The 57,671-nt window shown below is 41.6% G+C and carries 54 protein-coding genes and 1 riboswitch (2 of these 55 cut by a window edge); of the genes, 11 read left to right on the forward strand and 43 right to left on the reverse strand.

Annotation, left to right across the window (positions count from 1 at the left end):
• The 9 genes from BLS49_RS09700 to BLS49_RS09735 all read right to left on the reverse strand — a co-directional run.
• Positions 1-1,161, reverse strand: partial view of a DEAD/DEAH box helicase gene (locus tag BLS49_RS09700; protein ID WP_091229045.1) — the beginning only. 1,983 nt of this gene lie to the left of the window's left edge; only the first 1,161 of its 3,144 coding nucleotides appear in the window; its start codon is at positions 1,159-1,161; its stop codon lies off the left edge, out of view.
• A 188-nt stretch (positions 1,162-1,349) separates the two neighbouring features.
• Positions 1,350-3,167, reverse strand: coding sequence for an ABC transporter ATP-binding protein (locus BLS49_RS09705; RefSeq protein ID WP_091229050.1), 1,818 nt, complete (start codon positions 3,165-3,167; stop codon positions 1,350-1,352).
• Positions 3,168-3,208: 41 nt separating this feature from the next.
• Complete coding sequence (locus BLS49_RS09710; RefSeq protein ID WP_091229053.1) at positions 3,209-4,987, reverse strand: ABC transporter ATP-binding protein; 1,779 nt, start codon at positions 4,985-4,987, stop codon at positions 3,209-3,211.
• A 43-nt stretch (positions 4,988-5,030) separates the two neighbouring features.
• The gene (gene papB / locus BLS49_RS09715) at positions 5,031-6,437 is read right to left on the reverse strand and encodes a PapB family radical SAM/SPASM ranthipeptide maturase (protein ID WP_175471360.1); all 1,407 of its coding nucleotides are present in this window, start codon (positions 6,435-6,437) and stop codon (positions 5,031-5,033) included.
• 100 nt (positions 6,438-6,537) lie between these two features.
• The gene (locus BLS49_RS25515; RefSeq protein ID WP_281243721.1) at positions 6,538-6,672 is read right to left on the reverse strand and encodes a hypothetical protein; all 135 of its coding nucleotides are present in this window, start codon (positions 6,670-6,672) and stop codon (positions 6,538-6,540) included.
• 235 nt (positions 6,673-6,907) lie between these two features.
• On the reverse strand, positions 6,908-8,833 hold the full coding sequence (locus tag BLS49_RS09720; protein WP_175471361.1) for an ABC transporter permease: 1,926 nt from the start codon (positions 8,831-8,833) through the stop codon (positions 6,908-6,910).
• Between the two features lie 118 nt (positions 8,834-8,951).
• On the reverse strand, positions 8,952-9,719 hold the full coding sequence (locus BLS49_RS09725; protein WP_091229065.1) for an ABC transporter ATP-binding protein: 768 nt from the start codon (positions 9,717-9,719) through the stop codon (positions 8,952-8,954).
• Between the two features lie 166 nt (positions 9,720-9,885).
• A complete protein-coding gene (locus tag BLS49_RS09730) occupies positions 9,886-10,902 on the reverse strand; it encodes a sensor histidine kinase (RefSeq protein WP_091229069.1) in 1,017 nt (338 codons plus the stop codon).
• Entirely contained in the window at positions 10,899-11,567 is a 669-nt protein-coding gene (locus tag BLS49_RS09735) for a response regulator transcription factor (protein ID WP_091229075.1), read from the reverse strand. Before BLS49_RS09735 ends, BLS49_RS09730 begins: the two co-directional genes overlap by 4 nt.
• 454 nt (positions 11,568-12,021) lie before the next feature.
• On the opposite strand from BLS49_RS09735, the gene BLS49_RS25765 reads away from it, so the two are divergent.
• Together BLS49_RS25765 and BLS49_RS09750 are read left to right on the forward strand one after the other, a co-directional pair.
• On the forward strand, positions 12,022-12,345 hold the full coding sequence (locus BLS49_RS25765) for a LytTR family DNA-binding domain-containing protein (protein ID WP_425432137.1): 324 nt from the start codon (positions 12,022-12,024) through the stop codon (positions 12,343-12,345).
• A 226-nt stretch (positions 12,346-12,571) separates the two neighbouring features.
• A complete protein-coding gene (locus tag BLS49_RS09750; protein ID WP_091229080.1) occupies positions 12,572-13,441 on the forward strand; it encodes an AraC family transcriptional regulator in 870 nt (289 codons plus the stop codon).
• Between the two features lie 9 nt (positions 13,442-13,450).
• On the opposite strand, the gene BLS49_RS09755 is transcribed toward BLS49_RS09750, so the two are convergent.
• The 16 genes from BLS49_RS09755 to BLS49_RS09825 form a co-directional block, all read right to left on the reverse strand.
• Complete coding sequence (locus tag BLS49_RS09755; protein ID WP_091229083.1) at positions 13,451-14,734, reverse strand: ABC transporter substrate-binding protein; 1,284 nt, start codon at positions 14,732-14,734, stop codon at positions 13,451-13,453.
• A 142-nt stretch (positions 14,735-14,876) separates the two neighbouring features.
• Positions 14,877-15,398 (reverse strand): cysteine hydrolase family protein, encoded by a 522-nt coding sequence (locus tag BLS49_RS09760; protein ID WP_091229270.1) that lies wholly within the window; start codon positions 15,396-15,398, stop codon positions 14,877-14,879.
• A 182-nt stretch (positions 15,399-15,580) separates the two neighbouring features.
• Positions 15,581-15,844: a NifU N-terminal domain-containing protein gene (locus BLS49_RS09765; protein ID WP_091229086.1), complete on the reverse strand. Its 264-nt coding sequence runs from the start codon at positions 15,842-15,844 to the stop codon at positions 15,581-15,583.
• A 30-nt stretch (positions 15,845-15,874) separates the two neighbouring features.
• A complete protein-coding gene (locus BLS49_RS09770) occupies positions 15,875-16,336 on the reverse strand; it encodes a HEAT repeat domain-containing protein (RefSeq protein WP_091229088.1) in 462 nt (153 codons plus the stop codon).
• A 16-nt stretch (positions 16,337-16,352) separates the two neighbouring features.
• Positions 16,353-16,571, reverse strand: coding sequence for a DUF3934 family protein (locus tag BLS49_RS09775; RefSeq protein WP_091229091.1), 219 nt, complete (start codon positions 16,569-16,571; stop codon positions 16,353-16,355).
• 384 nt (positions 16,572-16,955) lie between these two features.
• Positions 16,956-17,813: a sugar phosphate isomerase/epimerase family protein gene (locus BLS49_RS09780; RefSeq protein WP_091229092.1), complete on the reverse strand. Its 858-nt coding sequence runs from the start codon at positions 17,811-17,813 to the stop codon at positions 16,956-16,958.
• Positions 17,810-18,832 carry a DUF6005 family protein gene (locus tag BLS49_RS09785; RefSeq protein WP_245742328.1) on the reverse strand — a complete coding sequence of 341 codons (1,023 nt, stop codon included), beginning with the start codon at positions 18,830-18,832 and terminating at the stop codon, positions 17,810-17,812. The genes BLS49_RS09780 and BLS49_RS09785 overlap by 4 nt, the downstream gene beginning before the upstream one ends.
• Positions 18,832-19,152: a phosphopantetheine-binding protein gene (locus BLS49_RS09790; RefSeq protein ID WP_342707188.1), complete on the reverse strand. Its 321-nt coding sequence runs from the start codon at positions 19,150-19,152 to the stop codon at positions 18,832-18,834. Before BLS49_RS09790 ends, BLS49_RS09785 begins: the two co-directional genes overlap by 1 nt.
• A 5-nt stretch (positions 19,153-19,157) precedes the next feature.
• A complete protein-coding gene (locus BLS49_RS09795) occupies positions 19,158-20,429 on the reverse strand; it encodes an AMP-binding protein (protein WP_091229094.1) in 1,272 nt (423 codons plus the stop codon).
• Between the two features lie 26 nt (positions 20,430-20,455).
• Entirely contained in the window at positions 20,456-22,207 is a 1,752-nt protein-coding gene (locus BLS49_RS09800) for an IucA/IucC family protein (RefSeq protein ID WP_091229097.1), read from the reverse strand.
• 24 nt (positions 22,208-22,231) lie between these two features.
• A complete protein-coding gene (locus BLS49_RS09805) occupies positions 22,232-24,097 on the reverse strand; it encodes an IucA/IucC family protein (RefSeq protein ID WP_091229100.1) in 1,866 nt (621 codons plus the stop codon).
• Positions 24,098-24,387: 290 nt separating this feature from the next.
• Positions 24,388-24,588 (reverse strand): hypothetical protein, encoded by a 201-nt coding sequence (locus tag BLS49_RS24530; protein ID WP_139173121.1) that lies wholly within the window; start codon positions 24,586-24,588, stop codon positions 24,388-24,390.
• A gap of 24 nt (positions 24,589-24,612) precedes the next feature.
• Positions 24,613-25,602 carry a FecCD family ABC transporter permease gene (locus BLS49_RS09810; RefSeq protein WP_091229103.1) on the reverse strand — a complete coding sequence of 330 codons (990 nt, stop codon included), beginning with the start codon at positions 25,600-25,602 and terminating at the stop codon, positions 24,613-24,615.
• Positions 25,599-26,600 carry a FecCD family ABC transporter permease gene (locus tag BLS49_RS09815; RefSeq protein WP_091229106.1) on the reverse strand — a complete coding sequence of 334 codons (1,002 nt, stop codon included), beginning with the start codon at positions 26,598-26,600 and terminating at the stop codon, positions 25,599-25,601. The genes BLS49_RS09810 and BLS49_RS09815 overlap by 4 nt, the downstream gene beginning before the upstream one ends.
• A 92-nt stretch (positions 26,601-26,692) precedes the next feature.
• Positions 26,693-27,976 carry a stalk domain-containing protein gene (locus tag BLS49_RS09820; RefSeq protein WP_091229109.1) on the reverse strand — a complete coding sequence of 428 codons (1,284 nt, stop codon included), beginning with the start codon at positions 27,974-27,976 and terminating at the stop codon, positions 26,693-26,695.
• 42 nt (positions 27,977-28,018) lie between these two features.
• Positions 28,019-28,525 (reverse strand): hypothetical protein, encoded by a 507-nt coding sequence (locus BLS49_RS09825; protein ID WP_091229111.1) that lies wholly within the window; start codon positions 28,523-28,525, stop codon positions 28,019-28,021.
• 214 nt (positions 28,526-28,739) lie between these two features.
• Here BLS49_RS09825 and BLS49_RS09830 point away from each other — a divergent pair, with 214 nt between their 5' ends.
• The 3 genes from BLS49_RS09830 (at position 28,740) to BLS49_RS25520 (ending at position 30,919) form a co-directional block, all read left to right on the forward strand.
• Positions 28,740-30,332, forward strand: a complete 1,593-nt coding sequence (locus tag BLS49_RS09830) for a helix-turn-helix domain-containing protein (RefSeq protein ID WP_091229114.1) — start codon at positions 28,740-28,742, stop codon at positions 30,330-30,332.
• 102 nt (positions 30,333-30,434) lie between these two features.
• A complete protein-coding gene (locus tag BLS49_RS09835) occupies positions 30,435-30,764 on the forward strand; it encodes a hypothetical protein (protein ID WP_091229116.1) in 330 nt (109 codons plus the stop codon).
• A gap of 20 nt (positions 30,765-30,784) precedes the next feature.
• Positions 30,785-30,919 (forward strand): hypothetical protein, encoded by a 135-nt coding sequence (locus BLS49_RS25520; RefSeq protein WP_281243724.1) that lies wholly within the window; start codon positions 30,785-30,787, stop codon positions 30,917-30,919.
• 169 nt (positions 30,920-31,088) lie between these two features.
• On the opposite strand, the gene BLS49_RS09840 is transcribed toward BLS49_RS25520, so the two are convergent.
• From BLS49_RS09840 to BLS49_RS09860, 5 genes are all read right to left on the reverse strand, one after another.
• Positions 31,089-31,367 carry a hypothetical protein gene (locus BLS49_RS09840; protein WP_139173122.1) on the reverse strand — a complete coding sequence of 93 codons (279 nt, stop codon included), beginning with the start codon at positions 31,365-31,367 and terminating at the stop codon, positions 31,089-31,091.
• A 35-nt stretch (positions 31,368-31,402) separates the two neighbouring features.
• Positions 31,403-31,948, reverse strand: a complete 546-nt coding sequence (gene yfcE, locus BLS49_RS09845) for a phosphodiesterase (protein ID WP_091229119.1) — start codon at positions 31,946-31,948, stop codon at positions 31,403-31,405.
• A 20-nt stretch (positions 31,949-31,968) separates the two neighbouring features.
• Entirely contained in the window at positions 31,969-33,795 is a 1,827-nt protein-coding gene (locus BLS49_RS09850; RefSeq protein WP_091229121.1) for an APC family permease, read from the reverse strand.
• A gap of 132 nt (positions 33,796-33,927) precedes the next feature.
• Positions 33,928-34,120: riboswitch (cyclic di-AMP (ydaO/yuaA leader) on the reverse strand.
• A gap of 215 nt (positions 34,121-34,335) precedes the next feature.
• Positions 34,336-35,151, reverse strand: a complete 816-nt coding sequence (gene thiD / locus BLS49_RS09855) for a bifunctional hydroxymethylpyrimidine kinase/phosphomethylpyrimidine kinase (RefSeq protein WP_091229122.1) — start codon at positions 35,149-35,151, stop codon at positions 34,336-34,338.
• A 98-nt stretch (positions 35,152-35,249) separates the two neighbouring features.
• Entirely contained in the window at positions 35,250-35,789 is a 540-nt protein-coding gene (locus BLS49_RS09860) for a DUF1836 domain-containing protein (RefSeq protein WP_245742323.1), read from the reverse strand.
• A 161-nt stretch (positions 35,790-35,950) separates the two neighbouring features.
• Here BLS49_RS09860 and BLS49_RS09865 point away from each other — a divergent pair, with 161 nt between their 5' ends.
• Together BLS49_RS09865 and moaD are read left to right on the forward strand one after the other, a co-directional pair.
• A complete protein-coding gene (locus tag BLS49_RS09865) occupies positions 35,951-36,673 on the forward strand; it encodes an SGNH/GDSL hydrolase family protein (protein ID WP_091229123.1) in 723 nt (240 codons plus the stop codon).
• A gap of 141 nt (positions 36,674-36,814) precedes the next feature.
• A complete protein-coding gene (gene moaD / locus BLS49_RS09870; RefSeq protein WP_091229125.1) occupies positions 36,815-37,063 on the forward strand; it encodes a molybdopterin converting factor subunit 1 in 249 nt (82 codons plus the stop codon).
• Positions 37,064-37,103: 40 nt separating this feature from the next.
• Here the strand turns inward: moaD and BLS49_RS09875 are convergent, their stop codons facing one another.
• Together BLS49_RS09875 and BLS49_RS09880 are read right to left on the reverse strand one after the other, a co-directional pair.
• Positions 37,104-38,114: a ThiF family adenylyltransferase gene (locus tag BLS49_RS09875; RefSeq protein WP_091229126.1), complete on the reverse strand. Its 1,011-nt coding sequence runs from the start codon at positions 38,112-38,114 to the stop codon at positions 37,104-37,106.
• Positions 38,115-38,168: 54 nt separating this feature from the next.
• The gene (locus tag BLS49_RS09880) at positions 38,169-39,161 is read right to left on the reverse strand and encodes a helix-turn-helix transcriptional regulator (protein ID WP_091229127.1); all 993 of its coding nucleotides are present in this window, start codon (positions 39,159-39,161) and stop codon (positions 38,169-38,171) included.
• 301 nt (positions 39,162-39,462) lie between these two features.
• On the opposite strand from BLS49_RS09880, the gene BLS49_RS09885 reads away from it, so the two are divergent.
• Positions 39,463-40,473, forward strand: a complete 1,011-nt coding sequence (locus tag BLS49_RS09885) for a 2-oxoacid:acceptor oxidoreductase family protein (RefSeq protein WP_091229129.1) — start codon at positions 39,463-39,465, stop codon at positions 40,471-40,473.
• 22 nt (positions 40,474-40,495) lie between these two features.
• Positions 40,496-42,802 (forward strand): thiamine pyrophosphate-dependent enzyme, encoded by a 2,307-nt coding sequence (locus tag BLS49_RS09890; protein ID WP_091229281.1) that lies wholly within the window; start codon positions 40,496-40,498, stop codon positions 42,800-42,802.
• Positions 42,803-43,096: 294 nt separating this feature from the next.
• Here BLS49_RS09890 and BLS49_RS09895 read toward each other — a convergent pair whose 3' ends face one another.
• From BLS49_RS09895 to nifB, 10 genes are all read right to left on the reverse strand, one after another.
• The gene (locus BLS49_RS09895) at positions 43,097-44,224 is read right to left on the reverse strand and encodes a homocitrate synthase/isopropylmalate synthase family protein (RefSeq protein ID WP_091229131.1); all 1,128 of its coding nucleotides are present in this window, start codon (positions 44,222-44,224) and stop codon (positions 43,097-43,099) included.
• Positions 44,225-44,241: 17 nt separating this feature from the next.
• Positions 44,242-44,979: a HesA/MoeB/ThiF family protein gene (locus tag BLS49_RS09900; protein ID WP_245742324.1), complete on the reverse strand. Its 738-nt coding sequence runs from the start codon at positions 44,977-44,979 to the stop codon at positions 44,242-44,244.
• Between the two features lie 47 nt (positions 44,980-45,026).
• On the reverse strand, positions 45,027-45,572 hold the full coding sequence (locus BLS49_RS09905; protein ID WP_091229132.1) for a DUF269 domain-containing protein: 546 nt from the start codon (positions 45,570-45,572) through the stop codon (positions 45,027-45,029).
• 48 nt (positions 45,573-45,620) lie between these two features.
• Positions 45,621-45,998, reverse strand: a complete 378-nt coding sequence (locus BLS49_RS09910; RefSeq protein WP_091229133.1) for a NifB/NifX family molybdenum-iron cluster-binding protein — start codon at positions 45,996-45,998, stop codon at positions 45,621-45,623.
• Positions 45,973-47,298: a nitrogenase iron-molybdenum cofactor biosynthesis protein NifN gene (nifN, locus tag BLS49_RS09915; RefSeq protein WP_091229135.1), complete on the reverse strand. Its 1,326-nt coding sequence runs from the start codon at positions 47,296-47,298 to the stop codon at positions 45,973-45,975. The genes BLS49_RS09910 and nifN overlap by 26 nt, the downstream gene beginning before the upstream one ends.
• Complete coding sequence (nifE, locus tag BLS49_RS09920) at positions 47,285-48,655, reverse strand: nitrogenase iron-molybdenum cofactor biosynthesis protein NifE (protein WP_091229137.1); 1,371 nt, start codon at positions 48,653-48,655, stop codon at positions 47,285-47,287. The genes nifN and nifE overlap by 14 nt, the downstream gene beginning before the upstream one ends.
• Positions 48,656-48,705: 50 nt before the next feature.
• Positions 48,706-50,235, reverse strand: a complete 1,530-nt coding sequence (gene nifK / locus BLS49_RS09925) for a nitrogenase molybdenum-iron protein subunit beta (protein WP_091229138.1) — start codon at positions 50,233-50,235, stop codon at positions 48,706-48,708.
• Positions 50,232-51,683: a nitrogenase molybdenum-iron protein alpha chain gene (gene nifD, locus BLS49_RS09930; protein WP_091229140.1), complete on the reverse strand. Its 1,452-nt coding sequence runs from the start codon at positions 51,681-51,683 to the stop codon at positions 50,232-50,234. The genes nifK and nifD overlap by 4 nt, the downstream gene beginning before the upstream one ends.
• Before the next feature lie 255 nt (positions 51,684-51,938).
• Entirely contained in the window at positions 51,939-52,802 is an 864-nt protein-coding gene (gene nifH, locus BLS49_RS09935; protein ID WP_091229142.1) for a nitrogenase iron protein, read from the reverse strand.
• Positions 52,803-52,849: 47 nt separating this feature from the next.
• Complete coding sequence (gene nifB / locus BLS49_RS09940) at positions 52,850-54,313, reverse strand: nitrogenase cofactor biosynthesis protein NifB (RefSeq protein WP_091229144.1); 1,464 nt, start codon at positions 54,311-54,313, stop codon at positions 52,850-52,852.
• Positions 54,314-54,683: 370 nt separating this feature from the next.
• Between nifB and BLS49_RS09945 the strand changes: the two genes are divergently transcribed.
• Together BLS49_RS09945 and BLS49_RS09950 are read left to right on the forward strand one after the other, a co-directional pair.
• On the forward strand, positions 54,684-55,904 hold the full coding sequence (locus BLS49_RS09945; RefSeq protein ID WP_091229146.1) for a glycosyltransferase family 4 protein: 1,221 nt from the start codon (positions 54,684-54,686) through the stop codon (positions 55,902-55,904).
• A gap of 9 nt (positions 55,905-55,913) precedes the next feature.
• Positions 55,914-57,326: a glycosyltransferase family 4 protein gene (locus tag BLS49_RS09950; RefSeq protein WP_091229149.1), complete on the forward strand. Its 1,413-nt coding sequence runs from the start codon at positions 55,914-55,916 to the stop codon at positions 57,324-57,326.
• Positions 57,327-57,476: 150 nt separating this feature from the next.
• On the opposite strand, the gene BLS49_RS09955 is transcribed toward BLS49_RS09950, so the two are convergent.
• On the reverse strand, positions 57,477-57,671 hold the end of the coding sequence (locus BLS49_RS09955) for a manganese catalase family protein (RefSeq protein WP_091229151.1). It continues 375 nt past the right edge of the window; 195 of the gene's 570 nt are visible here — the last part of the coding sequence; its start codon lies off the right edge, out of view — the gene reads right to left on this strand; the stop codon is at positions 57,477-57,479.

The following is a 57,671-nucleotide window of genomic DNA, read 5'->3' on the forward strand; positions in this document are numbered from 1 at the left end:
GCTTTGCTGTAAAATCTCCTCCCGATGGGCAACGAATAGCAGCTTTGCTCCCGGATGGCTTTTACAGAATCTTTTATAATCAAAAGCGGAGATAACCGTCTTCCCTACTCCTGTCGCAGCTACCAGCAAATTTTTGTACCGACCGAACAACGTCCGCTGGGCTTCAAGTTTCTCCAATACCTCCCGCTGATAATCAAAAGGTGTTAGCTCAAAATGAACCTGCAGTGAAGACTGCTCCTTTTTTCGATTCAACGCTTCCTTAAGCTGAACCTCATGAGTCTCATTTTCAGGCTCGAACGGCTTAAACTCCCGATCATTCCAATAGCTCTCAAAGGTCGCCTCGATCTTCTTCAGCACATCATAGGAATCCTTCTCCGTCACCTTCACATTCCATTCAAGCCCGCTAGTTAGCGCTGGATTGGACAAATTTGAGGACCCAACATAAGCCGTCGTAAAACCTGTATTCCTTTTGAAAATATATGCTTTGGCGTGTAATCTGGTCTTGTCCGTGTCATAGGAAATTTGGATGCAGGTATTCGGAAGCTTACTCAGCTCCACGACGGCCTTATAGTCCGTCGCCTCCATGTATGTAGTCGTGATCACGCGCAGTCGTCCGCCTCCTGCCGTAAACTCCTGCAATTGCTCCATCAGACAACGAATTCCGCTCCATTTAATGAAGGAAACCAGCAAATCGATCTCATCTGACGTCACGATCTCACGCTGTAACTCATGCATCATATTCGGCTCCGCATGTGAGCCCGTGAACAGTGAACTTTGCGATAACGGTGTGGCAGGTCTTAGCACCTTCTGCTCTTTCAGGCCGCGAATATGATTCAGCTTGGAATAGACGTAGGTCAGCACTTCTCCCTGCTCATCCAGTCGAAGCTCGTTATACTCGTCCTCGCCTAACGTATCTTTAAGCGCCCCCATGATCTCATTGCATGTTCTCACCTGAGCCAGTACGGCCTCATGATCCTCACTCTGCTCCCGTACAACCTTCAAGGCCCGACGCGTCACCGCCGCCAGGTAAGTGGATAACAGCTTCCGCGCTTCCTCCGCATCCAGCTTTTCTTTCCCGACGTCATACATTTCCGGATCAAGTTCATCGAGCTGCTGCGAAGTTATATTGTTAATGATCTGTTCATATAGTCCTTGTTCCATATGGAATACCTCGTTTAAATAAGTGATATGTCTTTTTACCTACTCTCTTTTACAATATTCGACAGAAATAGGATAGATCCTCTTCTACCGAATTAATACTTACTTCAAGCCATCGATTGTAAGTACTAAGAACCTAAAGAAAATGACCTCATGCCTGTGAGGTCATTTTCTACTTAGATTCGGCGAGACTATGGGACAGTTACACCTTTATTTCTATCAGGAGCGACATAGTACTCAGCTTGTGTATCAAACATCTTTTTATAGTCTCCAAATTGATTTTTCATTAGTTCGTCATGATCGCCTAGCTCAACCAAGTGACCATTTTTGAAAACAGCGATTAAGTCACAAATTCTACAACTGGACAACCTATGCGATATATATATTGTAGTTTTATTTTCAGTCAAATCATTAAATCGAGTATATATGTCATATTCTGAAATAGGGTCAAGAGCTGCTGTAGGCTCATCAAGAATGACGATGGGTGCATTTTTGTACAATGCCCTTGCGATAGCTAACTTTTGAAGTTCCCCTCCAGATAGTTCAATCCCTTCTGAATCAAATAATTTGTACAAAGATGTCTCCAGTTCATAGGGCATTTTTCTAACCTTGTCTAATATTCCTGTCTTATCTAATACATTAAATATTTCCACATTTTTTTCATTTTCTCTTCCTATAGTTACATTAGCTTTAATTGATGTAGCCAAAAATCTGAAATCTTGAAATACCACAGAGAATAGCGTTAAATATTCTTCATAGTCGTAATCCTTGATATTCGTACCATTAAGAAAAATCCCCCCCTCTGTTGGTTCATACATTCTAGTCATGAGCTTAATTAATGTCGTCTTGCCAGCACCGTTAGCTCCGACAATAGATAAACGCTGGCCATGTCTAATTATCATGTTTATGTTCTTTAATGTATATTTTTCATCATTAGGATACTTAAAAGATACATTATCAAACTTAATTTCATATTGATCACTATGGGTAGTTTTATTGTTATTTCTCGATTTCTCACTAGGTAAATTTATAAATTCTACATAAGAGTTAATGTATATTAAACTTTGGTTTAAATCGATGATGTATCCTATTAATGTACTTATATTTTGACTTAACTTATAGATAGCTGATACATACATAGTGAATGCACCTATACTAATACTGAGATTAATTACTTTAAAAACCATAAAGCCGTAGATGCCAACTTGCTGGACAAGAATGATCAGTTCAATAAGCGCGGTTAACTTCGACTTTTTATTCGTTTGTTCAGTCATATTTTTTTTATTCTTTTCGATGTTCTCTTTACTTTTTTTCAAAAGTAAATTTTTCATATTATAAAGTCTAATATCTTTACCAAAGTTGAAATCAAGGATCGTTCTAAAAAAATAACTATACTCTCTGTTTATTGGCACAAGTTTATTCCAATATGTATATTGAATATGTTTTATTTTCTTTTGCAGCAAGCTATTTAACAATATTATGAATAGTATAATAATTATAATAAAACCGTTGAGACTTGAGATAATGTAACTTAGCCCTATGATAGTCATCAAAGATGTTACTATACCGATCATATTGTTAATGATACTAGGCATTCCCCCGGACACTGCAAAACTTTGATCTGCCTTTTCTTTTTTATCCAATATATTTGGGTTTTCTGTATATTCATAATCCATTTTCATCGTTTTATTTCCAATGACCACATTAAAGTCCTTATTGATTTTTATTGCTCTTGTTTCAATATAGTAATTAAGACCTGATTTTGCCACATGAAGAACTATACTCAATAAAGCTGCCCCTAATACGTATTTTATTAATAAAGGAACTTTACCCTCGCCAAGTAGTTCATCAATAATAAGTTGAGGAAATAGAATCGGGATAAATTGCAACATTGAATCTGTTAAAGTTACAAGAAATATAACCACAAATATAAATGCGGAATTCTTTTTTATGGTACTTAATAAGAATAAAAGTGACTTAATGCTTTTCTTATGTTTAAGTTTGTTCATGGATCTATCACCTCTTAAAAAAGCTAAGTCAGATCATATTTCTAAATAAAATACTGTGCTTGCATTCTGAACATGTTGGCATAGAGTCCATTCCTTTCAAGCAGATCACTATGCGTACCACATTCAACTATAGTCCCTTTATCAAATACAATAATCGAGTCACAAAATCTTGTACTAGATAACCTATGTGAAACATATATTGCTGTTTTATTGTTGGCAACTGTATTAAAATTGCTATAAATCTCGTGCTCTGCTAAAGGGTCAAGTGCAGCCGTTGGTTCGTCCAAAATGACAATAGGAGCATCTTTATACAACGCTCGCGCAATCGCCAGCTTTTGCTTCTCGCCGCCTGACAGATCTATACCGTTCTCATCAAAAATTTTAAGCAAGTTTGTATAAACCCCATTGGGGAGACTCTTTATTTTGTTTTCCAAGCCCGCTTTAAAAATCGAATCTATAACTTTAGCTTTATCTTCTATATTTAATTCTTGGAGAGAAACATTCTCCCATATGGAAAAGGCCAAAACTTTTACGTCTTGAAACACCACGGAGAACAAAGCGAAATACGTATCGGGAATGAATTCTTGTATATTTTTCCCGTCTAAATATATCGCTCCATCCGTTACTCCATACAATTTGAGCAGCAATTTGATAAAGGTTGTTTTTCCTGATCCATTTGGTCCAACAATAGCAATACGCTTCCCTTTTTCTATAATGGTAGATATATTTTCTAAAATATTTTGGTTTGAATTAGGATACTTGTAGAATACATTTTCAAATTTGATGTTGCTAATTATCTTCGTATCTAGGGAAAGTTTGTTCTCTTCTATTGGATTAGTATCCATATATAATTTATAATCCTTGATAATCATGAACTCTTTTAAAATCTCCGTGACAATTTGTATACATCGTCCTAAACTTTCAATAAGTCGGTTAATTGTTGAGAAAAACATTACTAAATCAGCGATCATAATTGACTTCACAATGACTCTATAAATTAAATATCCGTTAATAATTGCCAGTTGAATGGAATTTGTTACTATTGTAAAAATACTTGAGACTAAATATCTCCTCATAATCTGGGATTGAACGCTGACAATCTTATTACATATGGTTTCGTATTCACATCGAATCCACTTTGCCATATCATACAATCGAATATCCTTGGCATAAGTAAAGTCATTCATTATATTTTTCATATATTTTTCTTTTCTTTGTGTAGATGATAGTGCTACATTCAACTTTTGATCGTATTGTTTTGCACGAAAATCAACAAAAAAATTTAAACTCAAAATAAGAAAGATGAGGATTATCACAAAAAAATTAAGTTTGGATAATATCAAACCATAACCCAAAATACTTAAAATATTTGAAAGTAACTCGAAATGTTTTTTTAATACAGCCTCAAAGCCTTGACCCGTACTTGCAACCGCTCTCAAGGCTCTGTTATTTAGATCAAGATTTTCAGAATCTTCAAGGCTTTCAAATTCCTTCTGCATAGTTTTTTCCCAATGTTTCATAGTAAGTTCGTATCTAAAACTAACAAAACAAGGAACAGATTTTGCATTAAAATAGTTTTTAAGCATAATAATTAAGGTATATATTAAACTCGATATACCGATTATTAATAGTAAATGGCTCGCTCTACATGTTGTCATCAATTCTTCGATTAATAATTTAGGCATAATAATAAATACAAAAGGTAAGAGACTGGTCGTAATTGAAAATAAAGTATAATAAACAAGAAATTTACTTCCATGCTTATAGGCACTCACGAAAATATATCTAGTAATATAGATTAACTCTCGAACTATATTCACATCGGGCTCCTTCTTCCCCTTAGTTCAACCTTTATGGGAGAGTTCAAACCTTGCTAACTACTGTCAAATTGTTTTTAGTATTAAACAATCTTTCTTTCTCTTCATTGGTGAGCCTCAAATATACTTTTATTAGTTTTTCGTAGATGTTTCTTGTTAATTCACAAATATTTTCTGTCATTTCACCAACGCTTCCAGTGCTCATCAGATTTTCGTTTGGACACCCTCCGATACACAAATTACGTGCCCAACAATTACCACATTTTTTATGGTTGTCCACGTTTATTTCTTCAAGAAATGCCTCTCTTCTACTCACCGATGTGTAAACATTTCCCAATATATATTCTTTATTAGATACAAATCGATGACATGGATAGATATCTCCATTGATATCAATTGCATACATACTTCGTCCAACCCCGCAAGGAAGACTTCTAACATATCCTTTGTTGATTCTATGCATAAAACCATTAAGTATCGATAATTTTGAATACTTCACATAATCATTTTCCTTTATTAGATGTTCGAAGTGATCAATTAATCTATAATATTCTGCCGTTAAAGTCTTGTAATCATCATCAGATAATAAATTAAATGCAGGTGACATGGGAATAGCCCTAAAACCTAGCTCATGTAAATGATTAAAAGTCTCTACTAGATCAAACTGTTTATTTGTTATCGTAGCTCTAGCAGTCAATAATCCTTTTTGCCGCATATTTTTTGTTCTTCTTATAATTATTTCATATGATCCAATTTTGTTGTCAAAATATCGATTACTGTTATGCGTATTTTGATCTCCATCCACGCTAATCTGAACTGTAACTTTATTATTGACTAAATATTCTTCAATCTCTTTAGTAAGTAAAGTACCATTAGTGGTAGTTGTGAAACTGAAAGTCTTTCCTGTTTGTTCCTCTCTACTTCTACAATAAGAGATAATTGCTTTGAATAAGTCAAAATTTAACAATGGTTCTCCTCCAAAAAGGCATATTAGAAGTTTTTCTGATTTCGAATTTGTAATCAAATATTCAATTGATTGGATTGCAGTTTCCAAACTCATCTTACCTTTATCATAATATTCTCCCCCTTCACCGTAACAATAACTACATTTCATATTACACTCTTGAACAATCATTAACGTTAGAGATGATATTTCTTTCTCTATTTCTTTGTGTAACTGCGTTTTAATCAAATTATCATTTTCAGGAGATTCGATAAATTTAACATCTTTCATTTTTTGAAGCAGTTCATCAAATTCTTGTTTATCCAATAGCGAAGATACATTATCAAACGCTTCGGTGTATTCCTTCCTATCTTGGTTTAAAATTGCAATGGTTTTATTATCAATCTTAAATAATCCACTTTGGTTTACTGTATATAAATATAGTTCCCCCTGATCCTCAAATATTTTATATGGATAAAAGTTTAAGTTTTCTGAAGATACCTCATTCATCTTCATATCCCCTCTCTCAAAAAATAATTAAGGCTCTTAAAGTAGAATGCACTAAATATAAAACAAAGCATTCTTTAATAAGAGCCTTAATTTCAATGTGCTATGGTGTTACAAAATCTGCTTTTCCACCGTCACAAATGATACAGTCATTGTCTCCCTTATCACAGAAAAGACAAACACCCTGTGGTTCTACTGAACCATTTGATACGGAAATATGATTAATTTGCTCAAACATACTATTCCCTCCTCTCATTAGATAATAGATTTCATATGAATCAGGAAATAACTTGTAAATAAACCAGCATGTGAAAATTACCACTATCACATTTCTAAGTTATTTCCGTACTTTAAGGGTAGTATATATCATAAATAAAAACAACATTTTTTCCCTAAATAGACCTTATTTTTCCTTTAAATGATTTTTTTGTTAAATAAATCTTAAAATTTGACTTCTTAGGATACTCAAATGTTTATTTAGTCCTTAGATTTCTCTTAAAGCTGATTATTGTTGATGCAAAATAACATAAATAAATACCAACAATCATGATGAGTGTAATCAATATGTTGAATACAAAAAGCTTGGTTCCCACGTAGGCTTTTATTTCGTTAGCTTTATTTATGGAAAATTGATATAGAAATATCGAAAAAGCAAACAACGCTGTTATAAAAGGAATACTGAAGTAAATACCAATTTGTTTAAAAATAAGACCGTTCATTGCCTTGCGATCCACACCAAGTTTCTGCAAAATATCATATCTAGTTCTATGCTCCAAAGAATCTGATAGTTGCTGTAATGCAAGAAGAGTCAAGCAAATAATTAACAAGATAGTTCCACCATATAATCCAATAACTCTTATTAAAAGTGAACTGGTATTTCCATCATTCATTTGTTCTGTTTTCGTCCTTGTTGAAACAAAATCTTTAAATTCAGGATCATCTTGGTATTTCATGTATAAGGTTGAATACTCTTCCTTAAACCACGACTCAACAAAAGGATCAATCGTTGAAGCAAATGAGTAGCTTAATTCTTTAGTGGTATTAGCGTAAAAATTTATATTTGCAAGAAGCAATTTTTCACAAGCCTTGTCAGGCAGTACTATCGTGTAGTCACTATAGTCATTAAACACAGTCTCTCCAAGTGTTTCGGTATAATACTGGTTAACATTGGTTTGTAACGATTGGATGTCCGTTTGGATACTGGGATTATCCTCAATAAATTTTCTTATATCACGGTCTGGAATTTTTTCATCCCATTGCATCGCAAACTCATCTTCTTCTATACTGATTGGATCGTAACCTGCCATTTTTCTAAGTTGATTAAAGTCACTTAATGAAATGGCAAGAGCAGGAAAGTTAGTTTTTCGTCTCTTATAAAAATCTTCCTCACTTAAAAAGTACATTTCAACAGAGACATACTCCTTGACATTAAATTCACTGTCATTGATATATTTATACACTTCTGCATAATCAATTTGAGGAAGATCCCCCTTCTCTGAAATGGAGTTATATACGTTATTAATTTGAACATCAAAAACACTCCGATATGCAAGATAACCTTTTGCCCATTCAGAGAGTACAGGGCTAATGACAAAACAAATTATGGAACCAAGCAACGTTAGTGTAACTGTAGCCATCATCATTGATGTTGTATTCATTTTAGAAAGCACGCTACCTAACAAAAACAAATTTGTATGCTTATATTTTAATCGGATAAGTTTATCCTTAATAAGAATCATAATATACGCAAAAGAATAGAACAGAGCATACGTTCCTAAAACGCCAGCTACTATAGTCTGAAGTAAAATTTGGTTTTTAATGGACACATCCACGGTTAAGAGATGTTGGATTTCGATATACCTCTCTAAATTAAAAAAGGCGAATACAAAGCATGCTAAAGATACCATGGCGATCACCACATAAAACCATTTACCTCTTACAAACTGAATTTCAGTCTTCTTCTCATCATTGAACATGTCGATTAGTTTAATCTTTGACAAGTGTTTCATGTTAAACAACCCGATGAAGACAATAATGGTTAGAAAGAAAATAAACGTCGACAATATCGTATCAGGATAGAACCTGAAACCAAAAACGATGTTGCTATCAATAGTAGTCAGGATTAAGGCCGTTAGTGCTTGTGTAATTAAACTACCTAGAAAAATCCCCATTACAACTGAGCACAATAACATAATTAATGTTTCAATAAAGAACATGACTGCTACCTTTCTCTGTTCAATGCCCAATAAAATATAAGTAGCAAACTCTCTTTTTCTTCTTTTAATCATATATTTGTTAACTTGATATACTAGAAAAATTAGAATGCCTGAAATAAGATAGGTTGCATAATTTATATAGGTGTAGAAATTCTCAAGATTATATTTATCATTCGTAGTCAATTCATACCACCTGCTGGATAAAGAGCTAAATGCATAAAAAAAACTCACAGACAAAGTCAAGGTTACAAAATAAATTAAGTAGTCCATGATGGATCGTTTTGCATTCCGAAAAGATAATTTAGCGTACACCTCCTACATCACCTCCAAGTAAGGCTATCGTATCCAAAATTTGATTGAAAAACTGTTTACGGGTTTGATCACCTTTAATCATCTCAGTGAACATAGTGCCATCCTTAATAAATAAAATTCGTTTACAATAACTTGCAGCAAACGCATCATGTGTAACCATCAGTATCGTGGTTTCCAATGTTTTATTCAAATCAGATATGGTTTCCAGCAGCATTTGGGCGGATTTTGAATCTAGCGCACCAGTAGGCTCGTCAGCAAGAATTAGCTTAGGTGTTGTGACAACAGCTCTGGCACAAGCTACTCGCTGTTTTTGTCCGCCTGAAACTTCATAAGGATATTTGTTTAACAACTCGTCAATTCCAAGCTTAATTGCAATCTTTAAGACCATTTCATTAATCAAGCTTGGTTCATAGTTATTAATTGTTAAAGCTAAAGCAATGTTTTCCTGAATCGTAAGTGTATCCAGCAGATTGAAATCTTGAAAAACAAACCCTAAGTTTTTGCGCCTAAAGGCAGCAATTTCTTTAGAACGCATCTCCGTAATATCCTGGCCATCGATATAGATATGACCTGCACTAACTTGATCAATAGTTGCAATCACATTTAACAAAGTTGTCTTTCCAGAACCGGATGGTCCCATAACCCCGATGAATTCTCCATTTACAACCGAAAAACTAATATCATCAATCGCTTTTGTAACACTGGATTTTCCGCCATAATATTTCTCAATATTTACTAATTCCAATACTGGTTTCACACGAATCCCCTCCACTTCTTACATTAAAACTTTTTAGATTGTAGTTGTATAAAGTAAGATTACGCTAATCTTACATTTCCGTAAGTATGCTTTCCAAACACTAATGAAAAAGAAGCTCTCGACATTACCAACTTTTATTGGTAGTCGAATAGCTTCCTTACAAACACTAATTTGAGAATTTAACCAAAGTCCCCTTTGGGAAAAAAACAAATACCTTGGTATATTCCTGTTCTTTAGATTCGATGTCAAGGACTAACCCTAACTTTTCACACATTTGTTGGCATAGATAGAGCCCGATACCAGTAGATTTCTGATGATTCCTTCCATTACTGCCTGTAAAGTATTTCTCGAATACTCGTGGCAGTTCATGACTAGCAATCCCTAATCCGTTATCTTCAATAACTAGCATCACACCATTTTTTTGATCTTTAGCATGGATAAATATAGTTGGAGAATTGTTACGTCTATACTTAATCGAATTTATTAATAATTGGTTCACGATGAACTCAACCCATTTATGATCTGAATAAACCATTTTCTCAAGACCATCAAGTTGTATTTTTATTCGATTTTGAATGAACATTTGCTTGTTTTTTACTAACACTACATGTACACAGGACGACAAGGAACATTCTTTAATTAAATAATCTTTTTCTATATGATCACTGCGAGCATAAAACAAAACCTGTTCTACATAGTGATCAATAAGCTCTAGCTCTGAGAGTATAAGTCGTGTTCTTTCTGACTTATGATTTTCTCCACTTAGCTTAATTGCTGAAATGGGCGTCTTTATCTCATGAACCCATTGCTCAATATATTCTTTGTATTCCTTTCGGTCATTTTTAATCATCGTTATTTCCTCAAGCATCGATTTACTGGCCTTTTTTAACAGAAAATAATAAGGTAATGAGTCAGAGTATCGGGGAATTTCTATAATCTCAGAGATTAGATGCTTTTTCTCTAAACCCTCTACAATATGAAATAAATTATCATAATATTTTCTTCTTGATAGGTATTGAAATGCATAAAACGAAAACATAATTAGATGCCAAAGGAAAAAAATTAGACTGACAAGTTCTATTGAATTACCAATACTCATCAATAGTAATGTTAACAAGATAGAACAGATAATATTCAATACTATAGCAGGGATTTTGTCACGAAAGAAAGAGACTGCTCTCATACCTGGTACCCCTGTCCACGTTTAGTTTGTATGAAGTGATTCACTCCCAAGCCTTCAAGCTTACTTCGTAGCCTCGTAACATTCACACTTAGAGTATTATCATCTACGAACAATTCACTATCCCACAAGTGCTCAATAATATCACTTCTTGAAACAATGATCCCCTTATTTGCAATTAAATAATGTAGTATTTTCAGTTCATTTCTAGTAAGATCCACACTCTTTGAGTCATACTCTACACGGCTAGACAACACATGTAGTTCAACTCCATTATGCATTACCACTTCCCCTAAATTTGACTTCGGATAGGTTCTTTTCAAAAGTGCAGATATTCTTGCTAGAAGTACAGCACTATTGTAGGGCTTGCTGACAAAATCATCTCCTCCTATAGTGATGCTCATCAGCTCATCCAAATCGGAATTACGACTAGTTACAAAAATGATTGGAAGATTTGAAAAACGGCGAATTTCAGTACAGAGCGTATATCCATCTATTTCCGGAAGATTAATATCAAGAAGCAACAAATGAGGCAGCGTTGTTTGAACCAATCCAGGCAATTCATCGAATTCAGACGGTATTATGACCCTATATCCATTTCTCGTCAACAATTCCGAAAGCTCATTTCTAATATGTATGCTGTCTTCAACAATCATAATTTTATACATGTATGTTCTCCCGCCTTAAGGTATTGTCTATTTGCATGTCTCTCGCTATTTATATTATACTATCATTATCAGGAAAAATTTACATTATATATAAAAAGATATAGAAAGAACGGTGGAAAAGCATGATGAATATCATAATTTGTGAAAACGATCACAAAAATGCAGATGAACTGCAGCTAATAATTAATGAAATTATACATAACTCCTACCTTGAAATGAATATCATGTTAAACACTAATAATCCGGACCTATTAATAAATGATGTTAGATTAAACACTAATAAAAACTGCATCTATTTTCTAAGCGTATAAAAGCAATTGATTATATATGGAGAGTTAATTCACCTAATTTCAAAAAAAGAATTTCAGATTGTTTAATAGCCGTTACTAATGATTTTCGTAAAATTACTGTCTTTCAAGAAAATAGAATTATAGTTGATACAGGTTGCAAGATTATTAAATTTAACCCTGATGAAATAATTTTTTTTGAAACAGATGTAGATCATAGAATCAAGGTTCATACATTAGATGGTCAAATAAAATTTTATGGAGCATTAAAAAAAATACAAAAGGTTTTACCCGAATATTTTTATAAAGTTCATCGTTCTTATATTGTTAATACAAAACATATAAAAGTAATAGACAAAAGTAATAATATATTATATTTAACCAACAAAGAAGAATGTTATGTATCAAAACCCTACATGCAGAGTTTAATAAATTTCCTTCTTCCTACATCATCTACACTAGCAAGCAAGTCCAAAAACCAGCACAAATGAAAAAACTCCTAATGCCTCTCCGCTTCATATTTATCAATTCGATCCTGATCTGCAATTTTCTAATTTGATTCAATCCTTTGATCTAATCATTCTTCCCCCATCATTTTATCTCTTTATCCTATAGTCAATGAACCAACCTCCCAAATAATGCACAAAAAGTCGGGTCAATCTCCGCAACTCCTGTTATTCTACACTTAGTGAAAGGAGTGATGGATATGCTGGAAAGGTGAATCAAGCCTTAAGCTATATAGAAGAACAACTGGACAGTGAAATTGATTATAAAGAGGTCGCGAGATTGGCCTATTGCTCGGAATACCATTTTAAAAGGATGTTTTCTTTTCTGTCCGGTATTACGCTGTCTGAATACATTCGTCGCAGACGTCTTACCCTCGCGGCACTTGAGCTTCAAAGCAACAACGTAAAGATCATTGATGTGGCTCTAAAATACGGATATAGCTCTCCCGATGCATTTACTAGGGCTTTTCAGAGTTTACATGGAGTGACTCCATCCGAGGCTAAACATCATAATCAATTTCTTAAATCATTTCCACGCATGACATTTCAACTATCTATTCAAGGGGGAACTGAAATGAACTATCGTATTGTTGAAAAAGAGGCTTTTCATATCGTAGGGATCAAAAGGCGAGTGCCTATTCAGTTTAATGGGGTAAACCCCGTAATTGCCGAGATGTGGAGCAGCCTGGATATGGAAACCATCACACTCCTCAAGGAATTATCCGATGTCGAGCCTAAAGGACTCATTAGCGCATCCACGAATTTTTCAGAAGGCAGAATGGAGGAGCAAGGAAATTTAGATCATTTTATCGGTGTAACAACTACGAGAGAATGCCCTGCTCATTTGACACAACTAGACGTTCAAGCATCCACATGGGCTGTGTTCGAATCGGTTGGCCCTTTTCCAGAGACACTGCAGAATATTTGGGGACGCATCTATTCCGAATGGTTTCCATCCTCCAGCTACGAGATATCGAAGGGTCCCGAGATTTTATGGAACGAGCATAAAGATATGTCCTCTCCAAAATACAGAAGTGAAATATGGATTCCAATTTCCAAAACTGCATATACAGCGGAGTAAGAAAACATCTTACTCCATCTCCACTCCCCCAGCCTTCAATATCGCCTCCCCCTTCTCCTTAATATTCGTAATCGTATGATCAACGGACTGATTATCTGAGAACATCTCGTTCAACTCATTCAGCACCATCAAATAGAACGGTCTCCTGACTTCGGTTGGCAGATCAGTACTGTAAAACATGCGTTGATTACGGGTTATTTTATAGAATGGTTCGAGTGGGACTCCGCTGGCTTCCTTAGAGTATTCGGTTCGGGTATACAGTATTTTCTCATGTTTCGAACGAATTTTGGCATAGGTATCTCCATTAATCACCTTGATAACCTCCCAAGCCTCTTGTTTACGATTCGAGTTTATATTGATACCAAAGATCGTGTCCGCTCGAAGCGAATACGCAGAATCAGGATCTTTGGGGTCAACTGGCAAGGTTACTATACCCAGATTGAATTTCTTGCCAGCAGCGTTATATCTATTGATCACATCTGTAGATCCCGTGGTTATGGCTGAATACCCGTTTGCAAACAAATCCTTTTTAGATAACTCAGGATCTAATTGATCAGCTGTCTCACGAACTGCAAGATTGTGCTGCTGTACTGCTTGATTCACCTGCTCGAATACGCCCTTCCAAAAGGGCTCATCCTTCAAAATTTGAATCTCCTGTTTATGATCTGAGCTGATTATCCTTTGAGAATACGTTTTACCAACAATTTCGATTAGGTCATAAGCTGAAGATTCATCTGAAAAACCATATACACCTTCGACATTGTGGAACTGGGAGACCGTCGAGAATACTTCATCCCAGGTCATTTGATCCTGTGGCTCATCAATCCGATATGTATCAAACAAATCCTTATTATAGAAGAGTACCATGTTAGAAAATGTGGGGGATAATCCGTATAGCTTCTTCTCTTCATTATTTCGCAGCATATCAATAACACCCTGATGCATGGATGAAATATCATAATGCTCCCTTTTGATCAAGGTATCTATTTCAGCCAGCATTCCTGCTTCTATGAACTGTAAATATTCGTCATGATTTCTCATAAAGATGACATCAGGATTCTTTTGTTTGACATAATCGATTAATTCCTTCGTTGTCCCCCCATTCAGATATACGATCTCATAATCTAGCTCAGGTAGTGCCGTTGAAACAAATGAACCATAGTCATCATCAAACATTTTGTCGTCCCAGTATAAAATTTTCTGCTTACCTTCAATCGATTCAGTTTCAGCAGATGGTGAACAACCTGCAAGCAGCAAAATGACAGCCAGAAATAAAATCATTCGATTTTTCATAGTAACATTCCCTCTTTTAGAATAATTCCCAATATTTTATAAAATGAACGAGCCACCCTTCCATAAAGTTACAGACAGCACAAAAATAGCCTTAGTCCGGTGTAATACCGAGCCAAGGCTGTTATATTAACGAAACATACTCCTATTCCCCATATTCTTTAATCGTAAGAAAACGATTGTTCCAAATACCTTCATGATGACGAATAATTTCATCGGCTTTGAGGATAGCGCTGCTGATCGTGCTTTGTGTATTCTTATACAATATATTATTTTGAAAACCTAAGCTATATGCTGCTCTGATCGTCGTATCGAGGCAAAATTCGGTCTGTGCGCCAGCGATAATAAGCTGTTCAATACCGTTAGCTTTCAGGTAATCCAATAGTTCCGTTTGATAAAATGCATCCCATCTTGTTTTTTGGATCACTTTATCTGCAGGAGATCGCAATAAATTTTTATGCAGCTGCCAGTCTTCTGACCCTTCAAAGAACTCATCCTGCTCATCTTGAGTGGTATGTTGAATAAAGATCACCGGGATATCCTTTTGGCGCGCCTGTTCGATTAATCCATTGATGTTGCTAACTACCAGGTCACTTTGATACAAAAAATTTTGAGAGTGATTAAAAAATGCTTCTTGCATATCAACGATCATTAAAGCTTGCTTCATCATTAAGATCACGTCCTATACAGATTTTCTACTAGCAGCTTACAAAACATCCGTCATAAATTCAATTTCGACCGATAAACCAAGCATCTGGTTCGATTCACCCTATACCTTCAAAAATCAGAATATGTACATAAAAAAAACTGACACCAAACACATATAGATGTCAGTTCACTTCATTATGCCTATAACTCCGCAAAAACCTTCTCTACCTGTGGCAAAATGTCATCCCAATCCGCCTCAGGCTTTTTGCTCACCGTGACAAAGTCCTTGATTCCAAAAATGTTATCAACGCCTTCAATACTTAGCAGCGCCTTAGCCAATGGATGTTCGGTTTCGTCGCCGACTTTTAACGAGGTACTTTTGGGTCCTTCAAAAAGAGTCTCGCTCGCGTTAATTTTGACTGAATTGGGGTTAGGTGTGTCCTGAACATGAATTTGAATAGCCATGAAATTTATCCTCCTTAACGAGTCATTATATTAATATTTTCTTGTTCTCAGTGAAGCCCATTTTTCTTCAAGCCATGTATCGAAATCTGCGCCCTTGTCACCTTCATACGTATCGTAAATATCAATGCGCATCTTCTTCAATTTCTCTTTGAACTCTTCATAGCTATGACCTTCTGGCAAGCTCTTTTTAATACGTACTAATGTTTTCGTGAGTCCCTTCACCAATTCTTCCTGCTTTTTCGCAGGCAACTGAACACGTTCACCCAAATTTTTAAGACTGTGATGAGCAGCCTCCTGAACTCGACGTACACTATCGTTCTCCATAATTCTGGTTAGCAACTGAATCGTTTGCTCGCTGTTCCACTCTTCCTGCCCTAACTCTTCAACAGCTTGCAGACGTTCACGCCAGTTTGCGCTTCGATTGGCTGACTTTTTAAGATCCTCATAGGTTACAGGTTGTTCCTCTATGTTTACATTTTCCTCTGTACTCAAAATTTCCAGTCTCCTTCTACTTTTCAATTGAATGATCGCTATCCGCCGCTGCTTTCGCCGCTTTAGCTGCTTCTTCCTTTGCTTTAAGCGCTGCTTCTTCCTTAGCCTTTTTCACGCCCTTACTAACGTAAGGTTTGGGAGCGTTTTTGGCTCTTTTGGCGCTTGCTTGCCAGCGATTCCAGCCCTTCTTGTCTGTGCCTCTACCTGTGCCGCCTTTACCTTTAGCTTTACTCAAATAATCACTCCGTTATTTTTGTATATGGTTTGAATCAATGAATACGGCTCTATTACTAATTTGCTCCACATGCATAATTCGAAATTCCTGCAAAAGTACATCTTTTTTCAAATTAATGTGCTCATCATAGTAAAATTCCTGTAATAGTGCATCTTTATTCTGCTTAGCAGCTTACCCCGCCTCATATATCGAGAAATTACTGCATTTTAGCAGGCTTTGGGCACTATTCAACTTACTTGATCAAAATCCCTGCACTTTTGCAGGCTTTTGGCCTGATCAGCAAACAATGCACCTTCATATCCGCCGATCCAGGATCGGACAAGATAATCCAGTGCATTATCGCATATATTTCACCTATTAACAAGGGATTGAATTAGTCTCAGCTTAATGAATCCCGAATTTACCTGCCACCACGCTCTTCTGCTGCTGATGCAGCCATGCGATTTCTTTTTCTAATACTTTAAAAGGAGAGGAACCAAACCATTCCAGGGAAGCAAACAAATCACGATCACCCAATTGATCTAGAAATTTCTTATAATCAATAAGGCCTTCACCGAGCAATGACATCCCTTCGCGATTTCCCGATGCCGCATACACATTACTTGGCTCAAAAATATTAACATTTCCGGCTTCTTTAATATTTTTAAAGTGAAAATAATCTACCCACGGCTTAAGTGTCTGATAATGCCCCTCTATTTCCCCTCCAAATTCCCATACATGCATCACGTCAAAATTCAGGCGCAAAAGATCATGACCAACCTCAGATAACAAGCTCATTGTAGAGTTAAGGTTATCCGCTAGCGTACCGGGGTGGATTTCAACTATTAGCTGAATTCCAAAGCGGCTGCATCGATCACATAATTTTCGTATACGAGTCACATAGCATTCCCGCTCTGCCAATGAAATCATCTGACTCGGAACTTGACCAGCAAAGGTTCGTATTTTTGTGGTTCCCATCCACCTCGCCAGCTGAATAAGCCGATCACATCTTTGCAGTGTAGCAACAAAATCCTGTTCAGAAGCAATGTTTAAGTAATCACTGAGCATGGAAATGGAGATTCCCTCCGCTCTCATACTTTTCAGCTCAAACTCCGTGCGAAGACGGGCATGCTCAAATAAATTTTCCGCATGAATCCCCCACATTTCAATTCCGTCAAAACGATGGTATCTTGCAAAATTCACGATTTCAGGGAAAGAAATCAGCTGATGCCGAAATGAAATAGTACACAGTGCAAATTTCATAATGTTCTCCCCTTGGCATTCTTAGCCAAGCTTAAGGTGTCAGGTAATTGCTGATGAATAGTCCACAGCTGATATAATCGATCCAGCTCGTTCTTAACGGCTGTCTCGATTCCGTCCATTTCCTCTAGCTTATTCATTACTGCATCTAATAAATCCGTTTTTCCCGTCATAGACATCTTGATCGCCATATACTGAACACTGTGAAAGCCCTGAACAATCCTCTCTACAAGATCCGTATAGGCATCAAATGTTTCATCACTTAATCCCGCTTCCTCAATAAAATACATCATGGCATGCTCATAGCTGTATTTGCGTATCGCAAGCACCGGAAGCTGCCTCACTGCAAGAGTAAGATCATCCAAGCTGTATCCGTTTTTCCCATCAACCATTTGTGGAATCAGCGTCTTCAATAAGTTGGTGAGCTCATTGTGTTCTGTAAAACCCTGCTGAAAATAACGATCGACTGCCATCACCGATGATTCAGCCAATTCATTGGCATCTACGTAAAATCCTCCGCCAAACGGATTTTCCACAAATGCCTGCACTACCTGCTCTTTATCCACGATCCCTCTCCATCTGAAATCAGGATCAAGCATCATCCACTTATGGTCATCCTCCGTCTTCGTCAAAATCAAAAAATGCGGAAACGGCTTTTGATGGAACTTGTTTTCCCTTTCCGGCATGTAGGACATATCAATTTGAGCCATCACATATCGACCCGGAGTTTCCTCATCCAATAAAGTCAGCAAGGTGTCGAGATTCTCATTTTTGTGCTTGTTTTTGTCATACCATTCCACCACAGTAGCACCAAACAGATCCCTATAGCTCCAAAAATAATGAGAATGATCCAGATCATGCTGATAATAGGTGATCTCTCCCTGATCTGTTACATCAAAGGCGGCATCCCATAATCCAAAATACATCGGTCTGTAATCCAGTAATGCTCTCTCTTCACGAATGACCTCACACAGGCAGCTTACAATACAATGCACCTTAATGCTGACCTCTTCCCTAATCATCACCTTGCTTCACCCGCTTCCACTTCCACAGGATCATTCTGTTCTGACAACGGCTCCAAGGACTGCATGAAGTCTAGCAAAGTTCCAACAGTAGAAAATGCTCGCGGATCGATACTCTGGTCGGGAACCTGCAGCATCAAATCAAGCTCAATGAAAACTATTAGCTTTACAATCATGATGGAGTCCATACGCAGGTCTTCCTTTAGTCTCAAATGATCCTCAAGCGTCTCTATCTGAATTCCAAACTTATCTCTAATTAACGTAGTAAGCTGCTCTTTCAAATAACCTGGATTCATATTTATATTCATATTCGTATTCATTCCTTCTACACCTCCTGCTCAAGTAATCTACGACTGATCTTTCCTGATGGAAGACGGGGAATATCCGACACAAACCGGACTTCTACGGGAACCTTATATTCAGCAAGATGATTGCGACACCAGTCCTGTACTTGCTGAGACGTTATGGGTTCATTTGCAATAGCATTGGCCATTACACTGTCTCCCTGAACCGGATGAACACCCCGATACACAATGACTTCCTTAATTCCGTCCAAACGTCTGATCACCTCTTCAACTTCAATAGGTTGAACCTTCAATCCAGATACATTGATCAGGTCATCCATACGTCCTCTGAATCTGATTCCTCCATCTCCGGCTTTGATGCCCAAATCTCTCGTTGCGATCACTTTTTCGGAAGTAGTATGAATAAATATCTCACTTGGTTCAGTTTCGTCTGCCTCAATCCTGAGATGCCCAAGCGGAATCCCGAGATCATCACAAGATTTCATTCCGATAGCCAGACTAGCCGCACCTGATTCTGTACATCCATACTGCTGGATCATGCATGTCGTTTTAGTGCTTAGCTTTTCGAACAGTTTTTCAGGCATGGGAGCCCCTGACGTTACCAACGAGTACAATGGAATTTTCCACGCCTCCAGCCATTGATCTACTCCCTCCAGCAAAGCAGGAACTCCATAAATCAAATGACGCGGCTGCCCCTTGATCATTCGAATCATCACCTTTGGATTGTTGCTGTCATATATTTCAGGAGTAATTCCTCTGGAAATTGAGGCAAGAACACCAGTGATCAATCCAAATGAATGAGACACCGAGCTCAAAATAATCGGTACCGCCTCGTTTAACCCCTGTTGTTCCAGCACGGCGTTATAATACAATATTTCTTCATCTATAGATTCCCATGTTCTGGAAATAACCTTCGGGTCTCCAGTCGTTCCTGAGCTGAGTTGAAGTAAAGAGGCTACAGGCGGCGAACTTACATGACTAGCATCTTGAAAATGCCCCGCCTCTTCCACTTTGTATATTTGACTACTGTCCCCGTACATTAGCCATTTGCAGCCTGCTCTGCCAGCCTGCCTTAAAGCAGCATCAAGCGGCGTTCCTCCATAGATCAGAAGAAGAGTATCCCCTCGCTCTTTCATAAACTGAACTACAGAAATAATCTCAATTGGATTGCTCAAACACACAGCCAATGAAATTGGATTTACATCAAGAAAAGGCTTCAGCTTTCGATAACTGTCCCAAATACTTGCCATGTCATCATCCCTTCGAATGATTTGTTCATCGACCACCAACATGTTATATCCCCCTAGTCTTTTTACACTCACTCCACCTTGCAAGCATGTAACGGATTTACAACCCTGCGAGGAGGCAACTGAACAGCCCCGAACAATTTTTTTTGCGCCAAAGCTTCAATCTCACAATCAGAGGCAAACAAATCCAAAGCATCTAATCGTGGACCAAGCTCCGGATGCCGTTCACCATAAGCTTCAAGCTCATTAACAACGATGTGCCATAAAGCTCTCTCTTCTATACAATATTGATCTGCGATATTCATAATGAAATAGCCTACATTCATAAACCATAATGCATCTATCATCATTTCTTGCAGACTACCTAAAGTGGGCATTTCAAAATAGTCTCCTGGCTCTCCTTCTCCATATAGAGGGTGAATCTGTGCAAAATCGGGAACTAAATCAGGATCTGTTAAAAAGGGAGTAAAATACTCCACCCCTTCATGAAAATCCCGCAGCGCTACCCTAACGGGCCATCCATTGCGATGAACCATGATCATGTTCTGGGCATGGGATTCCAGTACGATTCCTCTTGCAACAAGCAAATGTACGACTGGAATGATATTGGTTCGCAGCCACTCCCTGAACCATGCTTCAAGCCCGTACTGTACGACCCATGCATGAATAAATGGCCGTCCCTCAGCATCTCTGGTCATCAACACATGAAACGGCGCAGCTTTCTCCCCATTATCCAAATACGAATGAATACTTTCTCTCCATATTCCGCTAGCTGCTCCACCTGCAGGCATATAAGATATCCCCGCCAGTTCATGAAGCAGTATGAGCCTGGCTTCTTCCTTTAAATAAAAATCCCGATCCACTACCGCCTGTAGCCATCCTGATACAGCGGGTGCGGCAGCAACAGAATGTATGCTCAGATCGCGAAGAGATGAAGTGTTCATAATGTGAATGGATAACTTTAAATCAGGCGATGGAGCACTGCTGCGGCAAGATAAAGTACGAATAGACTGCTGAGGCGCATATATCGTCGAGCTGGAGCCGAGAGGAATCAATCTAAGCTGTTCTACAGCCTCTATGCAGTTTGGCTTCAAATAATGCTCCCACTGCCAGGGATGCACCGGGACATAACAATACCTGTCGGGATTCAATTGCATCTCCTTCAGACAGGCTTTGAATCTATCCTTCTCCGAAGACGAAATCGTGGTTTGAATGAATTCATTCCATCCAAGCTCCAGAATATTCAAGCTCCACACAACATCTTCATTAATCGCAGCCAGCCAAAACACCGTAACATCCGGTTCGTATTCAGGAGAATAGGCAAAATTATCCTCATCACTAAAGCCGATTCTTGATCGAAAACACGGATGATACGGATGCCCCTCAGACCTGCATTCCAGCTCAGCCAATGTGGCGCCATCAAACCTTTGCGGATTTAAGCTTCTATATTCGCGGTACAATATTTCATTAACAAGAGTTCTCTCAAGCTCCTCATAGAAAGAAGACTGTACCACATTGAAGGACGATTTCTTATGGAACACTTCATCCAAAAACAACGAAATGTTAACAGCCTCCTCCCGCACCCCCCTGCTTTCCCTCAGAATTGGCTGATCATGAAGTCTGAGCATCCCGAACGTAAATCTTTTACGGGCAGCAAACTCATAAATCACCTGTTTTCCCTCTAAATCAATTCCATGTATGCAATAAACCTGCTCTTTACGTTGAAAAGGCATCACTACACCTTCAAATATCAGTGACTCCAGCAATTGACGAAGCACTCGCCTATGTGCACCATTCAGTGCCTCTAAGTGAACTACAGTCATGTATTTTCGCCGCCCTTTCCTAACTTATCCATGGACATAGCAGGAGCCGTTTATTTCCTCACGCCAGCGTGAAGTAACCAATCTGGCTCTTTTTATGAGATTCATGTTTGGTATTTCCTCAAAAAGCGGATTAGAAATGCTGACATATACCGCCTGCTCCAATTCGCTCTCCAGCTCGTCAATATCATATAACCGTGTCAACAGATTAGCTTTACAGCGCAAAGATGGACTGTACAGCCAACGCTGAAGCAAGCCCGTATTTTTACGAGATTCCGGAATTAACGATTCCAAAGCCGCCTGAAGCTCCAGAAGCAGCATCCGTTCCCCCACCAATCCAGCTGATCCAAAGGCTTGTATTAGGCCAAACATATGATTAATCATCAAATAATAGCCAAATCTCTCTTCGACAAGCTCATCATCAAAAACATTGACACTGGATTCAATACCAGGCAATAGCTTTTCCAGCTCTCCCACCATACTTCTTGCATAATAATATCCCTGGCTGTCACGATAATAAAAAGCTTTCGGATAACCGTCATCATCAAGAGTAAGCACACTATTTTGCAGATGTGCCTCCAGCCCAATGCCATATTCCATATAGAGCCAAACCATCGGCATTAATGATAATGAAAGATATTTGCGGAACCAGTTCACACTGACCTGAGTACATGACTGTTTTTCCTTCTGCACAATGGAAGTAATGATTCGTCCGATTAACATTGCCGAACCATCTATAGAATCCTGAGTCAGTGCTGCCATAACGATGGCCTTCAAGCCATCCTTATCCCGATGAAAGGGATTATGTCTTATAATCATTTCAAAGCCCGATTCCTCTTTCCCATCATTGCCAAGCGTCATGTACGCAGCATCACTGATCATATGAAATTGTGGATATCGTGCTCGAAGAGGCTGATCAATAACGTTCAATAATTTGGCAGCTTCGATTGCACCATCCAGTTCGGCTCTTTTGTTCACCCGCATAGAATTCGTAATTTTCACTCTAAGAGACATTTTGTACATAAATTCACTATCTTCATGGTACAGAGTTCTTATGGACGAAGTGGGCTTGTATGGATTACCCATCGTCCCGATCTCAACCAACTTCCCGCTCGTCATCCACCTTTGAACATGTGCTTCTCCCAGAAGCCACTCTCTCTGAATCGGATGAACTGGAATAAGGTGATATGAGGAGGACATGCTGTGATCCCATTCCCTCTTGAATGTCTGGGCATCCTCTACTGATAAGCCCTCAAGCAAATCCTCCAGCACAATATCCGAGGCCTGCTTATGCCAAGCCGTACATTGCTGAACAATGGAGCGATGCGCAGCAAAATAGCAAAGCTGGAACTCCCCTTTTGTCTCCGGTGAATAAATGTGCTGTCTCCATTCGGGAAAACCCATTCTGCTTTTTGGTGCAGGATGAAATGTATGTCCAAATATTAAGGATTGCTCAGATTCAAGAAAACTGATCCTTGGATCGTATAACGTACCCGCATCATTTGCCCTTGTCTTAATAAATTCTTCTATATTGCGAGCACTAAGCAGGATACTATGCAAAAGCTCACCAGCTGCATCAAGTCCATTACCGCTCCATTCGCCCCGTTCCAGAATCAATTCTTCTATTAAAATGGACATGCATGTCCAGCATCCAATGTAATGGACATCTCCATTCAAGCTTTGCACACTAACAGGAAATTTATATTCATGCTTTCCTGTGGGAGACCAGTATGTTGTGCTTACATATAAAGATGAATTTTGTGACTTCAAATCAATGCGCAGCACCTTCGATTTCAAAGCATCTATCCATACCCCTCGTGAAGTCTCTCTAACAAAACAATTTAGAAAATGGGTAATAGCAGCTTTCTCCGCAATTTGTCCCGGATTTGACATCCATTCTCCACCCTTTAATATTAATAATGATTATCATTATCATTATAGTGGTCGAGTGCGGATTGTCACATAAACAAAATTGTCTCTTTAGCATGGATTATTTTGTCATTTTTAACATATGAAGTTGCCTGAAAAAAAACCGTCCACAATTGAACGGTTTCTAATCGGGTTATCGATTGATTCAAATCATTATCACTAGTAAATTCCTGCAATTGTGCGGGCTTTACTAATGAGTTCCCACAAGAAAGCAAAATTCCTGCGATAGTGCAGGCTTTTTTCACGATTATAGTCTAATCCGATGATGCGGGAAGAAATTGCTGCACTTTTGCAGGTTTTAGCCCTACAATCACTTTTCCCCCGCCAAAAAACTGCATTTTTGCAACAATTTCACAATTGACGATCCTATACCGGAATCCTGCTAATTCCGTCATTTCGCGCTCCACCGTCCAGCGGCACTTTGCTCCAGCATGTGGATTATATAGTTGTTTCATAATGAGTTCTTGCCCCGTCCACTATCAAACTTTCCTGGAGCGATACAACAAATAAATAAAAAATGGAGCGCCTATTCCAGATGTAAACACACCTACGGGAACATCAAATGGAGGAAACAGTGTTCTTCCAACAAGGTCAGCCAAAGCAACCACAATACCGCCGAATAATGCAGATACCGGAATCAAGCGGCTATATACAGGTCCTACCATACTGCGGGCGGCATGTGGGGCAAGCAGTCCAACAAAACCAATAACGCCTCCTACTGAAACGGCTGATCCCGCCAAGCCAACACTTATTGCAACAAGCAAAAGACGATTAGTCTGTACCCTGCTTCCTACTCCAATGGCCGTATCATCTGCCAGAAGCTGAAGATCCATAGGTCTTAGCATTAAAGCAATGGCAATTGTGCATACAATGAGCCACGGCAATAAAATCCATACATGTAGCCATGACGATCCATATACCGTACCCGTTAGCCATATGTATGAAGAACTAGCCGAATACGCCGGGCTGAATACGAGCATAAATGAAGTGATGGCCGACAAGAGAGAAGATATACCTACCCCTACCAGCACCAATCTCAACGGCCTTACACCATTTTTCCATGCCAGCGTATAAATAAGTACAGCTGACAGTGCGGCCCCCATAATCGCAGCTAACGGAAGAAAATGAATGCTCACTGTCGGCAGGTAGGTAATGAATGCAACAGCCCCGACAGAAGCCCCCCCTGTAATGCCAACAACGTCCGGCGCAGCCAGCGGGTTTCGAATGACACCTTGCAGGATTGCACCTGATACCGCCAAAGCTGCCCCTACCAGAATTGCAACAATCAATCTCGGAGCCCGGAGGGTTTGAATAATAAGCTGAAGCTCTGGACTGCCTTGACCGCTTGCTGCTTGTATAACCTGCATTGGAGTGGCAAACTGTTCACCCAACATCAGATTCAATACAATCACTAATAGCAAAATTAAAGATAACGAGCATACTGCAACAATCGTCGAACGATGTCTCATTCCCTTCTCAGCTCCTTACGCGCGAGGTAAATAAAGAAGGGAGCGCCAATAGCTGCCGTCATGATCCCGACAGGGACCTCCTCAGGTAAAATAATGAGCCGAGCCGCTACATCCGCTAACAGCAGCAGGATAGCCCCAATTATCGCACAATAGGGAAGCATCCAGCGATGATCTCGTCCCGCCAAATATTTTGATAGATATGGAACAATAATCCCTACCAGTCCTATAGGTCCTGCAATCGCAACAGATCCTCCTGCTAACAGGACTACGACAACCCCTGCTGCGAGCTGTATATATACCACTTTTTGTCCAAGGTTTTTTGCTGTATTTTCGCCCAAAACCAGTATATTTAACTGTCCCGCAAGAAGGAACGCTGCAATCCACCCAAAGCAGAGATATGGAAAAACCGGGATGAGCGTATCTAAATCTCTCGACGCAATAGAGCCGGTAAGCCAGAAAATGACATCCTGCAATCCGCTCTGATTAAGCACCAGCAGTCCTTGTGTTCCAGATGAAAACAAAGCAATGAGCGCACAACCCGCCAAAATGATGCGAAGCGGGGATAGCCCTTCCCTGCCTATTGAACCAAGAATATAAACAATCACTGCGGTTATGCCTGAACCAGCCAGAGACATCCATAACAGAATGTTGATATCGCTAATTCCGAGGAAAGTAATAGCCAGAACGATAGCAAAGCTCGCACCAGCATTAATGCCAAGCACACTCGGAGATGCTAAAGGATTACGAGTTACTGCTTGCATAATCGCGCCAGCCACGGCAAGACTTGCTCCAATGGAGGCAGCAATCAATGTGCGCGGCAGCCTCGCCGTTCGAACCACTACCTGTTCCATGGAAGCTTCGTCGTAATTCCATAGCGCCGCCTTAATTTCATTCCATCCAATCACAGTAAAACCAAACCTGATACTGATCAGCATACTTGCCGCAAGCAGGAGTACACCCAAGATCAGTCCGATCCATTTGTTGGCAGTTGATCCCATTGTGGTCCCCTCTAATCACATAGCTCTTAAAATCGCCACAAAAGAATGGACACATCTGCCCATTCTTTTGGATATTACGCTATCATTCTTTATTAATCATTCAAATCAAAATAGAAATACAGATCGTTCAGCATTTTTTCTGCCGCCAACGCTCCACCTGACAGGTTCCAAGTTACCGCATTGACTTTGTAATATTTTTTATTTTTAACAGCCTTCAGATTGGCCCAAAGCGGACTATCGATCCACTCCTTCTGCAATTTGAAAATTGCGCCATCTCCATCCCAATCTGTTGTAAAGTCAAAGATATAGTCTCCGTCCAGCAAGCTAACCTGCTCCTTCGAAGTTACCGTTACAAGCTCCTGCTTCAGTGCAGCCTGCTGCTTAGGGACCGAAAATCCTAACTCCTCGAAAATTTGATAAGCAAATCCTGAGTTATATGCACGTGCACTGCCATTTGGATTAATGCGAATGATGGATACCTCGGCTCCACGATCCTTGGCAGATAATTTCTTCTTGAAGTCAGCAACCTGTGCTTTCCAATCCGTCAAAAATTGTTCTGCTTTATCCTCTTTATTGAAGACAGATGCAGCAACCTGTAAATTATCCTTCCAATCAGCCAAATCCTCAGTCACAACAGTTGGAGCAATTTTGCTTAACTGGCTATAAATTTTTTCATGACGCACTTTGGTTGCAATAATAACATCCGGCTTCAACGCAACAATCGCTTCGATGTTTGGTTGAGTCTCATCACCTAAAGTTTTTGTACCAATCAGACTCGGACGGATATACTCATAGAACGGCTGCTGCACATAAGATTCAACGGCTCCAACAGGCTTCACGCCCAGAAGAACTGAAATATCGACACTGCCATTAAAAAGAATAACCGCACGCTTAGGCACACTATTGAGTGTTGTTGTACCAAGAGAATGAGTAATCGTCTTTTTCGTCAACAAAGCAGCTGTATTTTGCTTCGCATTCCAATTAACCCACACGCCGAGAGACTCGCCAACAAAACGGAGAGGAACCAGGAGATCACCTTTTGCATTAACCGGTGCAGCATCCAAAGTAACTGATTTTCCGTTAACGGAAACCGTTTTTTTGCCTGCGGCAAGCTCAATTTTATTTGTATCTTTAGTAATTGTCGCCTTTTTACTGGACTGATCAAATTTAACCTTGCCGCCCAGTTTTTCTGCAATCGCCTTGTAAGGTACCATTGTCCGTCCATTTATAACCTGTGGACTCACATCAAATGAAACGGCCTTTCCGTCTATCGTCACTTTCACCATTGAAGCAGCACTTGCAGTAATTGGAATAACCGCTAAGAAAACCGCCATAATTATCGTCATCAAGCTCATTTTTTTTAACCAATTTCTCATGAATAGACACCCGTCTCTCCTCTAAAATATCTACGATTAGCTTCATTTCGTATCCCATGCTTCTCTCATATCCCGCAAACCTTGATACAGCTTGTAATCAAGCTGTATGAGCAGCCCTTTGTCCCACGGCTCTGTCAACGTTCCTGTGATGAGAGATTCCAAATCCGTATGCAAAATTTCAAATGCGGCAGAATCCTTGACTTTAAGCTCCTCCTCCACCGCTTTCATGAACCCCGCCAATTCGCCAACCAATTTCGTTGCTTCCTGGACTGAATCAGACTCAACTGCTTGCTTGTAAAGCTTGACCTTACTCTGCATTTCCTCTAAAGCTGTAGGAATATCCCCTAGATCAGCGGGAGCTATTACAGTCAACTTGTCCCTATGCGAGTCAATGTTATTAGATTCAACAGCTTGCTCTGCATTAGTGCTGAATTCGCTTTTCTCGTTCGGTGTACATCCTGCGAGAAGCACAATGAAAACTAATGCACATAAAATGTTATAGCCGTATAGCTTTAAAACTCCGGTTTGGATAAATTTTTCTGGTACCAAGAACAACTATCCCCCATTTGTAATGATAATCATTTTCATTTACATTTTAGCGACCGATCCTTTTTATTTGTATACACTTCATTGTCATTTTCATATGGATAAAATCTTCAATTCGCAAATATTACTGTGAGTATTGTCATATAATCCTTTTATTGGTACAATCAATTGATAATCATTATCAGTTAGATCATTCATTTGAAAGGGTTGTCTTCCATTGAATCAGGAAATGACGATGACAGTATATATTCCATTACAATTAAAGAATCATTGCTTTCAGCGCGGATTTCGTTCCAAGCCTCTTACCTTTCGACGTCCATCTATTGTTTTTGTCGTAAATGGAACTGGTATTATCTTCATAAATCAGAAGTCACATTTTTTAAAAAGCGGAGTCACCATAATCCTCAACCCGGACGATCACGTACAATTCATAAATGATTCTTCTAACGAAATGGAATTGCAATTACTTCACTATCAGCCCTTTCGATTCAATGCGTCGAATCAAACTTTCGCTGCTGCCGAAGTGCCATTAGATTTTACCCGTTGTATGCCTGTCATTTCGTCCTCCTCATTAGTAGATTCATTCCTGACAAAAATAAAGACTGCAACTGGTAACGATGAAAGGCAGTATCAAGTCAAACGACAGCTTTACTTCTCCGAGCTTATCCTTCATCTTCATTCTCTGATCGAGATAGAATCTTCAGCAATTGACGATACCATTTCCAAGACGATTACTTATATGGAAGAAAATTATGCCAAGCCGATCTCAATGAGTGAGCTGCCCCGAATGGCTGGAATGACGCAAAGCTCTTACTGCCGGGCTTTCAAGAAAAAAACGGGTATGACTCCTGGCCAATACTTAACTAGAATACGTATACTTAAAGCAAAAGAGCTGATGATGGACCGTAAATCTACCTTAAGGCAAATCGCTGTTCAAGTTGGATACCAGGACGAGTTGTACTTTAGCCGAATATTTAAAAAAACCGAAGGAATGTCTCCTTCGCTCTATACACAACGTAAAGATAAAAAAATAGCTATAATCAGCAAATATTTATTACAGGATCATCTGCTCGCTTTGGGCATCGAACCGATTGCAGCGCCAGCTTATCCACGCTATTACGATACACCTTCTGGTTTCCCCAGTTACCTGCATAAGCGTCTGCAAAGCACTGTACCACTAAATGCAGAAAGAGAACCATCACCTAGCGACGTGCTGAGCTTATCTCCTGACTGGATTTTTAAGACAGAGGTCTCTTATTCATTAGCTGGACGCCCCCTGGAACCTGGAGGAAACACGCTATTGATTAGCCACTCTACAAGCTGGGAGCAGTATCTGCGTGACATAGCTGTACGTCTGGATAAAAAGAAAACTGCTGAACGTTTAATCCACAAAATGACCGCTTTAGAGAAGAAAGCCCAGACTACACTTGCGCCATTGGCCCGTCAAGGCACATGGGCTATTGTTCGTCTTCTGCCAAATGATCTGCGTTTATATGGAGTGAAGGATCACGCCTTTACTGACTTGTTCTATAGGCGCCTTCAATTCAAGGCTGATGAGAGACTTACACATTCCTACTATGAAAGTAATGCATTGCATAAGCTGGGATCACTTGATCCAGACAACGTTCTAATTTTATGGAGCGAACCTCGTGAAATTGAGGCTATTCAAGTCGAGGAAGCCTGGCAGCAATTAAAGGCGGTGCAGAACAATCGTATTTTTATACCAGACTCAAAGGAATGGGACCCTTGGGGGCCGATCGGTAGAGAATACATGATTCAGTCGATGGTGAAATTTTTTCAACTCTCTTAATATTCTACTTTTTTACCCCAATCCACTATTGTGTAATTTTAAAAGAGAAAGCACATGATTATATCCTTTGGAATACGATGTATGAAGAGGTGAAAGCAAATCATGGCCTCAACCAAAAATAACAATAACAAGTCGAAAACGACGTCGGCAACCAAAAAAAACTGCAAATCAAAAAACGACTCATCTATACAAGATTTATTACAAAGTAAAAATATGGAGATCATTGTGGCCGCACTTCTTGTAACAGGAAAACTAAGAGTAGATGCTGTTCAATTATTCAGACAAGCTACTATGATCGTTAGCCTTACAGGTAAATATAAAACACTAGCCAATATGAACAATTCAAATGTCAGCAAAATGATTAAATTTCTAAATGAAAATGGGGATATGACTTTGGATGAAGTAATTCAGGCGTTTAAATCAAAGATGTAGGATTAGAGAGGAGAATTACGGTGAGTAATTCAAATGGTAACGATTTTGATGGGGAAGCTTTTGCTGGACTAATCATCGCATTTATACTGGCTGGTTTATTTTTCTTTGGTTCAACAGATATTAAAGATCTCTCTGCTGAACCTACTCAACCGTAAAAAAGAAATCTCCCTATTCAGCAAAAAAGCTGATAACGCATGTCTACTTTACGTTACCAGCTTTTTTCCATGCGATGATCCTGTTTGTACAAGCCCATATGAATCTTTACGACTAGCGATCAAGTATTGAAGATCAATATATGAACTCATGCTTCAACAAAAAATGTAGTCAAAAAATTTGATCTACTAGGTAAGTAGAAAACAACAATGATACCATAAATATCGACACACTTATTTGGACAATCGTTTCATCCTTAATCTTATTATAGTAATTTCGCAATATCGCTAAATATACCAATACAATCAGGAGAAATAATCCCCCTAGAATGATTGGAACGAGTATACGATTTGTGTCCAACAGCATACCACCGATCAAATGGCTGCTGCTTACTCCTAAAATTAAACTGAAAATCAGAAATGCGATATCCAGAAACCTTAATTTTTTCAACAAAGCTCCGCCTTCCTCATTATGAAGTACAAAGTTTATTCAAAACGTATTTGCTTGACGATCCCGCCCTCAATATCTTTCACTAGAAAAGTGCCGTTCTCAATTATTCCGTAAGTGTGCGGATAATTACCTTTAGGCAATGCAATAGAACCTGGGTTAAGCAAATAAAATCCGTCCTTGTACTCCGCCACCGGAATATGCGTATGTCCCTGAATAAAAATGTCATTCTCCATTAATGGCGGCAAATGCTCCATATTGAATCCATGACCATGCGTAGCATAGATACGACGTCTTTCATGATAGAGCATGGCGTAATCAGCCATAATGGGAAACTGGATCAACATCTGATCAACTTCCGAGTCACAGTTCCCCCGCACAGCGATTATTTGTTGTTTGTGAAGGTTCAACACTTCCGCTACTTTCCCCGGATTATATCCTTCAGGCAATGGATTCCGCGGGCCGTGATACAAGAAGTCACCGAGCATAACAATTTGATCCGGCTGCTCAACAGCTGCTTTATCCAGAGCTTGATTCAACCAATGCAAGGAGCCATGAACATCAGATATAAACATCAATTTCATGAAAGAAATCTCCTTTCACACTATTTTTTAAAATGGTACGGAACAGTTGTCACGATCAAATCTTTTCGGTACAACAAATTCGCACGAATTAGCAAACTGGACTGGTTATGAAGGGCGTTATGCCACCGTTTTTTCGTTATGAACTGCGGGATCAGTACCGTCACCCTATAGTTTGATTCTTTCGCCTTATTCTCAACAGTATCGATAAATTTAGTGAGTGGCTGAATTATGCTTCGATACTGGGAATATAGCGTAACCAGTCGAACGTTAGGCTGCCACTGATTCCATTTTTCTTCAAACTGCTTTTCTGCTTCCTTATCAAAGGCAACATATACCGCAATAATTTGTTCCGGAGATAGTGATTTCGCGTAATTCAGTGTATTCTCAACCACATGTGTAATCCCCGCCACTGGAACCAACATGATATTCCCTTCGATCGGTAAATCTGGTTCGTTCGGATTGATTCGCAGCTGATCTCCCACTGCTTCATAATGCTTATTTATTTTTTTAAATACCAACACTATCGCTGGTAAAAAAATCAGGGCTGGCCACACTTGCGGAAATTTGGTGATGAAAAAAATCATCATGACGGTAAAGCTGATCAGCGCACCTATTGCATTAATACTTAGCTTTACTTTCCAGCCTGCGGGTTTTTCCCGAATCCATTTCACCAGCATTCCCGCTTGAGCCAACGTAAACGGAATAAATACACCAACCGCATAAAGAGGAATCAGATGCTCTGTTTGCCCTTTAAACACAATAATCAATAAAATGGATGCCACAGCCAAAAATAGAATACCGTTGGAGTATCCAAGACGGTCTCCCCGGACCGTAAACATTCTGGCAATGTATTTGTCTTTAGCCAGGTTCACAGCCAGCAGCGGAAATGCTGAATACCCTGTGTTTGCAGCCAAAACAAGAATCATTGCAGTTATTCCCTGGATAATATAATACATTGTGCCTCTTCCAAAGGTAACGGAGGCGATTTGTGATACAACGGTTTCCTCGACTTTTGGTGAAATCCCGTAATAATAAGCCAGCCAAACAATTCCCGTAAATAACAGAGCTAACAGTACTCCCATCGCTGCCAGCGTTTTAGAGGCATTGACCGGAGCAGGCTCCTTAAAATTTGGAATCGCGTTGGATATCGCCTCTACACCAGTTAAAGCTGAACTCCCTGATGCGAACGCCCTTAAGAGCAGGAACAGTGACAAGCCAGCAACTGGAGTACCTATAGAAGCATGGAGATCCGGCGATACTTTGCCTGTCAGTATTTGATACAACCCCGCTACAATCATGATAAAAATAACTAGTACAAATAGATAAACCGGATAAGCCAGTATTGAAGCTGATTCGGTAATACCACGAAGATTCAGTATTGTAATCACAATGACCAAAAAGATGGCAATAGGCACATTGTAAAAATGCAAGCTTGGGAAAGCGGACGTTATGGCGTCCGTTCCTGCTGATATGCTAACGGCAACCGTCAATATATAGTCGACCAGCAATGCGCCTCCGGCTAATAAACCGGAGCTTACGCCAAGGTTTTCCTTAGAAACCACGTAGGCACCACCGCCATGCGGATAAGCAAAAATCACTTGTCGGTATGATAGAACAAGCGCCAGCAGCAGAACAAGAATTCCGGCCGCAATCGGAATGGATAACCAATAGGCAGCTGCACCGATCGTCATTAATACGAGTAAAATTTGCTCCGGACCATAGGCCACAGAGGATAAGGCATCTGACGATAGAATTGCCAGAGCTTTTGTTTTATTTAATTTTTGTTCTCCAAGCTGAGTAGACTTTAACGGTTGACCGATAAGTACTCTCTTGATTATTGAAAACATGACCCTTCACCACCAGCTATATTTTAATTGCTTAATCAAAAGTGCTTTATAGCTTTCTCTAACTCAATTGGACAGCAAAAAACCACAGAGGCAAGAACCCCTGTGGTCCATTTTTCAAATGGTCACAGTATCATCCTCTCCCAGACTACGCTTACGAGGTTAGCTGTCGGATTAGGGTGGTGAGAGTCACCCCTCTGCGAAATGTTCTTGCTGAAGAACAATTGCAGATTCACCCCATGCCTTCGGTTGGTATTTTGCCCCAAACACGTCGACATTATGGTTCCCCCGCTTTCCCGTTTTCCGGGAAACTCAGCGAATCAAGATATCAAATACAAGACTGAATATTACTCCTGGTCTTCGTTTCTGTAAAAGTCTGAAAAAGGCACAAAAAACGATTTCCAGACGTAATTAGGATAAAAAAGCGCTTACTTCCCCTGATCTCATTGATTATCATGAATTTTCAACGTAAAAAAAACGGGCATTTCCGGCATAAAATCATGCCGAAAAAACCCGTATAATTATTTAGACAATTATGATGCTCTACTCTCCGTTCAATCGGAACCCTGCATGAAAAACAGGTCCCACATATTCGTTAAATTGATATCCTGAACGAATAGCTGCTGTTACAAATTTTTTCGCTTTAGCTACAGCTTCCTTCACAGATAATCCATTAGCTAACCCACCTGCTACAGCTGCAGCAAAAGTACAGCCAGCGCCGTGATTATGAGCGGGTTCAATTTTTGGCGTCTCCAGAATCGTAAATTCCGTACCGTCATAGAGCAGGTCTACAGCCATGTCCCCATCCAGCGATTTTCCGCCTTTTATGACAACATTTTTTGCACCGCGTTCATGAATGATCTTGGCTGCTTCCTTCATCTCACCAACAGTCGTAAGACGCCCTAGGCCAGACAATACTCCGGCTTCAAATAAATTTGGCGTAGCAACCGCAGCTAACGGCAGAAGCAAATCACGAATGGCATCCGCACTATCCGGATTAAGTACTTCATCTTCCCCTTTGCACACCATAACAGGGTCAATAACCACATTTTTTTGCTGATTTTCCAGAATACATTTCTGTACTACTTCGATAATAGGCACACTGCCCAGCATCCCTGTTTTCATAGCATCCACAGGTCCACCCGCAAAAACAGTCTTAAGCTGCTCTGCAACCAGCTTAGCATCTATTGGATACACGTTATGATGCCAGCCATTGTCCGGGTCCATCGTTACAATGGTCGTCAAAGCGCTGAAACCATAAGTTCCATATTCTTCAAATGTCTTCAGGTCTGCCTGCAATCCCGCGCCACCGCTGGAATCACTACCGGCAATTGTTAATGTTTTTAGTATGGTTGACATAGTCATGAACTCCCTCTCTTGCTTTGTGTTTCGCTTATATTGCAAATATTATCATATCCTTAAATAAAGATTATGAAAAGCCAAATAATGGTCAATGCTCACTTCAATTGATCGATCATCTTCTCAGCAAGCCGCTTGTATGTATTAGCATGATGAATAAGTGTGAGCACTGTTAATAGAGTCTTCTCTTTCTGGTTATGATCCCTGTCAGACACACCATGCTCCGCTTCTTGCAGATGTTGTGCAAAAAGCATAGACTGGTGCTGCTTCAGAACTAAAAACTCCTGATAAACCTCCTGTACATTTACCTCCTCATGATGCAACGTTCCTTGAAACAAGCTTTTTATATCAGAAATCGACAAGGTTTGCTTCAAATGATAAATAAGCGCCATAATAAGGATATGCTCGGATGTATATTTTTTATTGATTGCGGGCATAAGAATTTTATCTTTCGTATAATTGTTGATCATGGTCTTCGTCAACAGCTTGTCCTCAGGATAACGTTTACTCGTACCTAAGGCATTCTCGAAGATCGTAATCACCTGATCCATATACAAATCAATATTCGGAATATCGGATAGCTGAATATCACCCTGTTCCATAATTTGCTCCAGTAAGAGCTGTATATCTTCTTGCAACTTTGTTCCTTCCTCCTTATTAAGTGCCGCAATATCATTTTGATTTTACAAATATATTATACACATTTTTAGAATCACGTGATATAATTGCACTATACTAACATGTAGTAATGATAACTACATAATATTGTTTGATCAACCTTACCAGGAGGTCTTAGTCCATGTTATCACAAAAAGATCATTACAACATTGTGCTTTTCGGAGATTCCATCGCCAAAGGCGTCATATTAGATCAAGAAAATGGCAAATACAAAGTGCTTAGCAACAGCTTCGCCAATCTGGTACAGCAGCAGTTCAAAGGAATCATTCACAATGCGGGGAGATTCGGTTCCGTCATCACTAAAGGCTTCTCCACAATGTATCGTGACGTACTCAGCAAAAAGCCCGATATTGTTATCCTTGAATTCGGAGGCAACGACTGTGACTACAACTGGGAAGAAATTGCCCAGAATCCTCATGGTGATTTTTTACCGAAAACAACATTAAACCATTATGTATCTACCTTAAAAGAAATGATTCAGCAGCTGCGTCAAGAAAAGATCATTCCCGTGCTTATGACACTGCCTCCACTGGATGCAGAGCGATATTTCAAATGGATTAGCAAAAATAATGCTGCCAATGCGAGCAACATACTCCTCTGGTTAGGAACTGTTAATAAAATTTACGATTGGCATAAGCTATATAATGAAGCTATTGTACAGGTTGCCAAGGAGCTTAAAGTGAAATGGATCGATATACGAGATTCTTTCCTGAATACACAGGATTATCGAGAATACATGTGCGAGGATGGCATTCATCCGAATGAACAAGGTCATAAGCTCATCGCGGATTATTTTCTTCATTTCATGAAAAATAACTACGAGGAACTTCTTAAACCTGTATAAAATAATAATAATTAAGCCTCATTGTCACTTACTGACGATGAGGCTTTTTTCTGAAAATACTTCATCATTAAATTTTTATCACAGGAACATATTGACCCTGATGGTATACTAGTTAGCATAAAATTTGGAGGTGATTGATAGATGCAACTATCTATTCGACTGTTCGCTAGTCTGGCCGAAACGCTCGGCGCTACTTCACTGACATATCATGTCGAGAACAAGCCTTTAACTGCAGGAAAATTAAAAGAGCTACTTTCTGCTTCCTATCCCGATGCCGCATCCCAGATTGCCATATCAATGGTGGCTGTTGATCAGGAATATGCTCCCGATGATACGATTATCAACGATGCCGCCGAAGTTGCGATCATCCCTCCTGTATCCGGAGGATAAGGCTGGAGCAGCCGCTGCTGCTCATTCAGCAGAACAACCCTTAATTCCCGATATAACGCGCATACAAGGTCTTCGCCCGGACAATATCATCAGTGCCTTGTACCAGTACACGCCCGTCGGCGAACAAAACCAGTCTTAAGCCCTCATTAAGCTGGGCCCGAAGCAGAAAAGGGTTCTCTTTAACACCATTGACAGCGGGCTCCAGCTTTTCCCGCCACAATAATAAATCAAACGGAGCATGTCCGGATATCTGTACCGATTCACGTCCGCAAAGTGAAATCTCTGTGTCTTCCTTTTGCATTAAGGCAGGATACTGCTTCAGCTGACAGCATGGGCAATCACTGCGAGGTTTCCCCAGCTTCATGGTATAAAATTGATTATGCCAAGCATCTATACTTACAAGCTCGCCCCGCTGCTGCTCTTCTGCTCCCACTAAATATTTGATAGCTTCAACGGCCTGATAAGAAGCGATGATATCCACAATCGGAGATATTACACCGACGGTATCACAGGTTTGACCACCTGCATCTGGCGACTGCATCAGACATCGCAAACATGGTGTACTCCCTGGAATAAAAATGGCACTCATTCCCCGTGAGCTGACCGCTCCACCATATACAAATGGTATTCCCATCGAATAGCAAGCATCATTAAGCAGAAAACGGGTTTGGAAGTTATCTGTTCCATCCAGCACCAAATCGGTATTTTCCAGCAATTCATGAATATTGCTTGACGTAACATCCATAAATAATGCTTCCAATTGGATGGATGAATTTATTCGGCTAAGCTTCTGCTGCGCAGCTACCACTTTGGGCAATGCTTCCCGGGCATCTTCCTCATCATACAGCATTTGTCTTTGAAGATTGCTGTATTCTACATAATCCCGATCTATCATACGAACTTTTCCGACTCCCGATCTGACCATGTGATTCGCCAGACTAGAGCCAAGAGCACCCATGCCTACAATACAGACGGAACTCCCGGCAAGCTTTTGTTGCCCGGTCTCGCCTATTCCCGCAAACAGCATTTGCCTTGAATACCGTTCTCTCATTTGTTCTCCTGCCCCCTGTAAAGGATTTAAATCCCCACATCTCTTTATTATGTCTTACTCCGTTCCATTCTCAGCAAGCACCTGCCCGGTTAAGGAAACCTCATAGTCTCCCAGTGACAAAAGCTCTTCCTGAAACTCATGCGATTGCAGAATCTGCTGAAGCTGCATAATCCATTTTTTATTTTCCGGTTGTTTAAGAACTACCAGATCTACCTTCTCCTGAATTAGCGGAATAAATTCCAGCCCTTCAATCCGTGCCGGACGCTCACTCCCGACACCTACATCCGCCTGTCCCATGACAATCCGTCCGGCAACTCCCATATGTGTCATTTCCTCGTTCTGATAACCGGAAATAGATGCAGGTGATATTCCATGTAAACGAAGCTGCTCATCCAGCAATACCCTTGCCCCCGAACCCTTCTCCCGGTTAACCAGTCGAATATCCCGTCGTGCGAGATCATCCCATGTATGAATATTAAGAGTATTGCCTTGCTTTACATACAAGCCCGCTTTGCGTGTCACTAAATGAATGACCTTGTACGGTAATGATATAAACAATTTTCGTATAAACGGAAGATTATACTCGCCAGTGTCACCGTCAAACAGATGAGTACTGACGATATCCGCACGACCGTTATACATAGCAACCAGACTATCCATACTTCCGACAACCGAGCGCAGCGGCCTGATACGGGAGTTTTTTCTCTCCATAGCCTTGGCCAGTAAATCCAGACTTGCATCCTGACCCGTAATGATCAATGATCTGATATCTCCCTCTTGATCCAGTCGTTCTTCTTCTATTGGTACTACGGGGCGATGTGCATCGGGCTGCTGCTGTATCTGGATGGGTTCCAAGCTGGTCGCAGGATTCATTTCATTTCTTGCATTCTGCTTATAAGCTTCCAAATCTGTTGAATCTACCCTGATTTGTTTGCCGACCCGGTAAGAAGGCAGTTCTCCCTTTTTGATCAGCTCATATACCGTTAACTTGGAAACCTTTAATAATTTTGCAATTTCCTCGGTCGTGTAAGAGATAGGTTCTGTCATATTTGACTCCTTCATGCGTCATTATTTGACAACTAAATTCATCTTACTTGGGTTCGATTTATTTTTCAATGCGCGATCATTTATACACATGACTTCAAGGCAAAAGCGCGCTCAATCTGTCATTAATGACATAATGCGTTATATAAAATACCGCGGATTTATAACAAACTGTGACGATTTACAAAAATTGCTAAAACCTATGATATATATCACCACTCCCTCTCTTTTCAACCTGTAATTTGAATGAAAAAGACGCAAACAAATGGAATCATGATGTCATTTTACGAAAGGGGACATGTTCATGGGAGGTCTTCCGTTAGTTAACAAGTTAGGATTTTATGAAATTCGTTTAGAGGCCATTGGGGGAATGGGAGCCAACCTCGCAGGTAAAATGCTCGCTGAAGCCGGAGTAAACGGGAGCGGGCTTAATGGTGTCAGCTTCTCCTCGTACGGATCGGAAAAGAAGGGCTCTCCAGTTAAAGCTCATATCCGCTTTTGCGAGCTAACTACACAAATCCGCGACACCTCATCAGTTGAACATCCACATATGGTCGGTATCTTTCACGAGGCTCTTGCCAAGACCGTCCATGTAACCAGCGGCATCGGCCCTGACAGCATCGTATTGGTCAACTCGACCAAAGCTCCTTCACAATTAATGGCACTGCTTGACATGCAGGGTGGAAAGATTGCAGCTATTGATGCTACGGGTATTGCATTAAAGGAGAAAAACCGGGTCAACATGGCAATGCTAGGTGCCCTGTTCAAAATATGTCCATTTCTGGACCCGCAGGCAATGAAGGACATCGTCACCAAATCGCTCGGAGCTAAATATCCTCAAGCCATCGAATCCGCACACCGTACATTTGATCGAGGGTATGAAGAAGTGGTTTTTGAACAGTTTACATTAGAAGATAATGGCCCACTCCTCGACTTCAAGCACTCAAACATTTCATCACTGGGTTATGAGAATCAGCCGATTGGAGGCATGATCACAAATCCCGGAGGCAATTATTTGAAGGATCTGAGTATTTCCCGATCCGGTATGATCCCGTCCTACGATCCAGAATCGTGCATTAACTGCGCAGGTTGCGACAATGTTTGCCCTGACATGTGTTTTGTATGGGAAGAAAGAACCGACAGGAAAGGCAGATCCCAAATATTTCTGCAAGGGATTGATTACCAATACTGCAAGGGCTGTCTCAAATGCGTGCAAGCCTGTCCAACCAGTGCATTAAGCAGCATTAAGGAAAAAGAGGGCTATGCAGACAAGTATTCAGTCAAGCATCGCTTTGATCTTGCTGCGCAATTTTAACAAAAAGAAAGGTGGGTTTATGATGGCTATCGATTACAGTAAAGAGATTGGCTCCGCCAAGGTGGAGCAGCAATACGTGTATGAATCTGGAAATGAAATGGCCGCATACGCTGCACAGCAAATTAATTATCATGTCATGGGTTATTTTCCGATTTCACCTTCTACCGAGGTTGCTCAATTTTTGGATCTTACTAAAACAACCGGCCAGCACGATATTAAGCTAATTCCATCCGATGGCGAGCATAGCTCGGCAGGGATATGTTATGGTGCTTCGACAGCTGGGGGACGTGTATTTAATGCAACCAGCGCTCAGGGTTATATGTACATGCTTGAGCAAATGCCTGTTCAATCCGGTACACGACTGCCCATGGTCATGAACCTGGTCTGCCGCTCCATCTCTGGACCACTGAACATTCACGGAGATCATTCCGATTTATACTTCGCGCTAAATACTGGCTGGCCCATTCTGATGTGCCGTGATCCTCAAGCCGTGTATGATATGAATATTATGGCACTAAAGCTTGCGGAGGACCCTGAAGTGCGCCTGCCGGTGATGGTGGCATCGGACGGCTATTTCACTTCTCACCAAAAACGCAGAGTCCAGACCTTTATGCATCGGGAAGATGTAATGAAATTTGTCGGTGAGCAGCCGCCTGCCGGTTTTCCCCATACACTAGATCGTGAGCAGCCGATTTCCATCGGTCCGTATATGAACGAGCCGGATTACATTAATAACCGTTATCAAATGTCTGAAGCCATGTACAAGGCCGGTGCAGTGTTTGAGCGGATAGCTAAAGAATACGGTGATCTGACTGGTCGTTACTACCCTACTCTTGATCTGTACAGGATGGAGGATGCTGAAGTTGCGGTTTTCCTTATGAATTCTGCTTCGGAAATTATTAAAGATGTAGTAGATCAGCTACGGGCTGAAGGGATCAAGGCAGGCTCCATTTCCCCTAATATTATCCGCCCTTTTCCACAGAAACAAATTGCTAACGCACTGAAAAATGTGAAGGCCATCACCGTTGGAGACCGCGGAGATTCCACTGGCGGACATGGCGGAAATATGGTGAATGAGCTTAAAGCTGCACTTTTTACACATGGCAACCACACAACCCAAGTGATTAGCCGGATTTACGGGCTTGGGGGTAAAGAGTTTTATGCAGAGGATGGACATCATTTCTTCCAGCTCGCTATTGAAGCCGCAAAAAGTGGTGAGGTCGCGGTCCCGTTTGATTTTTACGGACATCATCCTGGTGAAAGTGATAAGACCCCTATAAGACTGCTTAAGCCATTAAAATTCGAGGATCTCAAAACGGGTTTGATCGAAATAGATAAAGACGAGCTCACCGGAAAACTCCGTGTAAAAGTTCCTCCTATGCGCTCGTTGGTTAAAAAGCCGAAACGTCTGACTCCAGGACATGGAGCATGTCCGGGCTGTGGTATTTTTTCCGGCCTAGAACTGTTCTTCAAAGGGATTGAGGGCGATATCGTAACTCTGTTCCATACCGGATGCGCTTATGTTGTATCTACAGGCTACCCTCATTCGTCGCACAAAGGAACCTTTATTCATAACCTCTTCCAAAATGGAGCCGCCACATTATCAGGTGTTGTTGAAATGTTCTGGGAGCGCAAACGCCGTGGTGAACTTGATGATCTTGGTCTGAAGGATGATTTTACCTTTGTTATGGTCACTGGAGACGGAGGTATGGATATCGGAATGGGTCCGGCGATCGGAGCAGCATTGCGCAATCATAGAATGATCATTCTGGAATACGATAACGAAGGCTACATGAATACCGGAGCCCAGCTATCTTATTCCACTCCTAAAGGTCATCGCACTTCAACCTCAGGCGTGGGCAAAACTCAACAAGGCAAAGGCAGCCACCATAAGGATACCCCGCAAATTATGGCGGCCACCAATATTCCTTATGTATTTACCGGAACGGAAGCCCATCCCCAGGATCTGGTGAAAAAGGCTGCCAAAGCTTGGTGGTACGCACAAAATGAAGGACTTGTTTACGGCAAAATTCTTAGCGCATGCCCACTCAACTGGATGGCTGAGGATAACGCGGGAACATCACTTGTAGGAACAGCAGTAGACTCCTGTTTTTTCCCTCTATACGAAGTTGAACTCGGTATTACGACCATCACCTATGACCCTGAGGCCAAGAGCCAAAAGGTTGAACTGACCGAATGGCTGAAAAGAATGGGGAAAACCAGACATTTGCTTAAGCCGGAAAATGAAGCGATCCTGAAATCCTTCCAGGATGAAGTAGAACGCCGCTGGAGCCGCTTGAAGATCAAACATGCACACCCTGAGCTCTAGTTCTCATCTTCACAGACTAACCAGATGAATATTCTCGTGGTACAAGTCCCAGATGAGTTGGGCAGAGGAACGAAAACGTCTGTTAGCACAAAACACAGGAAATAAGTTCCTTTATATGATAAAAATCTAGACTATAGAGAGGGTTAGTTCCCTCTTACTCTATCGGTACGAATTTAAGTAAGTGAGAGTGTCAGCAACAGACCGAAAATCTAAAATAGCGGTGCCAGGGATAGCCTCCCTGAACACCGCTATTACTAAATCAAACCTGCTTTTTTGGGAACAGCCACCTTTTAACTATCGTAATATTTCCTCCTCTGCCCAGCGTTTTAATTCACCCGTATCAACCGTCCTCTTACGCGCATCAGCTGTATGTCGAAGACGCAGCAGCAACGCTTCAACTGTCTTCTCATCGGCATCAATGCCTTCTACGATCAACGCCTGTCTGACGGAACTCCGACCGGAATGCTTTCCAAGCACGAAGCTGTGATCAGTTCCAAGCTCTGAAGGATCAAATGCTTGATAGGTTCGTCTGTCCTTGACCAAGCCATCAACATGAATACCGGATTCATGGGCAAAAGCAAACTTTCCAAGCAGAGGTTTTGTATCCGGCAATTCCCGACCGGACGCTCTGGATACAAATTCCGCTAACGAACGAAGTTTATCAGAGCGTACAGAACACTCACCATGATACAAATGCCTCCAGCCCATAACAGCTTCCTCTAAAGCAGTATTTCCGGCCCGTTCTCCTATGCCTAACACAGTTGTACTCGCCCACTGTGCTCCAGCCTCAATACCAGCCAGCGTATTCGCAGTTGCCAGACCAAAGTCATTATGGCAATGGATTTCTACCTCAATATCAGGCGGGCACACGGTCAACAGCGTGGAAATTCGGGCAGATATCGTACCGGGATGATGAACGGACAAGGTATCCGCATAGCGGAAACGAGTTACTCCTTCACGGCGCAGCATATGGACAAGATCCGCGAGAAAGCTGAATTCGGCACGGGAAGCATCCTCAAAACCAACTGACACCGTCAGCCCTTTATTAAGAGCATAACATGCTATCGATCTTCCCATTTCCATAACCTGATCAGGTCTTGCATTCAGCTTGGCTTTCATTTGTATTGAGGATACTGGCAAAGCGATATGCACCCAGTCCGCTCCCGTCAACACAGAAGCATCTATATCAGACCGGATTGCACGGTTCCAGGTCAACAACCTCATAGGCAGCCCAAGCGAAACAATCGTGCTGATCGCTCTGCGCTCCTCTTCCCCCATGGCAGGAATGCCTATCTCTGCCTGTTCAACACCGCTGTCCGCCAAGCGTTTAGCGATTTCAAGCTTTTCATCAGCCGTAAACGATACACCTGCGGCTTGTTCCCCATCGCGCAATGTTGTATCGCATATCCGCATCTTTTTCATCCAGCCCTCCCTCCTCTCTACCCCTGACAGCATGTACAAGTGAGATTCCGTTTTACTGCAACGGTATAGCTGCTCATATCAAGCGTATTTATGCGGTGCATTACATTCATGAACGGTTTGCCGATTCCAGTTATCCATTTCACAGCTTCCATTGCAGCCATGCAGCCTGCCAAACCGGAGGTAGCCCCCAGCACCGGAAATCCTAGTGGTTCCCAATCCACACTGATTTGGGGGTACAGACATACGAGACAAGGTGTCTTCTTTGGCACTATAGTAGTTATCGAAACTTCAAAACCGTACATGGCCGCTTCAACTAGGGGTTTGCCGGCAGCAACACAAAGACGGTTAAGCTCATATCGTTCGGGAAAATCATATCTCGCATCGATAACAATATCGGCTCCATTTACCCATGGCTCAGCCTCTTTATATGTTATCTTGTCATTGTAGCCTTCAATTTCAACCTCAGGGTTGATACGCCGCAGGTTTTGCATCGCCGTACCGATCCGTTCCTCTCCTATACATGAGGAATCCATTAATATTTGTCGGTTCATGTCCGGAAGCTGGATCGTTCCTTCGTGAGCAAGAATCAGCTTTCCCACTCCGGCCGCTGCCAGGTAAATGGCTGCCGTACCCCCGAGGCCGCCAATTCCAGCAACCATAACCACCGAACTCTTCAGCTTTTTTTGCCCTTCCTCTCCGAGCAGCTTCAACTGTCTATCATATCTGAAGGTTTGCTGTACAAATGAACTCATCATCCAACATCCCTCCCATTAGTAACGGAACTAAGTAACGCCCCTGTTTTTTAGCGTTTTGCGGTGATCTCACTGTGCTTGCTGTGCCATTCCAAAGCCTCTCTCAGACTGTTAAGCGCAAACCTTTCCAATTTGATTCGGGATGAAAATGGAAATCTCAACCCGGCTCGCAATGTTGTTGAAATCAAGATTAAGCGACCGCTGGATACGATCGCTCTTCCAAATCCTTCGGAATTCATATCAACCATGCTTTGAACCAGACCATTTGTTTCAATCTCCAAGGTAAGAGCCATTGCCTGAAACACATTCTCCACTTGCTTGCGCAGTTTGGGACTGGGAGTACAATCCGCTCCTAATGCCAATTTTTCTTCAGCAGTAAATAAGGCCAATCGAGCAATTTTTTCTTCTGTATTTAATCCGCTGCCCTTCTCAAAGTAATCATAAGCATCCAAAATTCGACTCAAGGACTTGTTAAATGTCGAGACTAATCTTTCAGCCTCCACTTCTGCGCAGCCTCCTTTTGCCGCCCTGTATAACGGCCCCTGCTCCTGTTCCTGTTCATCCTGCACGTCTTGGTAAGCTTCTGCTTCACTCACGCCTCACCCCTCCTATCCATTCGGAATGATTTCAGCACTAACTTCCTCTTAATCTCCCACTTCTTCAGTCTTAAGTACCTTACTTAACCACATAGGCGGCTTACCTCGAAGCATCTCAAGCAACCGAGCAATCTGATCTTCAATAGAGCTGCCCGCAGGTACCTTGACTGGCATCATTTTACGACTTGTAACCCTTGCTGCAGCGGATGCACCGATTTGCATGAGAAAAACAAGAGTGCAATCCTCGATCAAGGAGATTCTCATCTCAATTCTGCTGCCCTCATCCTGGACAATTTGCAGCGGAACGGCGCGGTTCTCTACAAAGCAAGCTTCACCGGGACGGACATCGTATACTGTAAACATTGGGCTTTGCCCAAAGTGTGAATTTACCTTTAACCCATCATCTGTGGCAAACGCTACCTTCATGTGCATTCTCCTCTCTTTGGATCAAAAGATTGCCCGCCTTGTTGATCTGCTCCATCGTCCCACGGTATCCTACCGTCACAGACGTATAGGCCCCCAACTCGTCGACTATAGGAAATCCCATCGCCATAAATGCTGCACCACAGCGCTTGGCCCCTCTTTTTCCATGGGAATTACTAATCCACAAATCCGCTCCCTGAGCCAACTGCTCAGCATCGTCAAGATCGCCAACCCACACATCACGATTCAACTCTTCCAGTAATGTTGTTTCATATGACGCAACCAATCCCCGCAGCTCAACACCCATTTCCTCCAACCATGAAGCAACAGAAAGGAGATGATCAGGCTCAAGCGCTACCACAGCAGAAATACCTGCATAGTTGAACTGGGCATCCAGCATGCAATCCAGCAAACTTTCACGCTGCCAACGATACCTTAATGGAACAGTCTCACGACTGAGATTCTGGAGAAAATAAAAAAATTCATCACTGGAGGCGAGTCCTGATACTCCGCTAAACACCCGATAGGGAATACCCGCTGCGTTATGCAGTCTTCGAGCAGGTCTTTCCATACTGGCTCCAATCGCAATAGTATAGCCTGAACGCATCATCTGGCGCGCGGAATCGATGGGGATTCCACCGCGGGTCATAGGGGAGAAGCCGGTCATCAGATGACCGGCTAACGATGTAGATAAATCGGGCAGTGTAATTACATCAAATCCAAAGGCTCCGATCATTTCTTTTATCTCCATCACATCTCCCGCTGTGAGAAAGGAACCGGGCAACAAATTAATTTGATTTTTCAGCAACTTGTACGTTTTACGGTTCGACTGCTCCAGCAAGCCATCAATGATGGATTCCACCATGGCGCTGTATCCTGATTCCAGTGATCCCCGAAAGTCCGGTAACGAGCTGGTGACGATCAAATGATTTTTCAGGTTATGCTCTCTCTTGAACTTTTTAACTTTAGCTCCATAATCTGTACCTGAAGCTTCGGTTAGTGCCGTACTCAGTACGCCGATAACATCTGGGCGATGTTTGGTCAGCACCGTCTCCAGCGCTTTTTCCAGATTCAGATCTGCATCAAAAATGACGTCCATCTCCTGAAGTGCAGTAGTTTGCACGGCAATCGGCTCACGAAAATGCCTTGTCAGCAGCGTCTTGGCAAAGGATGTACAGCCTTGGGCCCCATGCAGGATTGGCATAGATCGAAATATACCTTGCATAGCCAAAATGCCCCCAAGCGGCTGGCTAATCTTTAAAGGGTTACAGCTAAGCGGTTTTTTCATTCTATGAATTGTCATATCCGTCCCCCCTATCCCACGGAGCAGGTGTGCAGACCATCTGCCATACTGGATTCTCCATGGCATATACCAGTTGTTTGGCCAATCGAATCATTCCTTCATACCCGGCATAAGCCGTGTGACGCTCCTGATTGATATCCAAAAACGGAATTTGCTCCTTCAGCGCCATATACATATTGCGCCCTCCGGCTATGACGATATCAGCCTTGCGCTCTCGGACAGCTTTGAGAACACGGCTTGATCCACCCTCTGGTATATAAATTGCCTCTTCCCCAAGCCTTTCCGAAATCCGGGCGATGTCACTATCCGTGCTTTTATTGGTTCCAACACCGACCACTTTAACACCTAGCTCCTGAAGCGCTGAAATCACTGACCAGCTTTTAACGCCGCCCGTATACAAGACAGCCTTTTTCCCTTTAAGCACTTTTCGGTAAGGAGCCAGCTCTCGCATAAGCCGCATTTCCTCACGTTCTACTAAATGATCAACTCTGCGCTCCACTTCACGGTTGTTAATCAAATAGGCAAGTTGCCGCAATGAAAAGCTCGTTTCCTTGGCACCGTAAAAGGAACCTTCAAAATACGGTATTCCGTATTTTTTCTCCATCTTGACGGCCAATCCAATTAAGGCCCTGCTGCAAACGATCATATTCGCCTTGGCTCGATGCGCTCCGGCGATTTCCTTGAACCTCCCATTCCCGGTTATCCGGGCATGCAGCCGCATCCCCGTCTGATTCAAAAGCTTCTCTATATCCCAAGCTTCGCCAGCGATATTGTACTCACCAATCAGGTTCACATCGCAATCAGTAACCAGAGGAGGTTCTTCTGTGCCGATTACGTACTGGAACAATGCTTCTCCAGCCAGACGGTTACCCAAATTTTTACTTCCGACAAAACCCGGGCTGTTAACAGGAACAACAGCAAGCCCCAGCTCTGCTGACGCTTGCTTACATACCGCATCTATATCTTCGCCCGTAAGAGCTGAAACACAAGTAGAATAAACAAATATTGCGGGAGGAGAGAAGCGGTCCGCAATATACCGGATCGCTTCTAATAGCTTCTTCTCTCCGCCAAAAATAATATCGTGCTCCCCCAGATCCGTTGTAAAACCAAGGGATGAAAGCTGAGGGCCGTTAGACAAGCTCCCCCTCGTCTCCCAGCTGTTACCTGCACAGGCAATAGGACCATGAACCAGATGGGCTGCATCTGCTATCGGCAGTAAAGTGATCTGCGCTCCATCAAACGAACAGCCCCCTGCCGCTTCACCGGGTTTTGGCCTCGGACATGGCTTACTCTTAGGTTCCTCCTTGCCGCATGAGTTTACATCTACAGTAAAGCCTGTCTTTTTGATCGCTTCCATCCGCTCCTGATCCCTCCTTAGGCGTAATTCATATCGCCTTCTGTAATCATCTAGCGCACAAGGTCAAAGCTGTGGGCAGGAGCATCGGCATCAAGCTGCTCCAGAACCGTGTTCACAAACAAGGTAAGCAGATTCAATGTACCTCGGTAACCAATGATAGGGTAACGTTGGATATGATGACGGTCGAAAATTGGAAAACCTGCGCGTATCAATGGAACTCCAGCATCCTTGGCAGCATATTTCAAATGGCTGCTGCCTATGGCAAGATCCACCTTCTCATTAAACAAAAGAGAGCGTAAGTGCCATAAATCGCGGCCCACATACACCTTGCCCTCACTTCCATAAGGACTGGATGACAACAGCGCATTTGCTTCCTGTTCAAATTCCGCGTCTCCATTTGAGCAGATGATGTGGACCGGCTCCATTCCAAGCTCTAAACAGAATCCAATCAGTCCAAGCAGCATATCAGGATCTCCAGCCATGGCTACCCTTTTGCCATGTAAATAATTGTGCGAATCCGTAATTGCATCTACTACTTTGGAGCGTTCCTTCATCAATGCTTCCGGAATGGGTGCAGCTGCCAAACTACTGATCGTCTCAAGCAACTGGTCGGTAGCCGTTATTCCAAGCGGCGTATACAAAGACCTTGCCGTTTGCCCCCACTTTTCTTCTGTGTACGCAACTGTTTTGCGCAGACCATATTTTTGCAGAGCAAGCGTCCCCATCGCATTAGCGGCATTCGGTACATCAGCCAGCTTGGTTCCGCCGTAATAGTAACTGTATGTGCCGTCAGCACCTGAATCAAAATTGTCGCTATGATCTCCAAGCAAGGTATACGACAGCCCGAACATTTCCACAATCCGCTTGATCTCCTCAAAATTCCCCGTGTAAGGCTCAAATCCCAGCAAAATATTCAGCTTCCGTTCACTACCTGGTTTAGCTTGCTGACCCGATTTTTCATACAAATAACTTAAAATTCCCTTTAGCATATTGTCATAGCCCGTAATATGCGAACCGGAAAAGCTTGGCGTATTAGCAAAAGGAACCGGCATTTCTTCTGGCAGTGCACCCTCCTTGCGCGCATTCCCGATAAAAGCAGACAGGTCATCTCCGATTACCTCAGCCATACAGGTGGTACTCATCGCTACCATCTCGGGTTTGTACAACGCGATACTGTTTGCCAATCCTTCAATCAGGTTGTTCATACCCCCAAATACTGCAGCATCTTCCGTCATGGAGGAGGATACAGCCGGAACCGGCTCTTTGAAATGTCTGGCAAAATGGCTGCGAAAATACGCTGTACATCCCTGTGAACCGTGAACAAACGGCAGTGTCTTCTCAAAGCCTAACGCCGCCATAACTGCGCCAAGCGGCTGGCAAGCCTTAGCCGGGTTAATCACAACGGATTTGCGGGCTAAATTTTTGTTCAAATACTCTTCCGTCTGAGTGTAAGCAGCAGTCTGCAGCACCTCTTCTTCAGGGCATGCATTTTCAAATTGGCGCTTATTCTCCCTCTGCTGAACATACTTCTCGGTTTCGAAAAGACTATTATGATCTAAAATCCGATTACCTCCACTCATGCCATCACCCCCACCTTATCTGGAGCCTTGAGCAGCTTCCATACCGGGCTGCTAATTGCCATGTCCATGTCACGGGCAAATATTTTGAAACCGTCGAAGCCATGATAAGGGCCGCTGTAATCCCAGGAATGCATTTGACGGAATGGAATACCCATCTTGTGATACACGTACTTTTCTTTAACCCCTGCACCCATTAAATCGATATCCAGCTTCTGGGCCAGCTCCTCCAGTTCATACGCCCCCGGATCATCCATGAGGATTGTAGCCTGCTTCAATTCAGGAATCGTCTTCAGGTAATCATCTTTATGGGCAAATTCATAGCCTGTAGCTACAATTTCCATGCCCAAGTCCTCGTATGCACCTATCGTATGACGGGCACGAAGCCCGCCGATTAACAACATCACCTTTTTACCTTCTAGGCGGGGACGGTATTTGGCAATAACAGCATCCATCTCCCCCTTATATTTGGCGATAACTTTTTCACAGTTTTCCTGAATGGTTTCATCAAAATATGCAGCTATCGTTCGCAGACTTTCTATCGTTTTGGTTGGACCAAAAAAGTTATATTCAAGCGACGGAATTCCATATTCTTCTTCCATCACTTCACACATATAGTTCATGGACCGAAAACAATGGATCAAATTTAACTTCGCTTTATGGGCCGTCATTACCTCATTAATAGTTCCGTCACCAGACCATTGAGCAATAACCCGAAGCCCCATTTCTTCCAGCAAAATTCTTGAAGCCCATGCGTCACCGCCGATATTGTAGTCCCCGATGATATTAACATCGTAAGGTCCACATTCCTTAAGCTCCGCACGACCCATTATAAAATCACGGATAGCATCATTGGCGATATGGTGTCCAAGCGACTGGCTGACACCGCGGAAGCCTTCGCAACGTACGGGTACGATAGGAATTCCAAGCTCCTTGCTCATTTTTTTGGCAACTGCCTCAATATCATCGCCAATCAGACCAACCGGACATTCGGATTGAATACTAATCCCTTTGGCAAGCGGGAACATTTCTTTAATCTCCCGACAAATCACTTCAAGCTTCTTATCCCCGCCAAATACAATATCCGTCTCCTGAAAATCGCTTGACACCTGCATCGCCGTGAAATTATCAACCCCCAGAGAACCGTTAGCATAATTCCGTCTGGTACCCCAGCTGTACTGACCACAACCGATCGGCCCATGACTAATGTGAACCATATCCTTGATCGGCCCCCACACTACGCCTTTCGAACCGGCATATGCACAGCCGCGAATCGTCATTACACCCGGTCTGGATTTGATATTGGACTTGATAGCGCATTTGCTGCAATCAAGCTTATTGTCTTCTTCCATAACCTCGTAGTGCCGTTTTCGATCCTTCTTGGCCTTGTCAGGGAAGACTTCTAGAATTTCTTCAATGATTTGTTTATTTTTCATAATATCTGTACTCATTTCCTAACCTCCCTTTTCCGGTCATTATCATTCAAAATCCAAGGTGCAGGAGCTTGAATCCGATCTCTTCTTAAAATGCGAGTTCAAAAAGTCAGGTTCTCAGGACCGAGAAAGTTGGATGAAGCTAGGGCATGAGGAGCGGAGCGTACGTTTTGGGTACGTGAGCACCGGAAGGCCCGGCTGAATTCAAGATTCGATGTCGAGTCTGCTTCTTGATTTGCTTCGTCATGAGAAGATGACTTTTTGAACAACCTCTTAGAGAGCCATTCCCAATCTCTTGCTCACCGTAGCTTCGTCTTCGATTACCCCAAATTCCATCAGCAGATCCTCAAGCTCCTCCATACTGATCGGAGTAGGGATTGTCAGCATGTCATTATTTAAAATTTTGTTAGCCAGCTTCTCATATTCGGCTGCTTGAGAATGTGCCTCATTATATTGAGTGACGGTCATTCTCCGCAGCTCAGCATGCTGAACCACATTATCACGCGGTACAAAATGAATCATTTGTGTATTTAACCGACGCGCCAGCTCAGTAATGAGTTCATCCTCGCGATCTGTATTCCGGCTGTTGCAAATCAGTCCACCTAGCCGTACACCGCCGCTGTTTGCATACTTCAAAATACCGCGAGCAATGTTGTTGGCCGCATACATGGCCATCATCTCGCCAGAGCATACAATATAGATTTCTTCAGCTTTTTTCTCACGAATCGGCATCGCGAACCCGCCGCATACTACGTCACCGAGTACGTCATACGATACAAAGTCGAGTCCATCGTATGCCCCTTCTTCTTCAAGAAAATTGATAGCCGTTATAATACCGCGACCCGCACAACCTACACCCGGCTCAGGACCACCGCATTCAACGCATTGAATTTCTCCGAATCCCTCCTGAATCACGTCAGCCAGTTCAAGGTCCTCTACGGAACCCCGTTCGGCAGCCAGATGCAGTACTGTTTGTTGAGCTTTTGTATTCAGAATCAAACGTGTAGAATCCGCTTTTGGATCACAGCCTACGATCATTATTTTTTGATTGAACTTCTTGGCAAGCTGAGCTAACGTATTTTGGGATGTTGTCGATTTACCGATACCGCCCTTACCATAAAACGCAATTTGTCTCATTTAAATAACCTCCAGTATGTTCATTTTTTCACTTTACACCCTCTGATTCAGAAGCTTGCAAGCGGCTTGCTGCCGCCGGACACCTGTGGTTGCTGCATATACCGCTGATACTTGGCATATTCCAAAATAAGCTCTTCAATATTACCTTTCTTGACGATCGGGATAATTCCAGCTGCTTTAAGTCCAGCCTCAGGGGCCTTGCCAATGCCGGAAGAGAACAATACGCTGCAATCCTGTAAATCTTTAATGATCTCCCGTATCGTCTGTTCCTTGTCACTGTTGCAGCTTGCCCTGCCGTGGCAGTAGGCCTGCACTTTGCGTATTCCGAGAAATGTTACCTTTTCCCCATCACTTTCATACACCATAAATTCCTTGGCATGCCCAAAATGCAGGTTTACCTTTCCTTCACCCCGGGTGGCTACAGCCACTCGAAGCAATTGGCTTACAGTAGTTTCTTTTTCTCCTTCTCTTCCTGCGACAGGACAGAAGCACCCACCCGAATTCACCTTTTCGCCCGCACTCATTTTTGCCTCCTTGACTTCAGCCAGCCTCTTTACCTTTTCCTCCAAAGCAGACTGGAAATGTTCCCTGGCCTCCAAGTCAAGCGGTGGTGCAAAAGCGAGATTCTCCCAGGTAAAATCCGCGCTTCGATCCTCTCCCAGCAAGCCTATCGCATCAGCCCGGCATTGCCGGCAATGCCTCATGATCTTGCTTCCTTCTCCTGCACAATCCTTCTGGATTTTGTGCAGCATCCTTGGGCTCGGAGCCTCACGCCCTTCTTCCTCGTAACGGCTTCCTGGCGCAATAATCAGCGGCATTATATTATGCATAAACGCCCCGTGACTTCGCACTGTTCGAGAAACCTCTGACATGTGCTCGTCATTTACCCCCGGAATCAGCACCGAGTTTACCTTAACTAACACCCCTCTTTCTGTTAATGCCTTTAACCCCTCCAATTGCCTTGAAATCAGCAGCTCTGCAGCATCCCTGCCTTCATACTTCCGATCCTCATCCTCGTCATAGACCCATCCGTAAATCTGGCTTCCAATATCCGGATTTACCGCATTAATCGTGATGGTTACATGAGCAATTCCGAGCTCGACAATTTCATCAATGTGTTTATTAAGCGTCAGACCATTTGTACTTAAGCAAAAAGTTACATCAGGCACCACGCTCCTCAGACCGCCAAACGTTTCGAACGTTTTGTCAGCATTGGCTAAAGGGTCTCCAGGACCGGCTATACCAACTACTGACAATTGCATAAGCTGTGCGGCAACCCCCGTAACCTTGCGAATCGCATCATCCGGAGTCAGCAATTCGCTCACCACGCCTGGCCTGCTTTCATTGACACAATCGAATTTACGGTTGCAGTAATGACACTGAATGTTGCATGCCGGAGCCACCGGGACGTGCATACGTGCAAAATAACGATGTGCTTCCTCGCTGTAGCAAGGATGACGAGTAATATCCGTATTCAAGGAATGACAGGCGGCTTCGGTCAAGGCTTCCATTGGCTTCTCTCCTTTCCTCTGTGTAAGATTTCGTTGATCAATTAGAATATATTGTAAAATTTATCTTAATCATAATTTCGACTGGAGTTTGCGTCAACTAATATGTCATGAAAAACGCGCTAATTTCCAGCTTATTAACAATTGCGCCATATTTAATGTTATATTATATAACACATAAATAACATGTCTGCGTTTTCATTTTTGATTCTCAATTGGCTTTTAAAGCCTGAGGAGTACAAAAAGAGCCTTGGTACGGTAACCAAGACTCATTGTATGATTAATTCAACTCGCCTAATCCACAACCTGCCGGAATGAATACTATACAATCATAATCATGTAAAATTCATAATTAGATTGAAGGTGAAATAGGTTGAACATATTATTAGCCTCTTTTTTTGAACTGCCTCAGATCGGCGGGCTATGGACATATATGTTTCAATTAAAAAGAAGCCTCGAGCAGTTAGGACATACAGTAGACATTTTTGCCCGTAGTGTTAACACTCAAAATTATAAATTGATTAATAGAGAAGCCGAAATTGACAAGGAGAGCCTGCATAGAATTATAGAGCCACATGTCCTGCGAGAGCTATCCTATTCAAGCCCGCAAACTCCGCTGTGGATTCTGAATCAAGAAGTAGAGCGGTATAAGTACGAAGCTGCTGCAGTTTCATTTAATCTGCAAAATTACGATGTTATTCACGCACAAGATATTATTTCGACATATTGTTTTTCTCGTATTAAGCCTAAAAACATCCCACTAATCGCTACTATTCACGCATCACTGGCTTTTGAATGGAAACATACGACCAGCTTTTTTTCCGAGAAAAATCCTGCATTCCACAGATATGCTCTTCTGTTAGAGTTTCTTGGGGCTTCCAGCAGTGATAAGACGATCGTTCCTTCCTATTGGCTCAAAAATTATTTAATGCACAATTTCCATGTTCCCTCCGAGAAACTTGTGGTTATCCCTAACGGAATCGACATCCCACACTATTTCGAACAAATGCTTCATGTTAAAAAAATGGATCGTTCTCCTCATAAAATTATTTTTGCATGTGTTGCCCGGCTTACTTTTGAGAAAGGAATCTCTTATTTGCTTAATGCCTTGGCCCAATTAAATACGATTAGACAAGACTGGGATCTATGGTTAATTGGAGACGGCCCCCTCAAAGGTGAATTACAGGAACAATGCAAACAGCTAAATATATTCAATCAGGTTCAATTTCTTGGCTTTAGAAATGATGTTCCTGTCCTTCTCCAACAAGCGGATATCTTTCTCCTATCCAGTATTCAAGAAACCTTCTGTTACTCAATTCTGGAGGCTCAATTAGCTGAGGTTCCTGTAATTGCTCCAAGAACAGGCGGAATTACAGAACTTGTTACCCATCGGAAGACAGGGCTGTTATTTGAATCCGAAAACTCAGAAGATTTGTTAGCTAATATTAAGTTATTACTAAGCAACAAAAAACTGCAAAGAGCAATCATAGAGCAAGCTAAACAAACGGCTGCAACCAAATTTTCTTCCTCTTTGACAACCAAAAAAATTGTTGACATCTACTATCTTTGTCAGATGTTAAGCCCTGAGACTTAGGTGATCCATATGAAAATATTATTATGCACATTTTGGACGTTTCCCCACACAGGCGGCATCAATACGTATATCCATATTTTGAAATCTGAATTAGAGAAAACAGGCAATGAAGTTGATATTTTTGCTCATCATCCCTCATTTGAATACTACTATTTATTGGGTAAACAGGAACTGCGAATTGATAAGGCACCCCTTTATAAGCAAATATATACTTACATTCAAAGCTATTACACAAATTTGTTCCCACAAATGAACCCCTGGATTATTGAAATGGAAGCAGAAAAATATAGCTTTGAAGCCGCATGCTCCTCCCTAAAACTTGATGAATATCATATCATTCATGTGCAGGATGTGATCTCCTCTGCGGCTCTGTCCCGTGTTAAACCCCAGCATGTTCCCTTAATATCCACTATTCATGGATGGTTTACTAACGAATACTATCTGGATCATCCCGATAGCGGTAAAGGAACTTTGCCTTGGATTTACAATCAATTTATTGAATATAGCGGATTAACCAGCAGCCAATTAACATTGCTACCGAGCAAATGGCTTAGAGATATTTATTTAAATGATGTGAAGATTCCACCTGCACAACTAATACATGTCCCATACGGCATCAAAACGGATCGTTACACAACCAAAACAAATGACACTCTTGAACCTCTCGAACCACTCTCCCCGGAGCTTAAAATAATCAGCTGCGTTGCCAGACTAGTTCCGGTTAAAGGCCATAAGTACTTAATGGAAGCATTATCCTTATTAAAAAATGATCGTAACGACTGGATATGTTATTTTGTTGGAGACGGTACTCTGAGAGAAGAGCTTGAATTACTATCCAAAAATTTAGGCCTGGAAAAGCATTTAAAGTTTGTTGGCGCAAGGACAGATGTCCAGTATTGGCTCCAACAGTCAGATATCATAGTTTTATCAAGCATTCAGGATAATCAGCCCTTTGTTGTCATGGAAGCCCAAATGTCAGGAAAACCCGTTATTGTTACGGATGCCGGTGGGATGCCTGAAATGGTCGAACATGAAAAAACGGGATTAATTGCAAAAAAAGCCTCTTCCGAGTCCATCTATTCCAACATAAAACTGCTAATGGATAATGAAGAATTACGGATTAAGATCGGCAATGCAGGTCAGAAGTGGGCACTCGACACATGGTCAGTCGACAATATGCTCATTCTCGTTAATTCTATCTATAAACAAATAACTCTAAACAAAAGAGAGGGAGGCTTCATGAAAGCTAACAAAAGCCCAGACAATGACTCTTCAATAAAATCAGTATATCCTTACTCGAATGAAAGTCTTTTTAATGATAAGGATCTTGAAATCTGGAAGGAAATTATCCCCCATCTGCCTAATGGCTACACCGTGCCAGATCCTAATATCGTCAAGCTGATTCAAAAGAGCAATTCCTAAACAAGCGTTGGCCTTATTCCTTAGGAAATTTGGGACAAATTTAGCTGAAACGATGATTTTGCTTCATGGAATAATGAAAAAAATCAACCATTTCGCATCGTCTGCTTAATGGTTGATTTTGCTTTCGCTTCAAAGTGAGACTTCACTCACTCAAAAAACCCTCTTCTGCCCCTGCTCCCCCTTCAAAATCTCCACCGCCTCCCGGAACCGTAATGAGTGGATAATCTCCCGCTCACGCAGGAATTTCAAGCTGTCCTGCAGATCAACGTCATCGGTCATGTCGATGAGCCACTGGTATGTAGCCCGCGCTTTCTCCTCAGCGGCAATGTCCTCATAGAGATCCGC

This window comes from Fontibacillus panacisegetis, from assembly GCF_900102215.1.
In the GTDB taxonomy this organism is placed as follows: domain Bacteria; phylum Bacillota; class Bacilli; order Paenibacillales; family Paenibacillaceae; genus Fontibacillus; species Fontibacillus panacisegetis.

Excerpts from the sequence above, each read along its gene's own strand:
- nifD (WP_091229140.1), bottom strand. The coding sequence starts at position 51,683 with ATGAGTACAGATATTATGAAAAATAAACAAATCATTGAAGAAATTCTA.
- BLS49_RS09815 (WP_091229106.1), bottom strand. The coding sequence starts at position 26,600 with ATGGGATCAACTGCCAACAAATGGATCGGACTGATCTTGGGTGTACTC.
- nifK (WP_091229138.1), bottom strand. The coding sequence starts at position 50,235 with ATGAGTGGAGGTAATCGGATTTTAGATCATAATAGTCTTTTCGAAACC.
- BLS49_RS09795 (WP_091229094.1), bottom strand. The coding sequence starts at position 20,429 with ATGTTGGTGGTCGATGAACAAATCATTCGAAGGGATGATGACATGGCA.
- BLS49_RS09850 (WP_091229121.1), bottom strand. The coding sequence starts at position 33,795 with ATGTTTTCAATAATCAAGAGAGTACTTATCGGTCAACCGTTAAAGTCT.
- yfcE (WP_091229119.1), bottom strand. The coding sequence starts at position 31,948 with ATGAAATTGATGTTTATATCTGATGTTCATGGCTCCTTGCATTGGTTG.
- nifE (WP_091229137.1), bottom strand. The coding sequence starts at position 48,655 with ATGGAAGCGATCAAAAAGACAGGCTTTACTGTAGATGTAAACTCATGC.
- BLS49_RS09790 (WP_342707188.1), bottom strand. The coding sequence starts at position 19,152 with ATGAATACGAATATGAATATAAATATGAATCCAGGTTATTTGAAAGAG.
- BLS49_RS25515 (WP_281243721.1), bottom strand. The coding sequence starts at position 6,672 with ATGTTTGAGCAAATTAATCATATTTCCGTATCAAATGGTTCAGTAGAA.
- BLS49_RS09785 (WP_245742328.1), bottom strand. The coding sequence starts at position 18,832 with ATGATTAGGGAAGAGGTCAGCATTAAGGTGCATTGTATTGTAAGCTGC.
- BLS49_RS09895 (WP_091229131.1), bottom strand. The coding sequence starts at position 44,224 with ATGAAAAAGATGCGGATATGCGATACAACATTGCGCGATGGGGAACAA.
- BLS49_RS09805 (WP_091229100.1), bottom strand. The coding sequence starts at position 24,097 with ATGTCAAATCCGGGACAAATTGCGGAGAAAGCTGCTATTACCCATTTT.
- BLS49_RS09885 (WP_091229129.1), top strand. The coding sequence starts at position 39,463 with ATGGGAGGTCTTCCGTTAGTTAACAAGTTAGGATTTTATGAAATTCGT.
- BLS49_RS09950 (WP_091229149.1), top strand. The coding sequence starts at position 55,914 with ATGAAAATATTATTATGCACATTTTGGACGTTTCCCCACACAGGCGGC.
- thiD (WP_091229122.1), bottom strand. The coding sequence starts at position 35,151 with ATGTCAACCATACTAAAAACATTAACAATTGCCGGTAGTGATTCCAGC.
- BLS49_RS09735 (WP_091229075.1), bottom strand. The coding sequence starts at position 11,567 with ATGTATAAAATTATGATTGTTGAAGACAGCATACATATTAGAAATGAG.
- BLS49_RS09835 (WP_091229116.1), top strand. The coding sequence starts at position 30,435 with ATGGCCTCAACCAAAAATAACAATAACAAGTCGAAAACGACGTCGGCA.
- BLS49_RS24530 (WP_139173121.1), bottom strand. The coding sequence starts at position 24,588 with ATGAAACAACTATATAATCCACATGCTGGAGCAAAGTGCCGCTGGACG.
- moaD (WP_091229125.1), top strand. The coding sequence starts at position 36,815 with ATGCAACTATCTATTCGACTGTTCGCTAGTCTGGCCGAAACGCTCGGC.
- BLS49_RS09765 (WP_091229086.1), bottom strand. The coding sequence starts at position 15,844 with ATGGCTATTCAAATTCATGTTCAGGACACACCTAACCCCAATTCAGTC.
- BLS49_RS09755 (WP_091229083.1), bottom strand. The coding sequence starts at position 14,734 with ATGAAAAATCGAATGATTTTATTTCTGGCTGTCATTTTGCTGCTTGCA.
- BLS49_RS09880 (WP_091229127.1), bottom strand. The coding sequence starts at position 39,161 with ATGACAGAACCTATCTCTTACACGACCGAGGAAATTGCAAAATTATTA.
- BLS49_RS09800 (WP_091229097.1), bottom strand. The coding sequence starts at position 22,207 with ATGACTGTAGTTCACTTAGAGGCACTGAATGGTGCACATAGGCGAGTG.
- BLS49_RS09730 (WP_091229069.1), bottom strand. The coding sequence starts at position 10,902 with ATGAGAGCAGTCTCTTTCTTTCGTGACAAAATCCCTGCTATAGTATTG.
- BLS49_RS09705 (WP_091229050.1), bottom strand. The coding sequence starts at position 3,167 with ATGAACAAACTTAAACATAAGAAAAGCATTAAGTCACTTTTATTCTTA.
- BLS49_RS09865 (WP_091229123.1), top strand. The coding sequence starts at position 35,951 with ATGTTATCACAAAAAGATCATTACAACATTGTGCTTTTCGGAGATTCC.
- papB (WP_175471360.1), bottom strand. The coding sequence starts at position 6,437 with ATGAATGAGGTATCTTCAGAAAACTTAAACTTTTATCCATATAAAATA.
- BLS49_RS09910 (WP_091229133.1), bottom strand. The coding sequence starts at position 45,998 with ATGAAGGTAGCGTTTGCCACAGATGATGGGTTAAAGGTAAATTCACAC.
- nifH (WP_091229142.1), bottom strand. The coding sequence starts at position 52,802 with ATGAGACAAATTGCGTTTTATGGTAAGGGCGGTATCGGTAAATCGACA.
- BLS49_RS09760 (WP_091229270.1), bottom strand. The coding sequence starts at position 15,398 with ATGAAGCAAGCTTTAATGATCGTTGATATGCAAGAAGCATTTTTTAAT.
- nifB (WP_091229144.1), bottom strand. The coding sequence starts at position 54,313 with ATGGAAGCCTTGACCGAAGCCGCCTGTCATTCCTTGAATACGGATATT.
- BLS49_RS09890 (WP_091229281.1), top strand. The coding sequence starts at position 40,496 with ATGGCTATCGATTACAGTAAAGAGATTGGCTCCGCCAAGGTGGAGCAG.
- nifN (WP_091229135.1), bottom strand. The coding sequence starts at position 47,298 with ATGACAATTCATAGAATGAAAAAACCGCTTAGCTGTAACCCTTTAAAG.
- BLS49_RS09780 (WP_091229092.1), bottom strand. The coding sequence starts at position 17,813 with ATGAAATTTGCACTGTGTACTATTTCATTTCGGCATCAGCTGATTTCT.
- BLS49_RS09810 (WP_091229103.1), bottom strand. The coding sequence starts at position 25,602 with ATGAGACATCGTTCGACGATTGTTGCAGTATGCTCGTTATCTTTAATT.
- BLS49_RS09900 (WP_245742324.1), bottom strand. The coding sequence starts at position 44,979 with ATGATGAGTTCATTTGTACAGCAAACCTTCAGATATGATAGACAGTTG.
- BLS49_RS09875 (WP_091229126.1), bottom strand. The coding sequence starts at position 38,114 with ATGAGAGAACGGTATTCAAGGCAAATGCTGTTTGCGGGAATAGGCGAG.
- BLS49_RS09820 (WP_091229109.1), bottom strand. The coding sequence starts at position 27,976 with ATGAGAAATTGGTTAAAAAAAATGAGCTTGATGACGATAATTATGGCG.